46 protein-coding genes and 3 pseudogenes (2 of these 49 running past the window's edge) are annotated in these 57,671 nt (G+C 39.6%); 33 read left to right on the forward strand and 16 right to left on the reverse strand.

The features are described 5' to 3' along the window. From LVD15_RS00835 to LVD15_RS00875, 9 genes are all read left to right on the forward strand, one after another. Positions 1–6,313, forward strand: partial view of a Tc toxin subunit A-related protein gene (locus LVD15_RS00835; RefSeq protein ID WP_233778414.1) — the end only. The gene continues 7,919 nt to the left of window position 1, outside the view; 6,313 of the gene's 14,232 nt are visible here — the last part of the coding sequence; the start codon falls outside the window, past its left edge; the stop codon is at positions 6,311–6,313. A gap of 277 nt (positions 6,314–6,590) precedes the next feature. Further along, complete coding sequence (locus LVD15_RS00840) at positions 6,591–8,318, forward strand: hypothetical protein (RefSeq protein ID WP_233778415.1); 1,728 nt, start codon at positions 6,591–6,593, stop codon at positions 8,316–8,318. A 38-nt stretch (positions 8,319–8,356) separates the two neighbouring features. After that, complete coding sequence (locus LVD15_RS00845; protein ID WP_233778416.1) at positions 8,357–10,720, forward strand: hypothetical protein; 2,364 nt, start codon at positions 8,357–8,359, stop codon at positions 10,718–10,720. 165 nt (positions 10,721–10,885) lie between these two features. Continuing rightward, positions 10,886–12,106, forward strand: coding sequence for a hypothetical protein (locus tag LVD15_RS00850; RefSeq protein ID WP_233778417.1), 1,221 nt, complete (start codon positions 10,886–10,888; stop codon positions 12,104–12,106). A gap of 375 nt (positions 12,107–12,481) precedes the next feature. Further along, complete coding sequence (locus LVD15_RS00855) at positions 12,482–13,813, forward strand: sialate O-acetylesterase (RefSeq protein ID WP_233778418.1); 1,332 nt, start codon at positions 12,482–12,484, stop codon at positions 13,811–13,813. A 418-nt stretch (positions 13,814–14,231) separates the two neighbouring features. Continuing rightward, the gene (locus LVD15_RS00860) at positions 14,232–14,573 is read left to right on the forward strand and encodes a hypothetical protein (RefSeq protein WP_233778419.1); all 342 of its coding nucleotides are present in this window, start codon (positions 14,232–14,234) and stop codon (positions 14,571–14,573) included. A gap of 125 nt (positions 14,574–14,698) precedes the next feature. After that, on the forward strand, positions 14,699–15,568 hold the full coding sequence (locus LVD15_RS00865; RefSeq protein WP_233778420.1) for an eCIS core domain-containing protein: 870 nt from the start codon (positions 14,699–14,701) through the stop codon (positions 15,566–15,568). Positions 15,569–15,624: 56 nt separating this feature from the next. Then, the gene (locus LVD15_RS00870; protein WP_233778421.1) at positions 15,625–16,107 is read left to right on the forward strand and encodes an N-acetylmuramoyl-L-alanine amidase; all 483 of its coding nucleotides are present in this window, start codon (positions 15,625–15,627) and stop codon (positions 16,105–16,107) included. 15 nt (positions 16,108–16,122) lie between these two features. Then, positions 16,123–16,593, forward strand: a complete 471-nt coding sequence (locus LVD15_RS00875; RefSeq protein WP_233778422.1) for a hypothetical protein — start codon at positions 16,123–16,125, stop codon at positions 16,591–16,593. A 491-nt stretch (positions 16,594–17,084) separates the two neighbouring features. On the opposite strand, the gene LVD15_RS00880 is transcribed toward LVD15_RS00875, so the two are convergent. Next, positions 17,085–17,603 (reverse strand): hypothetical protein, encoded by a 519-nt coding sequence (locus LVD15_RS00880; protein ID WP_233778423.1) that lies wholly within the window; start codon positions 17,601–17,603, stop codon positions 17,085–17,087. Positions 17,604–18,002: 399 nt separating this feature from the next. Between LVD15_RS00880 and LVD15_RS00885 the strand changes: the two genes are divergently transcribed. Next, complete coding sequence (locus tag LVD15_RS00885) at positions 18,003–18,722, forward strand: YARHG domain-containing protein (RefSeq protein ID WP_233778424.1); 720 nt, start codon at positions 18,003–18,005, stop codon at positions 18,720–18,722. 38 nt (positions 18,723–18,760) lie between these two features. On the opposite strand, the gene LVD15_RS00890 is transcribed toward LVD15_RS00885, so the two are convergent. From LVD15_RS00890 to LVD15_RS00910, 5 genes are all read right to left on the reverse strand, one after another. Beyond that, the gene (locus LVD15_RS00890) at positions 18,761–19,174 is read right to left on the reverse strand and encodes a DUF6691 family protein (protein WP_233778425.1); all 414 of its coding nucleotides are present in this window, start codon (positions 19,172–19,174) and stop codon (positions 18,761–18,763) included. Then, complete coding sequence (locus tag LVD15_RS00895; RefSeq protein ID WP_233778426.1) at positions 19,174–19,740, reverse strand: YeeE/YedE family protein; 567 nt, start codon at positions 19,738–19,740, stop codon at positions 19,174–19,176. The genes LVD15_RS00890 and LVD15_RS00895 overlap by 1 nt, the downstream gene beginning before the upstream one ends. 15 nt (positions 19,741–19,755) lie before the next feature. Continuing rightward, a complete protein-coding gene (locus LVD15_RS00900; RefSeq protein WP_233778427.1) occupies positions 19,756–20,547 on the reverse strand; it encodes a sulfite exporter TauE/SafE family protein in 792 nt (263 codons plus the stop codon). A gap of 69 nt (positions 20,548–20,616) precedes the next feature. Continuing rightward, positions 20,617–21,693: a cytochrome d ubiquinol oxidase subunit II gene (gene cydB, locus LVD15_RS00905; RefSeq protein ID WP_233778428.1), complete on the reverse strand. Its 1,077-nt coding sequence runs from the start codon at positions 21,691–21,693 to the stop codon at positions 20,617–20,619. A 2-nt stretch (positions 21,694–21,695) separates the two neighbouring features. Continuing rightward, positions 21,696–23,084: a cytochrome ubiquinol oxidase subunit I gene (locus LVD15_RS00910; protein WP_233778429.1), complete on the reverse strand. Its 1,389-nt coding sequence runs from the start codon at positions 23,082–23,084 to the stop codon at positions 21,696–21,698. Positions 23,085–23,609: 525 nt separating this feature from the next. Here LVD15_RS00910 and LVD15_RS00915 point away from each other — a divergent pair. The 4 genes and pseudogenes from LVD15_RS00915 to LVD15_RS00930 all read left to right on the forward strand — a co-directional run bounded on the left by LVD15_RS00915 (position 23,610) and on the right by LVD15_RS00930 (position 27,603). Beyond that, on the forward strand, positions 23,610–25,037 hold the full coding sequence (locus LVD15_RS00915; protein ID WP_233778430.1) for a circularly permuted type 2 ATP-grasp protein: 1,428 nt from the start codon (positions 23,610–23,612) through the stop codon (positions 25,035–25,037). 1 nt (position 25,038) lies between these two features. After that, positions 25,039–26,018 (forward strand): annotated as a pseudogene (locus LVD15_RS00920) (alpha-E domain-containing protein). After that, positions 26,015–26,761: a proteasome-type protease gene (locus tag LVD15_RS00925; protein ID WP_233778431.1), complete on the forward strand. Its 747-nt coding sequence runs from the start codon at positions 26,015–26,017 to the stop codon at positions 26,759–26,761. The pseudogene LVD15_RS00920 and the gene LVD15_RS00925 overlap by 4 nt, the downstream one beginning before the upstream one ends. A gap of 5 nt (positions 26,762–26,766) precedes the next feature. Then, positions 26,767–27,603, forward strand: a complete 837-nt coding sequence (locus LVD15_RS00930; RefSeq protein ID WP_233778432.1) for a transglutaminase family protein — start codon at positions 26,767–26,769, stop codon at positions 27,601–27,603. A 68-nt stretch (positions 27,604–27,671) separates the two neighbouring features. On the opposite strand, the pseudogene LVD15_RS00935 reads toward LVD15_RS00930, so the two are convergent. Both LVD15_RS00935 and LVD15_RS00940 read right to left on the reverse strand, forming a co-directional pair. Beyond that, positions 27,672–29,082: pseudogene (locus LVD15_RS00935) on the reverse strand (MBL fold metallo-hydrolase). 86 nt (positions 29,083–29,168) lie between these two features. Next, positions 29,169–29,804 (reverse strand): Crp/Fnr family transcriptional regulator, encoded by a 636-nt coding sequence (locus LVD15_RS00940; protein WP_233778433.1) that lies wholly within the window; start codon positions 29,802–29,804, stop codon positions 29,169–29,171. Positions 29,805–29,925: 121 nt separating this feature from the next. Here LVD15_RS00940 and LVD15_RS00945 point away from each other — a divergent pair, with 121 nt between their 5' ends. From LVD15_RS00945 to LVD15_RS00960, 5 genes are all read left to right on the forward strand, one after another. Then, positions 29,926–30,312 (forward strand): hypothetical protein, encoded by a 387-nt coding sequence (locus tag LVD15_RS00945; protein WP_233778434.1) that lies wholly within the window; start codon positions 29,926–29,928, stop codon positions 30,310–30,312. Between the two features lie 130 nt (positions 30,313–30,442). After that, on the forward strand, positions 30,443–30,925 hold the full coding sequence (locus LVD15_RS27050; RefSeq protein ID WP_306416815.1) for a SulP family inorganic anion transporter: 483 nt from the start codon (positions 30,443–30,445) through the stop codon (positions 30,923–30,925). A 44-nt stretch (positions 30,926–30,969) separates the two neighbouring features. After that, on the forward strand, positions 30,970–32,004 hold the full coding sequence (locus LVD15_RS00950; RefSeq protein ID WP_306416964.1) for a SulP family inorganic anion transporter: 1,035 nt from the start codon (positions 30,970–30,972) through the stop codon (positions 32,002–32,004). Then, positions 31,980–32,555 (forward strand): carbonic anhydrase, encoded by a 576-nt coding sequence (locus tag LVD15_RS00955; RefSeq protein WP_306416816.1) that lies wholly within the window; start codon positions 31,980–31,982, stop codon positions 32,553–32,555. The genes LVD15_RS00950 and LVD15_RS00955 overlap by 25 nt, the downstream gene beginning before the upstream one ends. 424 nt (positions 32,556–32,979) lie before the next feature. Beyond that, positions 32,980–34,632 carry a S41 family peptidase gene (locus LVD15_RS00960; RefSeq protein WP_233778435.1) on the forward strand — a complete coding sequence of 551 codons (1,653 nt, stop codon included), beginning with the start codon at positions 32,980–32,982 and terminating at the stop codon, positions 34,630–34,632. Here LVD15_RS00960 and LVD15_RS00965 read toward each other — a convergent pair. After that, a complete protein-coding gene (locus LVD15_RS00965) occupies positions 34,629–35,225 on the reverse strand; it encodes a C40 family peptidase (protein WP_233778436.1) in 597 nt (198 codons plus the stop codon). The genes LVD15_RS00960 and LVD15_RS00965 overlap by 4 nt on opposite strands. 88 nt (positions 35,226–35,313) lie before the next feature. Further along, positions 35,314–37,473 (reverse strand): glutamine synthetase III family protein, encoded by a 2,160-nt coding sequence (locus tag LVD15_RS00970; RefSeq protein WP_233778437.1) that lies wholly within the window; start codon positions 37,471–37,473, stop codon positions 35,314–35,316. A 564-nt stretch (positions 37,474–38,037) separates the two neighbouring features. On the opposite strand from LVD15_RS00970, the gene LVD15_RS00975 reads away from it, so the two are divergent. Then, positions 38,038–38,898, forward strand: coding sequence for a lysylphosphatidylglycerol synthase transmembrane domain-containing protein (locus tag LVD15_RS00975; RefSeq protein WP_233778438.1), 861 nt, complete (start codon positions 38,038–38,040; stop codon positions 38,896–38,898). On the opposite strand, the gene LVD15_RS00980 is transcribed toward LVD15_RS00975, so the two are convergent. Then, entirely contained in the window at positions 38,895–39,380 is a 486-nt protein-coding gene (locus LVD15_RS00980; protein ID WP_233778439.1) for a nuclear transport factor 2 family protein, read from the reverse strand. The genes LVD15_RS00975 and LVD15_RS00980 overlap by 4 nt on opposite strands. A 135-nt stretch (positions 39,381–39,515) precedes the next feature. Between LVD15_RS00980 and LVD15_RS00985 the strand changes: the two genes are divergently transcribed. Then, positions 39,516–40,670 (forward strand): tetratricopeptide repeat protein, encoded by a 1,155-nt coding sequence (locus LVD15_RS00985; RefSeq protein WP_233778440.1) that lies wholly within the window; start codon positions 39,516–39,518, stop codon positions 40,668–40,670. A gap of 3 nt (positions 40,671–40,673) precedes the next feature. On the opposite strand, the gene LVD15_RS00990 is transcribed toward LVD15_RS00985, so the two are convergent. Further along, a complete protein-coding gene (locus LVD15_RS00990) occupies positions 40,674–41,474 on the reverse strand; it encodes a hypothetical protein (RefSeq protein WP_233778441.1) in 801 nt (266 codons plus the stop codon). 30 nt (positions 41,475–41,504) lie between these two features. Further along, positions 41,505–41,855 carry an arsenate reductase family protein gene (locus tag LVD15_RS00995; protein WP_233778442.1) on the reverse strand — a complete coding sequence of 117 codons (351 nt, stop codon included), beginning with the start codon at positions 41,853–41,855 and terminating at the stop codon, positions 41,505–41,507. 90 nt (positions 41,856–41,945) lie between these two features. Between LVD15_RS00995 and LVD15_RS01000 the strand changes: the two genes are divergently transcribed. From LVD15_RS01000 to LVD15_RS01010, 3 genes are all read left to right on the forward strand, one after another. Further along, complete coding sequence (locus LVD15_RS01000) at positions 41,946–42,569, forward strand: nucleotide-binding protein (protein ID WP_233778443.1); 624 nt, start codon at positions 41,946–41,948, stop codon at positions 42,567–42,569. Positions 42,570–42,571: 2 nt separating this feature from the next. Beyond that, positions 42,572–42,931 carry a hypothetical protein gene (locus LVD15_RS01005; protein WP_233778444.1) on the forward strand — a complete coding sequence of 120 codons (360 nt, stop codon included), beginning with the start codon at positions 42,572–42,574 and terminating at the stop codon, positions 42,929–42,931. An 84-nt stretch (positions 42,932–43,015) separates the two neighbouring features. Next, on the forward strand, positions 43,016–44,155 hold the full coding sequence (locus LVD15_RS01010) for a cystathionine gamma-synthase (RefSeq protein ID WP_233778445.1): 1,140 nt from the start codon (positions 43,016–43,018) through the stop codon (positions 44,153–44,155). Here the strand turns inward: LVD15_RS01010 and LVD15_RS01015 are convergent. Next, positions 44,152–46,269: a tetratricopeptide repeat-containing sensor histidine kinase gene (locus LVD15_RS01015; protein WP_233778446.1), complete on the reverse strand. Its 2,118-nt coding sequence runs from the start codon at positions 46,267–46,269 to the stop codon at positions 44,152–44,154. The two genes, LVD15_RS01010 and LVD15_RS01015, sit on opposite strands and share 4 nt — an antisense overlap. A 213-nt stretch (positions 46,270–46,482) precedes the next feature. On the opposite strand from LVD15_RS01015, the gene LVD15_RS01020 reads away from it, so the two are divergent. Then, positions 46,483–47,241: a hypothetical protein gene (locus LVD15_RS01020; protein WP_233778447.1), complete on the forward strand. Its 759-nt coding sequence runs from the start codon at positions 46,483–46,485 to the stop codon at positions 47,239–47,241. A gap of 78 nt (positions 47,242–47,319) precedes the next feature. On the opposite strand, the gene LVD15_RS01025 is transcribed toward LVD15_RS01020, so the two are convergent. Both LVD15_RS01025 and LVD15_RS01030 read right to left on the reverse strand, forming a co-directional pair. Then, entirely contained in the window at positions 47,320–48,447 is a 1,128-nt protein-coding gene (locus LVD15_RS01025; RefSeq protein WP_233778448.1) for a hypothetical protein, read from the reverse strand. Between the two features lies 1 nt (position 48,448). Further along, positions 48,449–50,215: an HSP90 family protein gene (locus LVD15_RS01030; RefSeq protein WP_233778449.1), complete on the reverse strand. Its 1,767-nt coding sequence runs from the start codon at positions 50,213–50,215 to the stop codon at positions 48,449–48,451. Between the two features lie 245 nt (positions 50,216–50,460). On the opposite strand from LVD15_RS01030, the gene LVD15_RS01035 reads away from it, so the two are divergent. The 8 genes and pseudogenes from LVD15_RS01035 to bioA all read left to right on the forward strand — a co-directional run. Continuing rightward, positions 50,461–52,371: a tetratricopeptide repeat-containing sensor histidine kinase gene (locus LVD15_RS01035; protein ID WP_233778450.1), complete on the forward strand. Its 1,911-nt coding sequence runs from the start codon at positions 50,461–50,463 to the stop codon at positions 52,369–52,371. Between the two features lie 3 nt (positions 52,372–52,374). Then, positions 52,375–53,019 carry a response regulator transcription factor gene (locus tag LVD15_RS01040; protein WP_233778451.1) on the forward strand — a complete coding sequence of 215 codons (645 nt, stop codon included), beginning with the start codon at positions 52,375–52,377 and terminating at the stop codon, positions 53,017–53,019. Positions 53,020–53,129: 110 nt separating this feature from the next. Then, positions 53,130–53,552, forward strand: a complete 423-nt coding sequence (locus LVD15_RS01045; protein WP_233778452.1) for a hypothetical protein — start codon at positions 53,130–53,132, stop codon at positions 53,550–53,552. A gap of 217 nt (positions 53,553–53,769) precedes the next feature. Beyond that, positions 53,770–54,366, forward strand: a complete 597-nt coding sequence (locus tag LVD15_RS01050; protein ID WP_233778453.1) for an LURP-one-related family protein — start codon at positions 53,770–53,772, stop codon at positions 54,364–54,366. Between the two features lie 156 nt (positions 54,367–54,522). Beyond that, positions 54,523–55,383 carry an SDR family oxidoreductase gene (locus LVD15_RS01055; RefSeq protein WP_233778454.1) on the forward strand — a complete coding sequence of 287 codons (861 nt, stop codon included), beginning with the start codon at positions 54,523–54,525 and terminating at the stop codon, positions 55,381–55,383. 103 nt (positions 55,384–55,486) lie between these two features. Next, positions 55,487–56,611 carry an aminotransferase class I/II-fold pyridoxal phosphate-dependent enzyme gene (locus LVD15_RS01060; protein WP_233778455.1) on the forward strand — a complete coding sequence of 375 codons (1,125 nt, stop codon included), beginning with the start codon at positions 55,487–55,489 and terminating at the stop codon, positions 56,609–56,611. Then, complete coding sequence (gene bioD, locus LVD15_RS01065) at positions 56,608–57,222, forward strand: dethiobiotin synthase (RefSeq protein ID WP_233778456.1); 615 nt, start codon at positions 56,608–56,610, stop codon at positions 57,220–57,222. Before LVD15_RS01060 ends, bioD begins: the two co-directional genes overlap by 4 nt. Further along, positions 57,209–57,671, forward strand: a pseudogene (gene bioA / locus LVD15_RS01070) (adenosylmethionine--8-amino-7-oxononanoate transaminase) (it continues 807 nt past the right edge of the window). Before bioD ends, bioA begins: the two are co-directional and overlap by 14 nt.

Raw genomic sequence — 57,671 nt, forward strand, 5'->3', positions numbered from 1 at the left:
GCTCGGATCAGTAGACTACAATGATAACTACAAAGCATTGTTTGACGAGATAGAGCGAGCACTCAACACCATTAAACGTGATGCCCTGGTACCTTACGCTATTGCTAATGACGCCGAAGTTGAAGATGCCCGAGCTCTATACGAGAAACTACTCATTGATGTGCAGACGGAAAATGAAACTTCCACTTCGCGCATTAAAGAAGCAACCATGGCCATTCAACTATTCTTTCATCGATATTTTATCCATTTGGAGGAAGTAGACCTTAACGGAAATATAGATGAAGCAAGGTGGCATGCCTTGAAGAACCAGTGGGAATGGATGCGCAACTACCGAGTATGGGAAGCCAACCGCAAAGTATTCCTGTACCCTGAAAACTACATTAGACCAGAGCTAAGAGATGAAGACATGAAAACACCTGCTTTTGAGACCCTGGAGCAGGACCTTATGCAAGGAGAAATCACCGATAAAGCAGTGGAGCGTGTCTACAAAAAATACTTGGATGAATTTACCGAAGTATCCCGATTAAAAATTGCAGGAGGTTATATTTTTGAAGATTCGGATGAAAGCAATCCGGATGTAGCGAGCCGTCGGTTAGTTTTACTGGGGCGAACCAAATCAGATCCTATGCGATATTATTATCGCTTCGGCACCTTCCTGGATGGCGACTACAACGCCGACAGCTGGAAGGCCTGGAAGCCCCTCAATATTAATATTGATTCGGAAAAAGTCTATCCTGTATATGCATTTAACCGAGTGTTTGTATTCTGGCCTAAAATAGAAACTATCGCTGCAGATAGCCTAAGTACCAATATTGATAATTCCAACGAGATTGTTAATGTCACTTCAGAGTCTAAGGTTCTATACAGCGTGAAAGTCTACTTCTCATACTATGATCTGAACGAAAACTGGGTACAGCCCCAAGAGCTCAAAACCGTTTTTGAAACGGCGATTGAAGAAGAAGAACTGGCCGCTTACCTAAAAAATGTGGACGACGGAAATATTGCTGATAATTTCTATAAAGGAATCAATATCAATGAACTCAATCTAAGCAATTTCACATATCAGCATGACCCGCTCTTATCCCAAAAAGAAATTGCTGATGTAAACCTGTCCATTGCTTTTGCGGATACACTGGGAGATACAATGCACGACAACATTGTAATCACCTGCCAATACAGCACCGTACGCCTGAAGGAAGAAATCATTCCTAACAATGCGAACCAACTGAAAATGGCTGATAAAAATAAAGTTACACGCAGCTTTATCCTCACGCCCGAACTATATACTCAACTGATAGCAAACCCAGTAGCCTTTGGCAATTCTGGGAAGAATGTTTTTACTCAATTATTTGATGAAGGCGAAATAGAAGAAGAAAATATGGTGGCTTTAAACACTACTTCCAACTCATTAGATGCTCCCTGGTTCGCATTTGATCATAAAGGAGGAAGTTTCTTATGCAAGCCAGATATCAAACTATTAGACCCTGATTCCATAAATACCGCCGCTACAATAGATGCTGCCTTTCATACAAATGGAGTAACCTATTATTTCAATGGGGAAAAGTATTATGATGACCTAGACCAGGCAGGCACTGAAATAAGTTCAACGTTTAAAAAGTGGACTATTCCCATGCAGTATTTCAGAAGAGTGGAATCTGCATTCTATACACATTTAGGGTATTCTATTATCATGGATAATGAGTCCTTCACAAAAGTCAATAGTTCAACGGATTCATATAATCAAATTACTCCCCCTCTGGTTTATGATAATAATTTGTATGAAATAATCACAAAACTAAAAGAGAGCCTGGTAGAAAATGGCTCCAGCGTACTTTTAAGCGTATCTTTAAAAGAGAATTTAAAAAAACTGAAGGTAGTTGCCGCTTATGAATATGTACTAAATGGTTTAAATGCTTTTTACAATATTAACCGCAATTATCCCATGAGATATCATTTTGTGGTTTCTGACACAAACAATGTCAGGTCAATCTATTTCCTAGCTAAGAATGATCATGGAACATGGGATTTAATTTATCCTGAGAACCCATCAACAATTACTTTTGTAGGTGATACTGAAAGAATCCATAGTAAAGAATGGACTGCAGCTTTTTCTCATACTGTAGAGGTTATTGATAGCAACATGCAAAAACATGTGAATTTCCAAATTGGATTTCAAAAAAATGTAATGCAGGCCATTACGCAGATATCTTCCCAAGAACAAAACATACAAGACCCCGTTACATATATTTTTTCATGGACAGGCACAAATACTCATAAATTGAATAAAGAAATAATGGGTGCTGCCAGTCATGAAACTGGGATTAAGATCTTTAGTGAACATGAATTTATGAGTGTAAGCGTGCAAGATTTTAAAGAAGATGAGAATCACATCATTCTTCCGGAACTTTTGGCACAGTTGATTGATGAATGGCAAACGAGTACAATTTCCCTGGAAAAAACGATCAAAGTAGAAAAAGCCTCTGATTTTCACACTACCAAAAACGTCCATAGAGAAACTACTATAAGGTACGATGGCACTAATATCTCAACCCGTTCGAGCGAAACCAGTATAGCCACATCTAATGAGGAAGATTATTTTAATAATAACGCAACCCCAATAACAGCAGAGAGCCAAATCGGATCCATCTCCACAGAAATCTATACAGTAGAAGATAAAGAGTGGGTCAAGAAGAATGAAGAAGAGATCCCCGTTGACCACGTAGATGCTGCCTATATTGCAGCAAACAAACTTATCCTCATCAATGAAGATAAGTATGCGACTTACAACCTAACTGACAGTGGAAATATCCCGGATACTATTAATAACGAACAAGCAAAATGGGTAGATGCCACAGCAAGCCATATAGATGCCGCTTTTGTATGGGAAGATCAGGTATACCTGGTAGAAGATGACCACTACTACGTCATCAGCACAGATGCCGAACCTGATGATTTGGGTGAAGCCAGGCCTATTAAAGGAAACTGGAGCAACATACCTACATCATTTGTATCAGGTATTGAGGCTGCATTGGTGAAAGACAATGAGCTTACCTTTTATAAAGGAGGGCAATCCATTACCTATGGTAAAGGTGAAGAAGATAACCAGCTCTACCTGAACAGTAACGTTGATTACCAGATCATCCGGCTGACCAGTAGTACCGCCAAGGATTTCAACAAACTACTCTTTCAGAAGCAAATACAAGGTTTTCTGCAACTGGAAACTCAGCAGATTAATGAAACTCCTGCTTTTAGCTATACAAACAAGGATGCCACTACCATTAAAGTAAAAGATGCTAATGCAGTGAAGTCCTTACCTACTAGTACCCATATCGACTACCACAGTGCAAATGGCTTGTACTACTGGGAAGTATTCTTTCATGTGCCTTTCCTTATTGCTCAGTCACTGAATACTGACCAGAAGTTTGAGGAAGCGAAAGAATGGTATGAACATATATACGACCCTACCGCTGCCCAATATTTCTGGAAGTTTCTACCTTTTCAGAGCGTAGATATCGATGCCTTGATAGAACCGGCAAAACTGTTAGCAGATGAGTTCGGGCAGAATCTATTCGTTATGATAGAAAAGGTGGGCAAAGTACTCAAAAAGTATGACGATGAGTTTTTAGGTATTAGCACTTTTGGTGATCACAATACGGATACCCTTGAAAATCTGACTGATTATCTCACTAATACAACTAACTATTTTGGTAACGTTTTGAGCGAGGTAAAGAAATTGATTACTCCAAACTCCAAACCCGAAAGCCCCGAGCAACAACTTCTGGAGATCTTACAACTGATGCAGCAACTCCCTGAGAATTATACCCGGATGCAAACAACCGTAGCCCAGGTACAAACCTACCTGTCAGACCCGTTTGATCCGCATGCCATCGCGCAGCTCAGGCCTATTGCCTACCGTAAGTCAATAGTTATGAGCTACATTGACAACCTGCTAGACTGGGGAGACATGCTCTTCCGACAGTATAGTCGCGAGAGCATCAATGAAGCCCGTATGCTCTACGTACTGGCCTACGACCTGCTGGGAAAAAGACCTGAAAACCTGGGTACACTCGTTTTATCTGATGACAGTAACTATGAGCAATTGTTTCACAATGAAGACGTAAGTTCCGGTGTCGATTATGACTTCCTGCTGGAACTGGAAACGGCTGATTCTACCAATGATCAGTACACCAGCCTTACATTTGCCGGCACCCAGCATGACTCGATAACTAACCCATACTTTTTCATTCCGGAAAATAGCCTGTTTATGGACTACTGGAAGCGGGTAGAAGACCGGTTGTTTAAGATCCGCAATAGCCTCAATATCCTGGGTGAAAAGCAACCGCTGCCGCTCTTCCAGCCGCCTATAGACCCTATGGCTCTCGTTGATGCCATAGCTGCAGGTGGTAGCCTCAGTGGGGCGCTGGCCACCATGCAAGCAAGCGTACCTCACTATCGCTTCACTTATATGCTAGATAAAGCGAAAGCCTATGCTGATAAACTAGCACAGTTCGGAGCTGATTTATTGGGAGCTATTGAGAAAAAGGATGCCGAAGAGCTAGAACTTCTGCACAATAAGCAAGAAGCTATGATCCTTACCCTTAATACCCAGATCAAAAAAGACCAGATCAAAGATGCAGAGTTTACCATCAAAAACCTGGAAGAAAGCAAAAAGAGCGCTCAAGGTCAATGGGAACATTATAGGCGTCTATTAGATGAAGGACTCATAGGTGAAGAGGTCACTCAGATCGCTATGATGTCTGCTTCTACAGCCATCCATAGCTTAATTGCTCTTTCACATATTACTAGCGGCTTGTCTTATGTTATACCTCAAGTGACCGCAGGGCCATTTAGCTTTGGGGTAACCTCCGGCGGTCAGCAGTTCGGTAAAATGCTTGAGAAATTTGGAGACAGCTCAGACTCCCTGGCCGAAGGATTGAGCATGGGCGGAGAGATTGCAGGTATCTATGCTCAGTATAAACGGTCTACTGAAGACTGGGAGCTCCAACGGGACATGGCTGGAAGTGAAATAAAGCAACTGGATATACAGATCAATGGAGCCAAACTACAAAAGGCCATTGCTGAGCAAGAACTCAGAATACATGAAAAAGATATTGACAACAATAAGTCTATAGCCCAATTCATGACCGATAAGTTCTCTGGTTTGCAACTCTACAGCTGGATGAGCAGCAAGCTCTCAGGGCTGTACTACCAAACCTACAAGATGGCACACGACATTGCCAAACAGGCAGAAAAGGCCTTTGTGTTTGAAACCGGCAGCAAAGAAACCGACATAAAATTCATCGGAGGTACCTACTGGGACAGTCAGAAAAAAGGGCTCATGAGTGGTGAGACCCTGGGTCATGACCTGAGTCGTATGGAAAAAGCTTATATGGAGCAAGATAGCCGCGGCTTGGAGATCACCAAAAACATCTCATTACTAGAGTTGGATCCAATAGCTTACCTCCAACTGAAGATGAAAGGCCAATGTATGTTTAGACTAACGGAAGAGCTCTTTGACCAAGACTTCCCCGGCCACTACAACCGGCAGGTGAAAACCATCTCCGTAGCTTTTGACATCGGGGAAGGCAAGACCGTCAACGCTACCCTCACCCAGCTCAACAATAAGCTGGTGATGGAGCCCGATGTGAAAGCCGTGAAGTACCTGCTCGATGCCAAAGGCGAACAGCCACTTAGCATCCGTACTGACTGGAAAGTAAACCAGCAGATCGCCCTCTCCTATGTGGACGAGTACACGGAAAACAACGGAATGTTTGAGTTGCGCTTTGATGACGAACGGTACCTGCCGTTTGAAGGAACCGGGGCCGTATCGCTTTGGCAGCTGGAACTGCACGGCAAACCGGGAAGCTACAACCTCGAAGAGCTGCTCGATGTCACCATCAAGCTCCGCTATACCGCGGAAAACGGAGGAGCCGCCTTTGCCAATGCCGTAAAAGGGGTGCTGAAGCCTTACAAAGCAACCAGCTTCGTTGACTTGGCCTATACCTTCCCGGAGCAGTGGAACGACTTCATGCTCGGTGACAGTCACACCCTGGAGCTCAACTTCACACGAAGTATGTTTCCGGGGCTGGCCGGCAGCAAGGCGACCGGGCTCATCCTGAGGTACCAGTACCACGACGGTGGCTCGGCGATCTTCGAGCTCAATGACGAGCTCAAACTGGCCAACAATCAGTACCTGGAAGCCTCCAACCTGCAGCTCGCCAGAAATGGCTCCACCTGGAAGTTTACCGTGAAAGGTGACAAGTCGCAGATTGCCAATGTGGAGATGGTCATCACCTACCAGGCCAAAGTGTAAACCAAAAGTGTAGGGATCAGCCTTCCCGGAGAAATGAAGGGATGACAGGGCCACCGTGCCCTGTCCCTCTCCCTCCTCTCCGCATAGCCCCTGTTATGAAGCTGGCTCGGTGTCACCCCTTGGACTAACATTTTTCCAAACCGGAGACACACAATATGCCGTCCATTGCTACCGCTCCGACCCCTCGCAGAGCGTAAAAGGAAACCATACTTAATAGCATAGACTGCCCTCCGAAAAGGGAGGCTTACCCTTCACTTTTTTTAAAACCGAAAAAATCATGTCAAAACTTTCCAGAAAACTCCACCGACTGGCCAAGCGCCAAAAAAAGCGGAAACAAAAACAGGAAACCGCCCGAAGCAAAGCCGAGTCCAAGCGCGAAAGCCGCGCCGTACGGGCAGGTCATGCTGAAAACGGACAGAAGCCTGTAGCAGATAAAAAGCCCAAATATGACCTGGGAAAAGGCCGCAGTGTCTATGCGGTCAAAGACGCCCGGGGCAAAACCGTCTATGTTCCTAAAGAAAGCGAGGCCACCGATGCCGAACGCGAACACGGCCTGTTTGTCAAAGACAGTAGCGTAGACCCGCCCGCCAAAGAAGGCCGGGAGGCCGTAAAAGGCGGCACGCCACGAATAGACCTGGGCAAAGACCGGAACGTATATCCTGTCAAAAATGATGAGGGCAAGACCATATACCTGCCTAAAGAAAGTGAGGCCACCGATGCAGAGCGGGAGCGAGGCCTGTTTGTCAAAGACAGCAGTGTAGACCCACCGACCAAAGAAGGCCGGGAAGCCATAAAAGACGGCACGCCCCGAAAAGACCTGGGCAAAGGCCGGGACGTCTACCCGGTCAAAAAGGACAACGGCAACACGATCTACCTGCCCCGTGAAAGTGACGCCACCGACTTTGAAAAAGCCAACGGGCTCTTTGTGAAAGACAGCAGCGTAACCGAGCCACCTGCACCTGCTGGCAGGGAAGCCCTCAAAGACAAAAAGCCCCGGTACGATCAGGGCAAGGGACGGTATATCTACCCGGCTAAAGACGAAGCCGGCAACACCCGCTACCTGCCCAGGGCAAGCGAAGCGACCGATGACGAAAAGGAGCGTGGACTCTTCGTGCGGGATGAGGAGGTGGACACCCCGGAAGAAAAATGGACCCCTGTAGCCGGGGGCAAACCCAAATACGATCAGGACAAAGGCCGCTACGTATACCCGGTAAAAGATGCTGACGGCCACCTTACCTACCTGCCTGCAGAGGGAGACGCTACGGAATACGAAAAAGAACACCAGCTATACCTGCCCGATGAGGTACTCAAAGACCCAGAAGCCGAGCGCCGTATCCCGGAAACCCCGGAGCGCCTCACCGCCCGAGCCGAGCGTACCCAGCGGCTGCACCCGCCCGGACCCATACCTAACAGAGAAGAAGGGGAACGTATGCTGTACCCCAATACCCGGGCCGATGGCGAAGTAGTCTATCTACCGCAACAAAAGGATGCTACGGCACAAGAGATAGCCGATGGACGGTTTATTTCCGATAAAGAAGCCGGCCTGCAGGAAGGCAAGCCTGACCTCAGCCGCAAACCCTTTAGCGAAGCACTGGACGGTACGCAGCTATGGGACGGCCAGTCACTGCCGCCACCCACCGAGGTACAGCACAAAGCCCTGCTCCGCAGCCTGAAACCCACCTTCGACCCCGAGAACGGGCGCATGCTCTACCCGGTAGAAGGAGACGAGGTAACCCAATACCTGCCCCTGGCCGAAGACGCCACCGCAGCAGAGATCATCGACCGCACCTACGCCCGGTTTACCACCGAGCAGCCTATCGAAGACTTTGTGTTGCAAAATGTGGGCAGTGAAAGCCACGAAGTAGAGGGAGGCACCATCACGGCCGTCGCTATGGAAAATTTAGCTGATGCTTTTACGACAGCACCACTCAAACTGACAGCTCACCGAGCCTTTCAGGAACAATTAGAAAATACCAATACCCCTGCTCAGCAATGGGTGGGATGAGAAAAATCAATTTATAAAACATTAAAATTTTAAGAATTATGGGAGGAAAAAGGAAAAGAAAAGATAGAGATCCTTCAACGGCAAACAAAAAACAAAAAACTAATCGAGAGATGGCCCCTAATAGAAAAGGATCATTAGCTGTATCAAATTATAATAGGTTGCAAAATTTTCCAAATAATAAAGCACAAGAATTATTCAATAAGCTCCGTACAAAAACTACCAAAGAAGCGGGAAATGAATCTAGTGTAATAGATACACTAAAGGAGGAAGAAATAGATAAACAACCCGTCAAAGAATGGTATGAAGAAAAAAAGCTAAGCGAGAAAAGTATGACACCTCAGCGCAAACTGGAAAAACTATTATTGTTGATTGTAGAAGAAAAACTGCCTGAAAGTATAATTGTGCCCCTCAAACTTTTTTTTGCTCATACTGCGAGCTTCGTGCCTGAAAATAATTTAGGGAGGGATTTTCGATCATCTCAACATGGGACATATTTTCGTTCAAGCAACTCTCAGATCAGGGAAGGCAATACACGGTTATTGAAAGAAATAGCTGAAAGTGAGGATATTGACACAAAAGGAAAAACTGCCCAGGTATGGAACCTAAAATATTACGAGCTATTGAAGAAATACGCAAATTTAGGAAAGAATATACTTGAGGCTTTATTCCCAAAAAAGAATGATTTTGCTATCTACACCAGTTCTCAGGGCAGTCGTACGGGTTCTTTGGGGTTGACCTCTAATGTTTACAAGACATTACAAGTAGCTTCAGACTATGAAAAATCAGAAAATGATATTCAATCGCATAATTTTAAATCATCGGAATTATTAAGAGTGATTGGTGAAATCAAGCTAGGGCAGACCGGCAACTATCACGATCAGTTAATTCAGAATAGAGCCGCTCTGGTCGGGCAGTTATCGGAAAGTATCAAAGGTATGTATAGTGCATATGATGCTAATAAAATTAAAAAAATCCGTATCAAGCCTATCCAATCAGGGCAACATCCCAGTTTAATTCTGGAATTACAGCACCCTTCAAGTTTAAATCAAGAAAATACGTATTCTGAAAAAGAATGGCGCGAACTTTTTATTAAAAAGTTTAATGCAGCCGCGGAGGAGAAAGAATTAGATACCAGGATAACGCATCGGGGTAGTTTCGGGTTTTTACATCCCACAGCGTCATCAGTAGGGCATCCGGTAAGAATATGGATGGGGCTTACCCCCGCCCCGGTAATTGCGGAATTGTTGGAGCAAACTTTAAATTCATTGGGGAATGATGAAAGCTTTAAGGAAATAAAAGTTAAGCTGAATGTAAATATTAAAGAAAATAACCCCATACATAGGGAAGCATTAAAGACAGCTGTTAGATATGTGCAGGATGTAGTTGAGGCTATAGGGGAAAAAGTATCCGACCCTAAGAAACTTGTGGATTGGCTGACCGATCGCCTACTTAGAAACTTACACAAAGCGAAACATATCCTCGAAGTTGATTACAATAATTTACATATTTCACAAAAGATGGAAAACGACTATTTAAAGTCTGCACTAGTTATTGAAAATCTAATGGAATATAGTTATATACTGGAGGGAATGAGGGTTAACAACGATCTTCCCGAAGACCCTTACCCAACATATTTAAGGGAAGAATTAGGTTTATCAAAAACTTCTTCATCAAAAACTTCTTCATCAAAAACTTTTTATCTGGATAGCGGTATGCAGGCCATAACCATGGCCAATATAGTTGCTTTGAATCACATTCAAACCGTGCAGGGTTCGGATCAATCACCTGTTCACTCAGTCAACCTATACAGTTATTTTGAATATGGCATGATTGATAAACGTAACCTGAAGCTAATTGATGTCAACAAGGTTAAGGAAGGAGAACAACCAATCAACGGAAAAAATTTTAAAGAAAGATTCGAAACAAAACTCAATAAAGGCAAACCTTCTGTAATTTCAATTGATGTAAATCCCGTTTTCACTGACGCCGCACAAAATGATAATCAAATACCCTATGACCAGGTACTCGAATTGTACCAAACAAAGGAAAGTAAGGACAGCACCATACCCATTTTGGATATTACCAATGGTACATTACAAGATGTAGCTAAACTTGAACTACATAAAAAGTATCCCAGTTTTATCATTGTTGAGAGCCTGTCAAAACATCAGCAATTGAGTGCAGATAAGTTTACTATGGGAAGGATATCAGTTATAGGGGATCAAAACTTTGTTAAGAGAGCTTCTGAATTACTTGAACCGATTCAGAAAGATGCTCACCATCCACTTTTGGAAGCATACAGGTTGAGAATGGATCGGGTGTACCTTAAACAGTTGGAGGAAAATGATAGTCAGGCTTCAAAATCATATGGTCTCAGTAAAAGAGCGAGATATAAAAGCTAGTACGGTACCCTTGCCGGCGATCTAGCTAGCTCCTTTACGTTAATGTTACACATCATACCATACCCTTTATACACATTTAAGATAGGGATAAAAGGACTTCACTTATAAAGCAATTTCAGAGTGGAGCGATAAAATAAAATTTAAATATTAAAAAACAGAATTAAAATGTTACGAAGAGCAGTACAAAAATTCAGGACAGCCGTCAGGAGAAATACTAATACCGACCAACCAACCATGCCTGTAACAGAGGATAGACCGACGGATGAACCACGCCGCGAAATAAGCAGTTCTGAGCTTAAAAATGATCACTTCGATCCACGTGAGACAGTGGACAGCAGGGAAGTGACTAATATAGAACAAAGCCAAAATGATAGCAACGATGAAAATGTACCACCACCTGCTATCAGCGAAGATCCAGTGCCCGCAGCTGAACCAATAGTACAACCAGCCGGAGATAGCATGCAGGCGAGATACAATATGCTGGAAGCAAAGAATAAGACCTGGATGCTATTTATAGATGAAAAAGACCATAACAATGCACTAGGGCCTAAGGCCTATGACGGCAGGCCTGATGGAAGCAGTAAGCGGAGCAAAGGCTCCTATGCCAGTTTTATTTATGCCAATGACTATGTAAGCCGTAATCTGGAGAAAAAAATTACTGTTGAGGAATATAGAAGGTTCAATGAACTGGCTTTATTAGATACCGACCTTGATAAAGGATGGAGAAATGGTGAGATAGAATGGGGTTTGAGCAGGGTGAGCGATGGCCAGCCTGATGAAGACATAATTAAGCAGATTGTCTCACTGGGGCTGCAAATAGTTAAAGAGCAAAATGATCAGGATGCCCGCTATATGGTAAAAGTACCGAAAAAAAGAACGGAGGAGGTACAGCAAGAAGTAGGAAGTATTTTTCAAGACTATTACGCACAATTGGATAATGCCAGAAAAGAAGGAAGAGATGCCGTTTTGAGGCTTATAGCGAATACTTATCAGAGGTTGGAAGTACTACATGCATTTCAAGATGGGACATCGCGCAGCAACCACCTGGTACTTAATAAACTTCTGGTGGAAAATAGTTTCAACCCTGCTATTATTGATACCCCCAATGCGCCACAGCTCACCATAGAACAGTTGGTAGAGAAAATCAGCAGAGGCATGAACCTTACACGCAAGAAAGCAACAGAGGATTTATTCAAGATGGAGCAAAATTTAATCCCGTTTTTTGTTATAAGAATTAAAGAATTATCTCCAGGACACTCGCCATTACCAAAGTACTTTAAAGAATCATTTGCAGAAGTAACGGGTACTGCTACAGCACCTGCCCAAACCGGGGAGGTGGACCAGCCACAAACTGGTGCAGATGATGATGATGAGGATTACAGATAGCGTTAGCCATAGGTGAACCCTCATTGTGGATCAATTGAGAGTTTGTAACCCGTACCCTATACTGTCTATCATTCCGGAAAACGTCATCCCTGAATTTCGAATCTTAGCGTAGAAAATTTCCTGAATCCCAGGTTCGAGAGGCTCACCCTTCACGCGGTATGAACCAAAGACACTGCTTCTAAACTCCAAGCACGGCTCCTCTTACGCTCCGCACGGGGTGACGAGGGTATATTGTTTGGTGTGCGGTATTTACGGGCCTATACCTCTGCTATATTGGTTTCCCTGAGGCTGGTTATTAGGTCCACAAACCTGAAGCCGTGTCTTTAATAATGTCGTGATACATTCCATTAACATTAATAAGTAAAATAAAAAAATATGAACAAAAACAAAAAAGCCATAATAGTTGTAGGAGATAGCACTATCCATTCTGCTACAGAATACGGACAGCATCCTGTCCCCACCGGCCCTTTAGATCTAAGCATCAAGTTCCTGAAGGACCTGACTCCTCGTCCGGCAGGACTTTCCAACATTAAATTTACTGAACCCGCAGGGCACACCACCAGTTATGCCTATCCTCTGGCCAAGCGGCTAAAAGCTACCCTGCACTGTGAGGAGCTGTTAATACTTCCCTTTGGAAGCAAAGGTGCCAGCTGGCTCGATGGCCATTGGTCTCCTGACGGAAATTTATACAGCGACCTGATCGATCAGGTGCAGTACGTCATTGAAGTGCTGGGATACGAGATCGAAGGAGTATTCTGGGCACAGGGACGCCAAGATTGCAAAAATGATAACCTACCTAATGGATCCGGCCGGTTCCCTCACTACGAGTATTTCAAATACCTGCTGGATAGTATCGCCATGACCATTCGGGATGTCGCTGAGGCCGCTGGGCAGGCTGATGCCCATTCGATACCCTTTATTACTTTCGATATGAAGCAGGCGTGGGTAAGCAACGACAATCACCGAAAGGTAGTGCAAGCTGCCCTTGAAGAAATCGGTGACCGGATACCTTTTGCTTATAATGCAGCTACAGATGAGTTGCCACAAGATTTGCCTGACTCAGAATACAGGCAGTATGATGCCCGTCAGGTACTCGCCATGAGTGACAAGTTGTATGATGCTTTTAACGATGCCAAGCGAAAAAGAAACGTGCAACACCCTGTGAAAAAAGGAAAATATCTTCTCTATTCTTTAACGCATGCCCCTGAGTCGGATTCAGATCAAAGTACTTTTAGCCATCCGCTGGAAGCCCTTCACTATGGGGAAAAATCAGACCTAACGAAATACAGCAGACTGGGGGATATCTGGAAGTACCGCAAACACAAAAAATACCGGTTTCAGATCGAGTATGACTTCTTTGACGCACAAGAGGAAACTTGGGCTACTCACTTTATGACTTTCGAACAACTATTCATCCCTTACATGTTTGAAGCCGATAAAAGTGTTGCCAGCCTCATAGAGGCCTCTATTAATGTTTCGTTCGGTGGTTCAGTCGCTGGTTTCCCAGGGCTTCACTACATACCGAACGATAGCTGCCTAATGGCAATGGCTAGCGAACTTACAAATGAGGAGGACTTTTATGCTTTTCTACCATGTGGCAGCACGGCTCTATACTCTAACCAAGAGATGGATAGCGGGTATCTCATTGCTAAAGGCACAGACCTCACATTGGCTAAGGCTATACGTCTCTATGCGCTAGTAGATTAAAAGAAGGGTTTCTTGTGATCCACAATCCCTTAGTTTACTCTTTCGGAAATTTTGTGTCAGTGCAACTTATAGTAGCCTTTTTAAGCCTTCAGCTTAATTATTGATGTCAAGAAAAGGCAGATCATCCATCATTTCTTACAAGAAAGTGTAAGAAGTTAAGTTGAAAGCTTAATACCAGAGGGAATCAAAGTCCCCCCTCTCAAACTTGAATCAGGGAGAAGCATCTAAGATTCCATATCTATTCTTACGCCCATGCGTATTCCAATACCATCTGAACTTAATCTCTATATTAAAGTAGCCGTGAAGCAATTTTTAAACTGTTAAGAGTATAACATACTACCACTCTCTATCATTAGTCAATGAAGACATTTTTAAAGCTGTTAGCCCTTACTTAATTTTTCATTAAAATCTTACATTTATGACTGATTTTCAACTTATTGAAGGCGTATTAAGTCAATTAATAGTCTTTGTTCATCATTTACATTGGAGCTATATTTTTACACATATGTTACTTGCTTACGCCAGCATAGACTTAGAAAAATCTCACTCTTTAGTAAATAGGTATTATCATTATTTAAGAATGGAGTGGTGGCCTTTGCTATTCGGAATTATATATAGTCTATTGTACATTTTTAAATACAATTTTGATTTTGAGCATACTTTCTGGCAATTACAATCCTTTTTGTTTGCTTTAGTTTTTGAAGCTTTTATTATAGAAAAAATGGTCATTCTTCTAAAAAAACCTCCAAGAAAAAAGTAAGCTTCAATCCTTCTATCAGTTTCACTGTCCCTATTATGTCCACATTTTAGGTACAGCAGGTATCCGTTTATACATGTATTGTGGCTGTAATTTCAGGTTAAAACTAATCTTTTAACCACTTATTTATGATCACATTAGCAACAACCACTGAGAACTGTGAAGCCTGTCCTTTACCTGATCCGCTAAGACACAAGCTAGAGTATATTTCTGGCTATTACCTTGGTGATGTAGAAATATTTTTCAACTCCACTAAGCCTGAAGCCATCAACGTGGCCGCTTATGCCTATGGTAATTCCATATTCATATCCCCTGGTTATGAATACACTCTCGCTCATGAAGCATGGCACGTTATTCAACAAAAGCAAGGTAGAGTAACCATTTCAGGCATAAATAACGGGGTTCCTGTTAACAATAATTTACAGCTCGAAGGTGAAGCTTGCAACATGGCTACCATAATAGAGCAAGGCTATCTCCACCCTAAAATGCAGCGCCCGGTCATCTATAAAGAAGTGTATAGACCTGTGGTTCAATGTATGACTTTTGAAGAAGCTGCCCGCATAGTGCAAGAAAAATATGCCATTGGTTATGTACCTCATGCCACTGCCAGGCCAGATAAACTCTATATGCTCATGCCTACAGATAATCTTGAAGAAATTATCTATGGAGAAAGACCAGACCTGCTAAGCAGTATGATTTTTCTGGATAAGCTCACTAACACCTGCATAGAAATATTAGAACAGGGGCAGGAAAGTGGATATTTTGTCATTGCTAAACCTTATGCCTATGAAGCCAGGGAAATAGATCTCAGGTTGCTCCAGTGCTGCGAACTTTTCAGTGATTTTAAAATCAAATATATCTCAAGCTGTGAAGGGTTCACCCCTACTCTACTTTGGGAGCTATTAAAACAACTATTCCCTCATTTAAGACACATGAGCCCTGACCAGCACTGGGATACTCCCTTTACTGATGATATTGATGAAGACCCATATTTTTAAAATCAATCTCATCGTACAAAATAATTCAAATTTTAACCTTTTATTTTTTATTCACTATGACCAAAGAATTTACACACCTGATGATACACTGCTCAGCCACACCTAAAGGAAAGTGGTTTGATGCTGACGATATAACCCGCTGGCACATAGAAGAAAGAGGGTGGTCTAGAGTAGGCTATTCAACACTATTTCTTTTAGACGGCACCACAGATATCATGATCCCTTTTGATAAAGATGACACCATTAACTCATGGGAGATATCTAATGGCGCTAGAGGCTGGAATGGAATTACCAGACATATTTGCTATATAGGAGGTCTTAATGAGAAGGGAAATTCTGTAGAAGATACCAGAACAGAAGCACAACTAGCAGCTATGCAAGCCTTTGTAAAAATGCATATCATGCTGTGGCCTAAGGTTAAAATCATAGGCCATAACCAAGTAAATGCACACAAAAACTGTCCTTCCTTTAATGTTAATGAATGGGGACTATCCATTGGATTAGAAAAAAAGCATCTGGATCAACAAATCTATTTCTAACTAAATTTGAATTGTATGAGAAAACCATTTAAAGACACCAAGCTGGGCAGCCTGCTAAAAGACAAGTTGCCTGAAGTACTGGATATTGTGGGAGATATTCTGCCCGATCAGGGTATACTAGGTGTAGTAAAAAACCTGGTGCAGAAAAAAGAAAATATTAGCGAAAAAGATCGCTCAGAACTGATGCTAGCACTCAACCAGTTTGAAGTAGAAATTTCACAGCAAATAATGGAAGACAGAGCTAATGCACGAATGAGAGAAATAGCCATAGCTGATCATCAAAAAAGCGATTGGCTTATGTCAGCCGCCGGTATTACAGCATTAGGATCATTTTCCCTCATGGTAATAGCTATTGTATTTATACCACTTAAAAATGAGAATATCTTTCATCAGGTACTAGGTATAGTTGAAGGGGTATCATTAACCATATTTGCCTATTACTTTGGTTCAGCCAGACAATCATTAACTCCAAAAGCGAAAAAATAAGCGCCTATGTTTCAATATAATTAATACAAAACGTAAAAAAGACCTTCATAAATAACCTTGAAGGTCTTTTTTATGGCACATTTATAAAATTAAAGATAGATTGTATGCGTTTGAAGTATGCTCCATTAAAAAAATCCCAATCCAACCCCTCTTTTAAAAGCTGAATTTATAAATCCATCAACGAAATAGCTTTAAAAATAAAATATCACTAAAAATAAATCCAACTCTTTGAAATAATTTGACAATAAAGGCCATTTACTTAACTTTGAAATATCAATTAACGAATTGATCTACACTGTAGGGTGATGAAACAGGCAGACATGCCCTCCGGTCTCGAGGGTGGAGGTCACGGGATAAATTCTTTCAGGTATCCAATAACACTAAAAGCACTAACCGCTCCGTGGAGGTTCGAATCCTCCCTCTACAGCAATAAAAAAAGGCAGCTCTAAACAGCTGCCTTTTTTTATTTCATATATGCTTCACTGAAATTCTTATTTGACAATTACAAAAGAACGGCTAGAGGATGAAAATTTGTTATACTTCATCTCTTTGTTATACCAGACTTGAGTGCAAACTCTTAAATCAGCAGTTTCAATGATTTTACATTTAAGGGTATCCATATCATTATTACCCCAATCAATATAGGTGACAGTATATTTTTCAAACCAAGATCTAGATGGAATTAGCTCAATATAATACTTACCCTCGTCTTCAAACTTGAAAATCTCATAATTACAGGTCCAATATAGACCAGATCCATAAAAAGAATCATCTTCTATTTCGATCAAAGCAGCTGTTCTTATATCTTCTGCCTTATAGCTGTTTTCATATTGAGGATCAAGTAGATCATTCCCATATGTATCCTGAACCGAAATCCTCACTGCTAGATCAGCCTCAAAATCAGACAAGCTATCGGGAAATAAATACACCTCTTCATCATCACTTGAACAGGAAGAGACAAACCATAAACTGAGAGCGACAATAACCACATAAATTTTTGAGCAATTCATAACGCTAAATTTTAAGTGTAGTAAAATAATCGCCAGGTTCAATTAACAAATTACTAAATTTTTATATAACTTTTTAATCTTTATATATAATTATTTCCTTTGTTTTATTGCAAGTTTCATTTAAATGGAGCTGGATATTCACTTCATTTAGCTCAGAAAAGTCAACCTTTTTTCCATCTGTTTTTCTTTGTAAACAGCATTAAGCTCACCTAAGAGTTAAATCGACTATATCCCTTCAAAACCAAATTAATCTAAATTTGTTTACATTGAAAGATTTGTTGTAATTTACCAAAAGAAGGTAATTATGAATCCTTTTAAATGATTTATGTGTTAATAACAAACGATTGTAATCGTAGCAGATTAGCAATAAATTAATTAGTTTCGTAGAAATTACTCTGGATGAAAGTACTATTCGCAATAATAATTTCAACACTTTCACTAGCAGGGACAAGCTACAGCCAACAAATAGGCTTTAAAGATATAGATGAAAGCCAGCTGAGTCCCTGGGTACCTCATATTGACCTCGAATATCAGGGCACTTATCATTTTGGAGATTCAGAACTGGAATCTAGCCTGGTTATAGTAATGACAGCCGAAGGCAGCTATGCACAGATAAGATCTAAAACCTGGTCTTTAAAATTAAACGATTGGTATTATGAGTTCAGAAATCTGGATAGTGTGCAGATTATTGATAACCGATTCTTCTCTGCCCAAACTAATGGGGCATTCATGATTTACAGTCAGGATGGTCAGGTGATCAGGACTTTAAAGGTAGATTCTCCCTGGAGCGAGATTATAGAACCTGGCAACTACGAACTGGGGTATCGTTATGGTTCATTGAAACGCTATTATGAGGGCGATTATATACAGGGTTCTACCCAGATATTAACTATTAAAGAGCTGGAAAAGCTATCGTTTGATCAACTTACACTTTTGAAAAATGAAATCTATGCTCGCTATGGCCTTATTTTCAATGACCGTACGCTGCGTAAGCATTTCAGGCAGAAAGAATGGTATAAAGAAAAATATGAAAGCGTAGAAGGCTTCCTCACTCAATTAGAAAAGAACAACATTATTAATATTGAGATAGTGGAAAGCCAGACCACAAGAAACAATTAGCCCCTGCCCCGCCTTCCACTACCGCTATCAACTATCTTTTAGTGAGGTAACTTATCCCTTAGAAGTCCATAAACAAACGTACCTAACAGAGCACTTAACATTACTATTATAAACACTGTTAGGCCATTCCCTATTAATATATACATTGGTCCGGGACACGCTCCTGTAAGCGCCCAGCCTAAACCGAAAATTATTCCGCCAAAAATGTAACGCTTCCAGCCTCTCTCTTTAGGGGGTAAATTAATCACCTCTCCGTTCATGTCTTTTCCATTAAGCTTCTTCACTACTGCCAGAATAATAATACCCACTACTACTGCTGAGCCTATCACCCCATACATATGAAAGGAGCCGAACTTAAACATTTCATAAATACGATACCACGAAATCACTTGTGCTTTGGTTAACAACACTCCAAAAACAAGTCCCAGGAATAAGAATTTTATATACTTCATTATAAATTAATAAAATAAGGAATCAAAAAATAGGTGCTGATCAGCCCACCGATAAAAAAACCGATGACGGCTATTAAAGATGGAAGCTGTAGGTTACTAAGCCCTGTTATAGCATGTCCTGAGGTACAACCACCTGCATATCGGGTACCGAACCCAACCAGAAAACCTCCAAACACCATAAACACAATACCTTTTAAAGTCAGTAATTGGTCCCATGAGAATATCTCAGTAGGCCCTAGCTGTGCTCCAGGATTACTAATGCCCATAGCTACCAACTCTTCTGCCACTTGCTCATTAAGCTGAATAGGCTCTGCACTTTGAAGCCATAACGCTGACACTACTCCCCCCAGTAAAATTCCAACTACAAAAACCAAATTCCAGACCTGCGCCCTCCAGTTAAATCTGAAGAAATCAGCATATCTGCCGCCTCCTCCTATGCTACACATGGTTCTGAAGGTAGAAGATATTCCAAATGTTTTACCTGTATAAATCATCAGGTACATAACCACTGCTATTAAAGGCCCGGCCACATACCATGGCCATGGCGCTCTTAACATTTCAATCATAAAATAAATATTAGCTTAAAAGAATAGTTCACTTATTAATATATAGATGCCCATTACCAGCACAAACCATCCGAAAATAGATTTTAGGTGATGAGCTGCAATTTTCCTGGACCAATACATGCCTATAAAAATACCTACAATAGCTACTAATGAAAACTCCATAAGAAAGAGCCAGTCTATGCTTTGCTCCGTAGCATCACCAATAAAGCCGATTAGAGACTGACTGGAGATAATTAGCAATGAGGTGCCTACCGCGGGCTTCATTGGCATACCGGCTAGCAGCACTAAGGCAGGAATAATCAAAAAGCCTCCGCCGGCCCCTACCAAACCTGCCACAAAACCGACCACTGCTCCTACCAGCATGAGCACAAATGGCTTGGTTTCTCTCACCGCAGAAGCATCATAACTCTTGCCTGAGCGAATCATAGATATCGATGCCACAATCATTAGCACCGAGAACAACACCATAATGGCGATGTCTTTACTAATAGGCATTCCTAAAACATTACCCAACTGATGAGGAATAGCAGGAATAAAAAATTTGCGAGTAACAAACACTGCTATAATAGAAGGCACGGCAAATAATATGGCTGGCTTGTACTCCAGCACTTTCTTTCTGATAGCACTAATAGCGCCCACTCCTGCGGTAACACCCACCACAAAAAGAGAATAACCTGTGGCCAAAGTAGGGTTTACACCCAATATGTAAACTAACATTGGCACTGTTAAAATAGAACCTCCGCCTCCGGTTAACCCCAGGCTGAGGCCTATTAATACTGATGACATATACCCTAAGAATACTTCCATATCTAAATAAATCTTCTCAAAGGTAATATGGTCACAGACAAAGTTTAGTAACCAAAATCACATATGCGCTTAGTAGCTACTTTCATTGATTTTAGTTACGCCACGGTATGTCCAATAAATAATAGATGTATATCCTAACACAAATGGTAAACCTATACAAGCCAAAATAAACATGGTTCTTAATGTATATTCCGAAGATGCAGAATTATAAATATCCAGGTTATACTCCGGAGTTAAGTTAGATACCATCATATTAGGAAATAAACCTAAAGCGAAAAACAAAATTATAGCCATCATCATTAATGCTGAAGAAATGAACCCTTGCAAAGGCTTATCTTTTACTAGTGACCTGTGAATATTTAATATAGCCAGAAAATTTAACACTACCACTATCCATGCTACCACAGAAACTATAATATGATTCTGCTGTATCAGTGGGTGATGCTGGTCAATTGGCTCTATAAGCCCAAAAGAGAAATTAGCAAGCATCTCAGGCCTTTTGTACATGGTAAAAAAAGTAGTAATGGCATATAAAGGCACAAATATATAGTATGCCTTAAAGGCCCATCTTCTCACTCTTTCTTTCAGCTCACCTTCCGTTTTTAGGTTAAGATAAATAGCGCCATGCATGCTAAACATAATAAGGTTAAATACCCCGGTAAGCACTGTATAAGGACTAATCAAATCCAGGAAAGTACCTTGGTACTCCATATCTCCCCCTATCTGGAAGCCCATGATTACATTACCAATGGCCACTCCAAATAAAATGGCCGCTAAAATGGACCCTACAGAAAAGGCTACATCCCAAAATTTACGCCAGCCTCGCATATCTTCCTTGCTTCTAAACTCTATAGACACCGCTCTAAATATGAGCGCAAACAGCAAGATCATAAATGGCAGGTAAAAACCTGAAAAAGCGGTAGCGTACACGTGTGGAAAAGCGGCAAAAAGTGCTCCCCCAGCAGTAACTAACCATACTTCATTACCATCCCACACGGGACCGATAGAGTTAAGCAAAATACGCCGATCATGATCTCCTTTAGAAAAGAGGTGCAATGCTCCAACTCCTAAATCAAAACCATCTAAAATGGCATAGCCGGTAAGTAAAAATCCTACTATAATGAACCAAATAACCTGATAATCCATATTTATTTAAGGCTTTTGTTAAATGAATCAAACTGTTCGTGTCTTTCTCTGTAATCCGTTTCCATGTCTGCATGAGATTCCGGACCATGTTTTATCTCCTTATTGAGCACATATAGCCAAGAGAAAAGTAATAGCAGATACACCAACCCAAACAAAATCAGAGAAGTATATACTTCCGGGGCTGATACGGCTTTAGAAATACCGTCCTCCGTTCTCAATAAGCCATACACCAGCCAGGGCTGCCTTCCTCGCTCTGCTGAGTACCAACCAGCCTGGTTCGCTATTACGGGTAAAACCACTGCCGCTACATATATTTTGAGCAACCATCTTTGATCAAACAGTTTTTTCCTCCACAAGAAAAATAGTGCTAACAGGGTGATAGCAATAAAGAACATCCCTAAAGCCACCATGAGGTGATAACTTTGGAAAACACTATTTACAGGGGGCCTATCTTCTTTAGGAAATTGATCTAAACCTTTCACTTCATAACTAGTATCCCAATCTAAAAGAAAGCTCAGCGCCCCGGGCACCGCTACTCCTTTAGTCGTTTCTGTTTCTTCATCTACATAGCCAAAGAGATACATAGGTGCCTCTTTTTGGGTCTCATACAGGCCTTCAAAAGCCGCCATTTTTGCGGGTTGATATTCATAAGCGACATGCGCACTTTCATGACCAATAAGTGGCTGTAGTAAAGAGGCACAGGCTGCCACTACCAGAGCAATGACAAAAGAGCGCTTGGCAAATTCCAAATGTTTTTTCTTTAACAGGAAGTAAGCCGATACACTCAACACTAGAAATGATCCTTGCACAAAGGCACCCACTATAGAGTGACTAAAGCGAGACATAGAAGAAGGGCTAAACACCATCTGCCAAAAATCGGTTATCACCGCTCTCATAAAGCCATTAGAATCTTGCACCAACTCATAAGCCACTGGTGTTTGTTGCCAGGAGTTCGCCACTATAATCCAGAAGCCAGACAGGATAGAACCCAGGGCCACCATAACTGTAGCAAATAAATGGAAGCCAGGCTTCACCTTATTCCACCCAAATAATAGCACCGCCAAAAACCCTGATTCAAGAAAGAAGGCGAATATACCTTCTGCTGCCAGCGGAGAGCCAAACACATCTCCTACAAAACGTGAATAAGTAGCCCAGTTAGTACCAAATTCAAATTCAAGCACAATACCTGTGGCTACACCTACCGAAAAGTTAGCAGCAAACACTTTTATCCAAAAGCGGGTAATCACTTCGTACACTTTCTTACGTGTGAAGTAATACATAGACTCAAAAATCACCAGCAATAATCCCATCCCTATACTGAAGGGCGGGAAAATATAGTGAAACATTGCAGTGAAGGCGAATTGCAGCCTCGAGAGTTCTTCAACTGTCATTCTTAGATTTTTTGAAGTAAATAAAAAAGGCTCCTATACCAAATAGCAGCCCAATAATCCCTTTTAATATTTTCTTTGCAGGAACCTCCCCTATCATATCTGGCAATAGAGGTAAACGCAATAGCAAATAATACAATGCTATCATTATAAAAACATAGATGAATAGTGCCTTATGCTTTTCCACGGTAACTGAAGACTAATTTATGCGCTAAATTAGAGGTCAAACATTAAAAGTCCTTCCATATTTCTGATTATTATCACACTCTGTAACATTAGTCACATATGTAACATAGATAGCTGAAGATGAATTCATTACATAACTTCCTCCCCTACTTGAACACTTCCTCATACCACCTCTACTATTTAAATACTCAGATATAACAAGTAAGTATAAAAACAAAAAGCACTTCTCTTTAGAATATTTTCAAGAGATAATTTTAGTCTTCTTGTATTTGAATTATAACAAATAATGTTTATTATGTGTTAATAATCAGTGAACTGGTTAATCACTAAACCTATACCACCATGCTTTTTGACACCTATCACTGTAGTGGAAACTACGATGAAATGTTCACTCCTAATGGTGAATGCAGAGACCACTACGCCCCTTTCAAAGCTGCCTTGGAACATATGCCCAAGAAGAAACTCTACCGCCTTCAGCACTCTACTGATAAAGCTCAAATGGCCATGGGCATGACCTTTAATGTTTATCATGATCATGAAGGTCTTGAGAAAATATTACATCTGGATATTGTACCCCGAATCATTAATGGCAGTGAATGGAATCAGCTACAAAAAGGATTAGAGCAACGCATATGCGCGCTCAACCTTTTCTTACAAGACATCTATAACGACAGAAAAATACTTAAAGACGGCGTAGTACCTAAGGAATTGGTGCTATCCAGCTCAGATTATCTGGAGCCTTGTGTGGGCCTCACCCCTCCTAAATCAATTTGGTGCCACATCACCGGTACTGATTTGGTAAGAGATGAAAAAGGCAAATTTTATGTATTGGAAGACAACCTGCGCTGCCCTTCTGGTGTGTCCTACTTGCTGGAGAGTCGTGAAATTGTAAAAAGAGCCTTTCCCGAGTTATTTAATAGGCTTGGTGTAAGACCAGTGTCCGACTACCCTATTAAGTTGCTCAACATGTTGCAATCGCTCACTGGCAAAGAACGCCCTACCGTAGGCCTACTTACTCCGGGAGTATATAATTCGGCCTATTTTGAACATAGCTATCTGGCGCAGCAAATGGGCGTGGAGCTCGTTACTGGCGCTGACTTACTGGTTCAAGACCAAAAAGTATACATGCAAACCACCAAGGGCATAGAACAAATAGATGTTTTATACCGAAGAATAGATGACACATTTATAGATCCGCTCACATTTAATCCTAATTCCCTTCTGGGAGTACCAGGACTTTTTGATGCGTACCGTGCAGGAAATATTGCACTTGCTAATGCTCCAGGCACCGGCGTAGCTGATGACAAAGCCGTTTATGCCTATGTACCGGATATTATTAAATACTATCTGGATCAAGACCCGATTTTGGAAAACGTACCTACCTATTTATGTGAGAAACAAGACCACAGACAGTATGTGCTGGATAACATCCACAATCTGGTAGTAAAAGAAACTAATGCGGCAGGTGGCTATGGCATGCTCATAGGGCCGAAATCCACCACCGCTGATCATGAAAAATTCAGGGCTTTGATAAAATCAAACCCTAGAAACTATATCGCACAACCTACTCTATCGCTATCTACTGTACCAACCATTTCTAAAGAAAATATAGAGCCTCGCCACGTAGACCTCCGTCCGTATATTTTATATGGAGACAAAATAGAGGTGCTACCCGGAGCACTCACGCGAGTGGCCCTGGTAAAAGGCTCTTTAGTTGTTAATTCCTCCCAAGGAGGGGGCAGTAAAGATACTTGGGTATTGTATGAATAATATGTTAAGCAGAGTCGCAGATTCCATTTATTGGCTAGGTAGATACTTGGAAAGAGCTGAAAATTATGCTCGTTTTATTGATGTTAATTATAACCTGATGCTAGACCTGCCTCCGGGCATGGATGAGCAATGGGAACCGCTCATAGCCGTTACAGGAGATTTAGAAGATTATAAAAGAAGGTACCCTACCTCAGACCGAAAGAGCGCTATTTTCTTTTTGGCCTTTGATGAGGAGAATCCTAATTCCTTGCTTTCCAGCATATCACGAGCACGTGAAAATGCTAGAGTGGTAAGAGAAAACCTCACTAAAGAAACCTGGGAGAAGCTCAATGAAGCCTACCTGCAGGCAAAACAAGGCTACAAAGCCAAAATATGGCAAATGGATGATCCCAGAGGTTTTTTCATTCATATAAAATATGCTATACAGCTGCTCTATGGTATAGCTGACAATAGCGTAGCCAGAACCGAGGCCTGGTATTTCAACAAACTGGGGCATTACCTGGAGCGTGCAGACAAAACCTCGCGTGTGCTAGACGTGAAATACCACATTCTGTTACCTGCACCAGAAGAAGTAGGCTCTCCGCTAGACTACCTCCACTGGATGGCTCTGCTAAAATCAGTTAGTGGCTTTAACACCTACCGCAGAGCCTATGGCAAAATAGTACCTCATGGCGTAGTGGAGTTTTTAATGCTAGATAAGTTTTTTCCAGATCAATATTCTTTTGCCTTACTGAAGCTGAAGAGTGCCTTTATAAAATATCTGGCTACTCAGGCAAAGGCTTTAGTAACAGCACTGAAAAACGCATGGGCGAACTCAGGTCAAAATTGGAGTTTGCTGATATTAATGATATAATAAGTAAAGGTTTACATGAGTATATTGATGATCTACAAATAAAAATTAATATAATTTCGAACACTATTCATGAAAATTTCTTTATGATTAGAGACAATTTTGTAGAACAAAAACAGGTAAACGAATGACTTACTGCTTAGGCATAAAAAATAGAGAAGGAATAATAGGCTTGGCTGATACCAGGATCACTTCCGGCACTGAAACTACTACTGCTAAAAAGGTTTTTACAGTAAATAAAAAAAAGCATTCCTTTTTCATCATGACTTCCGGCCTACGCTCAGTAAGAGACAAGGCCATCACCTACTTTAAAGAAGTAGTAGAAGAGGAAGACGAATCTTTCACCAAACTATACAAAACGGTGAACAAGTTTGCTGAACAAATTAAACGAGTAGCCACTGAAGACCGCGAGTCTCTAGAGCAGGCCGGCATGTCTTTTAACTTATTTTCTATAGTGGGCGGCCAGCTAGAGAAAGATACTGAACCCAAGCTATATTTACTATATCCGCAAGGAAACTGGATAGAAGTAGGAGAAGGAACACCATTTGTAATTATTGGTAATACCGGCTTCGGTAACCCTATCCTTAAAAGGGCTTTGCATTATGATGATGACATGAAATTTGCGCTTAAAGTCGCTTTTCTTTCTTTTGATGCTACCCGTATTAGCGCTAATGATGTGGATTTCCCTATTGATACAGTAATATTAAAAAATAACAGCTTTGATATTATCGAACATCGTTTTATGGGCAAAGAACTTAACGAACTTTCTGACACCTGGAATTCTAACTTAAAAGATGGAATCAGTAGCCTCTCTGCCGATGTGCTTAATGATGCCTTTAAAGCAAAGAGTGAAAGAACCATTAAGATGTTCTAAAATACATGCTACTTAAGATTCACCATCGCACCAGCTATCACTATGAGGATGCCGTATTTCTGGATCCTCATTATTTTTATCTCAAGCCTCAGGTTAGGGCTTATTTAGAGCTGAAAGATTTCCAAATAGAAGTGTCTCCTACTCCGAAAGGCTTTACTGAAAGAATAGATATTGAAAACAATGAATATTTTCAGGTATGGAACCATGATAAGACAGATCGACTGGAGGTTACTGTAAATTCAACTATTTTACTTCAGGAAGTCAACCTTTTTAATTTCCTTATAGATCCGCCAATACAACTCAATCAAGAGGCTGTGTATGATAAAAGTGAGTTAGCTTTTCTAAAGCCTTACCTACACCACAACCTTCCATCTAAAATAAAGTCGTTTGTAACCTCTCTTGCAGAACAAACTCATTACGAACCTATACCTTTTCTTTCTGCTTTGTTATCAGAGATCAGTCAGAATTGGGATCATACCGTAAGAATGGAGCAGAATATTTTACCTGTAGAGAAGTGTTTCACCTCACAAAAAGGATCTTGCAGAGACTTAACGGTAATGCTTATGGATATGGTAAGAGCTATGGGACTGGCTAGCAGATTTGTGAGCGGCTATGCTTACAATCCTGACCTTGGAGACGGCCACGAACTGCATGCCTGGGCAGAAGTTCTGCTACCCGGCGCTGGCTGGGTAGGCGTAGATCCCAGCCTGGGGTTATTTACGAATGAGGTATACATCCCCCTGGCCACTAGCTACGACCCTGCTAATACCATGACGGTGAAAGGACATTATAGAGGCAAAGTAAAATCAACTTTGGATACTCAGGTCACTATCTCTGAATAAAACTAAAAGCCACACTACGAAAACTGCGTAATGTGGCTTTTCTAATCAAGAATAATCAGTAAACAATCTTATAGCATGGTTGCTGGTGCCTGATATTCGGTTAACTCTGCACCTGCTTCTTCAAGTGCTTTAAAACCGCCTTTGATATTTATTACCTTATTGAAATTTCTAAGACTTTAGAATAGAGGCCATAATCATAGATCTATACCCTCCTGCGCAGTGCACATAATAGGTTTTATTTTCAGAAAGCAGATTAATTTCTTCATTAATAAAATCCAGAGGAACATTTTTCACTTCCGGAATATGCTGACTCTCATACTCACTCTCCTTTCTAACATCTAAAATAGAGCCTTTATACTTATCAAGGTCCTTCACTACTTCTGCAGCCTCCACTTCATCAATAGTAGCTATATTTTTCCCTGCCTGTTTCCAACTATTAAACCCACCTTTTAAATAGCCTATGGTATTATCATATCCTACTCTGGAAAGTCGGGTTACTGCCTCTTCTTCTCTTCCTTCATCAGCTACAAGTATAAGCGGTTGATCAAGGTCTTCTATCACTGTACCAACCCAAGTAGCAAAACTACCATCAAGGCCAATAAATCAAGAACCAGGAATATGTCCTTGTGCAAAATCATCAGCACTTCTAACATCAAGTATGAGGGTTCCGTCTTGATCCACTGCCTTTTCTACCTCTGTTACGGTGAGCGGAGATACACCCTGCTCCAGCACTTTATCAAAACTTTCATAGCCTTTTTTGTTGAGCACCGCATTTTTAGGAAAGTACTGCGGTGGCGCCACCAACCCTTCAGTGATAGCCTCCACAAATTCCTCCTTAGTCATATCGGCACGTAAGGCGTAATTATACTTCTTCTGGTTTCCCAGCGTATCAGTAGTTTCCTTGCTCATATTTTTGCCACAGGCTGAGCCGGCGCCATGCCCGGGATACACTATAATATCATCTGGCAATGGCATTATTTTATTTCTTAAAGAATCAAACAGATAGCCGGCAAGGTCTTCCCGAGAAAGATCACTCTTCACAGCAAGGTCAGGCCTGCCTACATCTCCTATGAATAAAGTGTCTCCGGTAAATATGCTATTCATTTGGCCTTGCTCATCTAATAACAGAAAAGTAGATGATTCCATAGTATGCCCAGGAGTATGCAAAACTTTGATCACTACATCACCCAGTTGTAGCTCTTCCTCATCTTTAGCCACATAAGCATCAAACTCAGGCTTAGCGGTGGGGCCATATACTATTTTCGCCCCGGTATGTTTTGCCAGATCCAGGTGACCTGATACAAAATCTGCATGAAAATGCGTCTCTAAAATGTACTTGATTTTGGCTCCCCGTTCTTCAGCCATTTTAATGTAAGGAGCCGTTTCTCGCAGCGGGTCTATAATAGCCACTTCTCCTTGTGACTCTATGTAATAGGCCGCCTCAGCGAGGCAACCTGTGTATATTTGTTCTACTTTCATGGTGTTATGGTCTTAAGTTAAAATCATAACAAATGTCAGTATATAAATAGTTGTGTTCAGTGATATTTATCACCCAGCACAAGGCACTACAAAATCAGTTTCACCTCATTACGCCCCAGCTTTACTTTTCCTTGTCTTTCCAGCTGTTTTAGTAAGCGGGAAATCACTTCTCTGGTAGAGTTAAGCTCATGAGCTATTTGCTGGTGAGTAACCTCTAACTTATGTGTATTTCTGGCTGATGATTTATCAATAAGGTATGTCCAAAGACGCTCATCCATTTTATGAAAAGCAACACTATCAATAGTAGAGAGCAGTTCTTCAAACCTTTCCCTATAAGTGTTCATCACAAAATTCTTCCAGCTTTTATATTTGGTCATCCATTCATCCATAAGGTGAACAGGCAACTGTATCATGTAAGAATCCTCTTCGGCTATGGCCCTGATCTGGCTTCTCTCCTGGGCCAGGCAGCAGGTAAGTGATATGGCGCAGGTCTGCCCGGGCTGCAAGTAATAGAGGAATAATTCATGCCCTTCTTCATCCTGCCGAAGCACTTTTATGGCTCCTTCATAGAGTAAAGGCATATTTTTTATAAACTGGCCGAAGTCCATAATCTTATTTTCGGCCTCTACCTGAACAATAGATCCTTTCTCTTTTATCTCCTTAACTAACTCCTCCTCATACAATTCAGGGAAATATTCTGTTAATACATCAACTATCTGCATTTATGATTCTGCTAAATTAAATACAATCTGTTTATGGAAATATATGCACTAAATTAAGGCTTTTACATTTTTTTAAACATTTTTGTATAACTAACAATTTTAAACTGCGTTAGGACTATACATGCAAAAGAGAAGACACCTTGCTTTACGCTTAGTTGCTTTTATCATTTCATTGCAAATGTTTAATATTAGCGCTAACGTAAATGACCCCTTTGCTGGTAAGGTTTCTGCAAGCACTACCCCATTCAATAAAATAGAAAGCATGGTAGAGCTCATTGCAGAAGTTATTCTCGAGGAACGTGATGCCATACCTGAGACTCAATCTCCGGGAAGCAACATAAACCTTGAGGAAGAAGAGCAGGATCAAATCCCTCATGGACCAGAGTCTCTTCTCTCCACGCCCACTTATTACCCAGAGGGCATTACCTATAAAAAGGGACTATACAAGGAATCTCTTAGCTTAAAAACACTTTTCTCAGAGGTATCCACTCCGCCTCCGGAAGCATAATATATTGCAAGCGCAACAGTACGATTTTCTACTGCTCATTAATAAAACTTCATAGACTACTTATTGCACTCTGAATTTCTTCAGGGGTGATATTTCTATGATGCTTTAATTTATTTATATTCATTTAATTATGAAGGACAATATACTTTCACATATTAAAAGTGACCTGCCCGCTGGGCTGGTTGTATTTTTAGTAGCTCTTCCTTTATGCCTTGGCATTGCTCTTGCATCTGGCGCACCGCTTTTTTCAGGGCTTATTTCAGGTATAATAGGCGGTATAGTGGTAGGTTCACTCAGTGGGTCTCATATAAGTGTATCTGGTCCGGCAGCAGGCTTGACTATAATTATCCTCAATGCCATTGAAGACCTGGGATCTTTTCAAGCCTTATTAGCAGCAGTAGTTATCGCTGGTATTATCCAGCTTATATTAGGCTTATCAAAAGCCGGTATAGTGAGCCACTTCTTCCCTTCTTCGGTGATTAAAGGGATGCTAGCGGCCATTGGAATAATACTCATTTTAAAACAAATACCTCATGCCGTTGGTTATGATGCAGATTTTGAAGGAGATTTTTCTTTTTTCAATTTGATGGAGAGAACACTTTTTCGGAATTAACCAAAGCAATAGAGAGCCTGGAAATGGGAGCCGTTATAATATCTATGATTTGCCTGTCCATATTTATATTATGGGAGCAGCCTTTCATGCGAAAGCACACAATCTTTAAAATTGTGCCTGGCGGACTTATTACCGTAATTGCAGGGGTAATCATTAATGAGTTGTTTATTAACAGCGGCTCTTACCTATCTATAAAAGGTGAGCACCTGGTAAACTTACCCGTAGCCACTAATTTTGATGAGTTTCTCGGGTTATTCACACTTCCTGACTGGTCTATACTTTCTAACTCAAAGCTCTACGTGGTAGCAGCCACCATAGCTATAGTAGCCAGTTTGGAAACGTTACTTTGCATAGAAGCCACTGACAAGCTTGATCCTTACAAAAGAATTACGTCAACTAACCGGGAGTTAAAAGCCCAGGGCATAGGCAATATAGCCGCAGGCCTTATCGGCGGTCTCCCCATGACTTCAGTAATAGTAAGGAGTTCAGCCAACCTCGATAGTGGCGCTAAAACTAAGCTATCAGCGATTATACATGGAATTTTACTTTTTGTAACTGTAATTTTTATTCCGAATATATTAAATATGATACCTTTGGCAGCTCTTGCAGCTATACTCCTGGTAGTAGGCTATAAGCTCGCAAGAATTTCGCTCTTTAAAAGGATGTATTCATTAGGCTGGGATCAATTCCTCCCATTTATCATCACGATAATAGCCATTCTGTTTACTGATCTGCTCAGAGGAATAGGAATAGGCATGGCGGTTTCTATTTTCTTTATATTGAGAAACAATTACCGTTCTTCCTTCAAATTCAACAGCATCTCCAAAGACAACGGAACTGGTGAAACCATACATATCGCCCTGGCTGAAGAAATGACCTTTTTAAATAAAGGTAGTATGCTGGTAACGTTACGTGAAATACCTGAAAACTCTCATGTAGTCATTGATGGCTCTCAAAGCAAAATAATCGACCATGACGTAAAAGAAGTAATTCAGAATTTTCAAGAAACAGCAAAACACAAAAACATAAACGTAGAATTAAAAGGTAGTGAAACATGGAAAAAACATATAATAAACTAATCGAAGGAAACAAGAAGTGGGCCGATGAGAAGTTGGAAATTGACAAGGACTTTTTTATGAACTTGTCAAAAGGTCAATCACCTGAGTTCCTTTGGATCGGTTGTTCTGACAGTAGGGTACCTGCTAATGAAATTACTAATACTAACTCAGGAGAAATATTTGTTCACAGAAATGTGGCCAATTTAGTAGTACATACAGATATGAATTTTCTCAGTGTACTGCAGTATTCAGTAGAAGTATTAAAGGTAAAACACATTATTATTTGCGGCCATTACGGCTGCGGAGGTGTGCAAACCGCTATGACTAATAAAGATGCAGGACTGGTAAACAACTGGCTTAGAAATATTAAAGATGTATATGATAAATACCAGGATGAACTAGATGCTATTGAAGATGAAACTGCTAAAAACAATCGCTTAGTGGAGCTTAACGCAATAGAGCAAGCTTACAACCTGGCCAGAACATCTATAGTACAGAACGCTTGGCGCGAAGAGATCTGCATGTACATGCGTGGGTATATGGACTTAGCACCGGCCGCATCACCGAGCTAGGAGTAACCATAAAAGGACCGCAAGACATGCCTTCGATTTATCAATTTAAATACTAAAAAATCAAACCAGGGATGACTAACAATCATCCCTTTTTTTATGCCCAAATAACTGGATCTAGCATTTCACTTGTTATTAACAATTCCTTAAATAACAAAAAGGAGGGAATTATGAAAAAGCCAATAATGCTAGTACTCATACTGCTGGCGTGCTTGGAGCATCATTAGCTCAGCCAGGCAACAAAACGCAGAACACAAACTAATGAGGTTATGACTAAAACTATTTGAACATAACCTCCTTTTTGCTCATCATAACTATTCACCAATAGTATTCACCCTTTGTCAGAAGATTTTCGTTTTTTATAAATAACTAAGAACATTTCTCTTAGCTTTATACGTTACTATATCTGAACATGCCTCGATACAATATGAAAGGAAAGAAACTCATTTTCTCATCTGTTTTATTAATCACAATTTTCAGCTTTTTTGCCTTCAGTTCACCAGGACAGCGCTATTTTGAGATTGCTAAAAACCTGGAAATATTTGCTACTCTTTTTAAGGAGGTAAATGCCATGTATGTAGATGAGGTGAACCCAAATGAAACTATCAAGGTGGGTATAGATGCCATGCTGGCTTCTTTAGACCCTTACACTAACTACATACCTGAAGATCAGATAGAAGACTACCGCACCATGAGCACCGGACAGTACGCGGGCATAGGTGCCGTAACTGGTCGCATGAACGGAAAAATTAAAATAATGATGCTTGTAGAAGGTCATTCAGCCCAAAACAATGGCCTCCACATAGGTGATGAAGTCATTAAAATTGATGGCATTGATGTGACTAATATGAATAATGAGGAGATTGGCGAGTTGATGAAAGGCCAGGCTAACACTTCAGTATCTCTAACAGTATTGCGATATGGACATGAAGATCCGCTTACCCTTGATTTCAAAAGAGAAAAAGTGAAGATTAAAAATGTGCCTTATTACGGCATGGTAAGCAATGACATAGGTTATATTAAACAGACACAGTTTACCATGCAGGCTGGCAAAGAAGTAAGTGATGCACTCAATGAATTAAAAGACAAAGGAGCTAAAAAAGTTATACTTGACCTGAGAGGTAATCCTGGAGGTCTTTTAATGGAAGCGGTAAATATTACTAATGTATTTATTCCTAAAGGAAAAGAAGTGGTGAGCACCAAGGGTAAGTTAGAAGAAAACAACTCTACCTACAAAACACTCAACTCACCTGATGATACTGAAATACCTATTGCAGTACTGATCAATAGCGGTAGTGCTTCTGCCTCTGAGATAGTGGCAGGTACCATACAAGATTATGATCGTGGTGTAATTATAGGTGAAAAATCTTTCGGCAAAGGGCTTGTACAACAGACCAGACCTCTTTCTTACAACGCTCAGCTTAAAGTGACCACAGCAAAATATTATACCCCCAGCGGCCGCTGTATACAAGCACTAGATTATAGTCACAGAAATGATGACGGTAGTGTGGGCAAAGTGCCTGATTCACTAAAAGTAGAATTCTTCACCCAAAACCACAGGTCAGTATATGATGGTGGTGGCATAGACCCTGATATAGAGGTAGAACATGAGAAGATATCACCTATCTCTCTTACCTTATACACCAATGGCCTTATTTTCGACTTTGCTTCTAAATACCACGCTGAGCATGATAAAATAGCTCCTGCCAAAGATTTTGAGCTATCTGATGCTGAGTACGACGAATTCGTGAAATGGTTAAAAGACAAAGACTATGGCTATACAACTGATGCCGAAAAAACATTAGAAGACCTTAATGAATATGCTCATGAAGAAAAGTATTACTCTGAAATTGAAGGTCAGCTTAAAGCTTTAAAAGCTACTCTGATGGAGAGCAAGTCCAATGACTTATATGACTTTAAAAAGCAGCTCAAGACCATATTAGAAGAAGAAATCACTTCTCGTTATTATTTAGATAATGGTTCTATAGAATCTACTTTTGATCATGACACAGACATAAAAACTGCCAAATTGATCTTAAACGATTCAGAGAAATACTATTCGATCCTTAAATCGAATTAATCATCTTGCAGCACTCTGCGCGCTCCCATGTAGCGTGCATTGTAGTGCCTGTGCGCCAGGCTGTCAATTACTACTCCACGGCTGGTAGAGCTATGAATAAAGCTTATTTTCCCGTTATTATTAGCTATAGCAATACCTACGTGACCTACTCTATTCACTCCTTTGGTAGGACTTTTAAAAATAAGTATATCTCCTTTTTGTACCTCTTTAGTATCTATCTCCTCACCAAACTTAGATTGTAGCTGAGATGAGGCCGGCAGCGAAACATTGAAATTTCTAAATACATAACAGGTAAAACCAGAGCAATCAAAAGAAGAAGGCCCTTTGCCTGCATATTTATAAGGAACGCCTTGTAGTTGCAAAGCATAATCTATAATGCTATCTCTTCGGGTTTTGGCATTAGCTAATCCCTCCTCCCCTTCTATATCCAGACCAGTCACAGTATCTTTTGCTACTGCCTTATGACTGTAATACTCATCCAGAAGATCGGCGTTTTGTGATTTATTAATATTCATAGCGCTATTAATCAGAAATATGATCCCTAGCACTACATAAAATAACTTCTCTTTTAAAAGTTTCTTAATAATTTCCATATACAAGTAAACTCATTATTTCTGGCATATAAACAAAAAGCAGGCGAAATAATTCCCGCCTGCTTTTAATATGTTGTTAATTAGATGATTATCTAAGGAATAACATTTCTCTATATTTCACTAAAGGCCAGTCTTCATCATCTACCAGCATTTCCAGTTTATCTACTGCATAACGAATGGTGTCAAAGTATTTTCCTTTAACATCATCGCAATAACCGATAGCACGCTCACGAAGATCTTCCTCTTTATTTAACCTCTTTCTTTCATCAATCATATTGTAAACTTCTTTTCTTAAAGTTTCGATATAACCAGAAACAGATTCTATAATAGAGATTACTTCTTTATTATTAATGCCTAATGTTTTTAATCCTTCAGCATTCTTTATCAATTTGTTTTGATAAGCAATGGCTGTAGGTATGATGTGATTAAGCACTAGATCACCCATTACTCTTGATTCGATCTGAATCTTCATGATATAGCTTTCCCACCTGATTTCATTTCTGGCTTCTAGCTCAATATCATTAAGTACTGAATGACGGTTAAACATTTTTCTAGACTTATCAGTAAGGTAAGCATCAAGAGCTCTAGGAGTATCTTTTATGTTAGACAATCCTCTTTTCTCTGCCTCTTGCACCCACTCATCAGAGTAACCATCTCCTTCGAAACGGATAGCCTTAGAATCTTTGATATACTTTCTAAGTGTATTTACAATGGCCATTCTCTTTTCAGTACCACCTTTCATTTCCTTCTGTACATTTTCATAGAAGGCAGTAAGCTGCTCAGCCACAATCAGGTTAAGCACTGTCATAGGAGAAGAGGTGTTTTCATTACCACCTACTGCTCTAAACTCAAATTTATTACCTGTAAAGGCAAAAGGAGAAGTACGGTTTCTATCAGTATTATCAAGGATGATTCTTGGTATTTTATCAATACCGAGTTTCATGTACATGTTTTCACCTTTCTCTACTTTTATGTTACCTTTTTTCTCTAACTCATCTAACACGTTAGTAAGCTGAGAACCGATAAACACTGACATGATAGCAGGAGGTGCTTCATTAGCTCCTAGTCTATGGTCATTTCCAGCAGAAGCAATACTAGCTCTTAAAAGGTCAGCATGCTCAAATACTGCTTTAATAGTGTTAATGAAAAATACTAAGAACAATAAGTTATCACGTGCACTAGAGCTAGGCTGGAATAAGTTAACACCAGTGTTAGTAATTAAAGACCAGTTATTATGCTTACCTGTACCGTTAAGGCCAGCAAAAGGCTTTTCGTGGAATAAAACTTTCAGGTTATGTCTTTCAGCAGCTTTAGACATAATGTCCATTAACAGCTGATTATGATCTGTAGCTACGTTAATATCTTCAAACAAAGGAGCCACTTCAAACTGGCTAGGTGCTACCTCATTGTGTCTTGTACTTACAGGTATACCTAGTCTGTGTGCTTCTTCTTCAAAGTCACGCATGAAATCATAGATACGAGTAGGAATAGATCCGAAATAATGATCATCTAACTGCTGACCACGAGCAGGATTATGACCAAACACCGTTCTTCCTGCCATTACCAAGTCAGGACGGCTGGCGTATAATGCCTTATCTATTACAAAGTACTCTTGCTCTACTCCTAAAGAAGCTTTTACACGAGTTACTTTTTTGTCAAACATCTGACAAACCTTAGTAGCTGCTCTATCTACTGCTTCTACAGCCTTCAGCATAGGAGCTTTATTATCAAGCGCCTCGCCAGTGTATGAAACAAATATAGTAGGTATACATAGTGTAGCTCCATAAACGAACATAGGAGAACTAGGGTCCCAAGCGGTATAACCACGAGCTTCGAAAGTACTTCTTATACCTCCATTAGGAAATGAAGACGCATCCGGTTCTTGCTGAACTAGTGCACTTCCTTTAAATCTCTCTATTCCTAATCCGGCATCAAAAAATGTATCATGCTTCTCTGCGGTTGAACCTGTAAGAGGCTGAAACCAGTGAGTATAATGAGTTACTCCTTTAGAGAGAGCCCATGACTTGGCTGCAGATGCTACAACATCAGCAGTATCTGCATCTATTTTTATTCCGTCTTCAATCGCTTTTTTTACCTTTTTGAATATTTCAGGTGAAAGGAGCGTCTGCATCTGCTTTAACCCAAATACATCCTGAGCATAAAAATCTGAGATCTTAGCCTTCGACTCCACATTTATCTTAGGTCGGTTATTTGCTAAATCTAATGCTTTAAAGCGTAAGTGTGCCATAGTGGTTTTTTAGATTATTTTTTACGTTAGGTAAAATTATTAAATATTTTGCTTCAAATCTTAAAAGTCATTCTTTTTTATAGAAAGAAGCCATCATTTTTAACACAATCAAGCCAAAAAAGATACCAAAAAGCCAAAATCCTGTTAAAAAACACCATATTCGATCTCTGCAAACGATATAATTAATTTTATAATGCTATAATTATCAATGTTAAGTTTTCATTAAAACTTAACACACAACCTCTTAATAGTAAACGGTCTAATTGGCTCTCTCAGCCTATTCTACATGCCATTAAATAAAATCGCATCATTTATATTTTATTAAAATGATTAAGGTTATTTTCACTGGCTACTCACTTATCAGCTTATGTCAATCCGTTTTTACATCATTATAAGACATATTTAACCTCACTCTTGCAGTACTATACCAGCAGGACTTTCGTTTTATGATATCTCCATATAATTTAAGCTATTGACAATCACATGTCTCCAAAAACAAAACCGAGTTTAGGTTCAAGAATATCACAATTAAGGCATATAAAGATTCCCGCTTCAGTAAAGCTTTTGCTTAAAATATTAATTAGCGGATTAGCCATTTACATCACTATAAAGAAAATTGATGTGAAAGAGGCAATTAACGTTATTACCCATTGCAATATTTACTGGCTTCTAATAGCGGTTTTATTATTCAACGTATCCCAATGGATAAGTGCTGTCAGGCTCAAAAACCTATTAGAAGAGCTTAGCATTCAAGCCTCATATTGGTTTCACATCAAGCTATTTTATTTTGGAATGCTTTATAATATAATATTACCTGGAGGTATAGGTGGAGATGCCTACAAAGTGATTTTACTAAAAGGCCAATTTAATAAAAGAGGAAGAGATATACTGAAAGCGTTATTTCTTGACCGACTCAGCGGATTGGCCGGCCTACTATTCCTTGCACTAATATTGGCATTGATCATTAACATGCCGTGGAATGAAAATTTCAACACCCTGACCTTGCTATCATCAATTTTAATATACCCAGGCTACTTTTTAGTCAATAAATTTATCTTCCCTTCCTTCACCAAAAGCTTTCTATCGGTAAACATTTTGGGAATACTTATGCAAGGCACCCAAGTTATCTGTGCTTACTTTATACTGCTAAGTCTGGGTGCTGAAGCCAACTACTTAAGTTATCTGCTGGTGTTTTTGGTATCTTCTATAGCTACCATTATCCCAGTGACTTTAGGAGGTCTCGGTATGAGAGAGCTGGTATTTTTATATGCAGCTGATTTTTTAGTCTTTGATAAAGAAACGGCTATTGCTCTTTCACTGCTTTTCTTCCTGATTACTGTGGCATCATCATTACTTGGACTTTTTGTTAATCCTAAGTTAAAAGAGAGCACCGCCCCTGAGCTCAGTACTTCTCCAGAATATTAATATTTACGCTGTATCTCTTCAGGCACGTCACAGTTCTGCCAGTTTCTGGTATCGGTGATATGAAAAATTTTCCAGCCGGCTTCACTTTTAAACAGATGGAAGGCATCTACTCCGCAGTGGCTAAACTTATCATCTGCATAAAAAGCATACTCCGCCCATACCTGAGCCAAATGCCCATCAATACGAATTTCAACATTCCAAATTTCTTCATTCCACTCTACATCATGCGGAGTACCCACACTTTTTAGAAATTCGATTAACGTCCCCTGATGTAAAACTGGCTTACCAGAACGATCAGTAAACACGGAGTACATCTCAGCCTGCTCCGAAAAAGCTGAACGAACCAAATCACTATCCCCTTTCTCCATGCCTTCAAAAAGTGTATCAATTACTTTTCTCACGGCCTTAGCCTCCTGTTCGGTTTTATCAGTATTCTGCGCATAGCTGTGCAAGCTTATCAGTACACAACATAATGCTAGCATATTTCTCATCATATTATCTAAAATAACCAATTCCTTCCAACTTTTTATCTATCAAGCCTTTAAAGGCCACGTTGCCTATTTGGATAATATTAATTATACTGCATATAAGTATATCGATATGACACTAACCACCAAATGAACCGATACACCATCATATTTTTCGTATTTTTTACTATTGCATTCGCCTGCAACGGCCAATACCTGGATAGCCTAGAAAAAGAACTAAAAACAGCGACTAACGAAGAAAAGGTAGATATTCTCAATAAGCTTTTTGTAGTGCATCATCAGCTTAACCCTAAACCGGCCTTAGAATATGCCTCCCAGGCACTGGACTTAGCCTCCTCCATTGACTACAAGAAAGGTAAAGCCGCTGCACTCAATAATCTGGGGGTTATTTATAAAAATCAGGGAGTTTATAACAGAGCCCTTGAGTACTATAAAACCTCATTAAAGCTAAGTGAAGAAATAAATGATAAAAGAGCCATAGCCTCCACTACTAATAATTTAGGGGCTATCTACTCCCTTAAGGGTGATCATGAAATGGCCTTAACTTATTTCACTACCTCCATTGAACTGTTCACTGAACTTGATGACCAAAAACAGATCATAGGTGCCTTAAACAATCTGGGCAATGCCTATAATGACGATGGTAAGAAGATAAAGGCACTTCAATATTTTAACGAATCTATTGAGCTCGCTGAGCAACTCGGCATTACCAGTAGAACACCGGAGCCTCTCAATAATATTGGTAATATTTACTTTTACAACAAAGATTTTGAAAAAGCCCTGGAATATTATGAACGCTCCTATGAAGCAGAAACCAAGTCTGATAATATTTTAGGACAAGCGCAGGCACTCTCTAATATCGCCGCCACATACTACGAAACTCAACAGCTACCTAAGGCCAAAACTTATTACCAGCAGGCAGAGCAATTAGCCGACTCTATCAGTGCTTATATGGTGTTAGTAGTCACTTATGATGGGCTATCTAAAATTTATGCCCAACAAGAAAAGTACAAAGAGGCCTATGAAGCCAGGCTTAATTATGATCAAACCCAAGAGATCATTTACACTCAGGAGAAAGGCAAAAACAGCTCTCAATTAGAAATAGCTACAGAACTACAACAAAAAGAGAAGGAACTAGAAGTCCTGAAAAAACAAAACCGTATTAAACAGCTGCAAATAGAAAAAAGCAGGATTGTGATTATACTGAGTATAATGGGAGTGATTATGATTTTAGGAGCGATCTTTATTCTTATTAAAGCGAAAAAAGTAAAGTTTAAATTTTAACTTTTACTTTATTTGATAATGGATATGATCATCATGCCTTACTGCATGGCAGCCATGATAACGCACCTTATCGTAACCTGTTAACTGCCACCTTTCTTTTAAATGAGGTTCAATAAATATTTTTGATGCCTTGTCACTTCCGGCCATTAACTGCAGTAATCTTTTGGTGCGTGTGGCGTCCACATTATAATCATCTGCATGCCACTTAGGCACCAGGTAAGTGAGCGCTCCGTATTGGAAGAAGCCTTTTTCCGCACAGATTTCAGGGTAGTTAGACTCTCCATTTTTCGGAGCCTCGTAAATACCATAACCTATAAAAGATGGTGCATTATCAGACGCCCTGCCTGATGATTTATCGCTATAATAAAAAGCCAGATCTATCTTTCTTCCATCATTATGACTCCAATGGGGCAATAATGGAAAGCCATCAAAAAAAGGAAAGTTGGCATCCAGGTAATTAGTTTTTGTATCCGGAAACTCCTTTTTCATATCTATAGACAACCTCAGAATTTCATTTTTGAGATCAGGTGTAACATAATGCCTGTTGAGCAAACAAGTGGTAATGTTTAATGGCCTGAGATTTCCTGTAAGCGGCAGCGGCACCCTACCGAACAAAGGAGCTAAGGCAGGCACTAGCATCAGCGTACTTAATATGTAGAAACCAAAAAACAGCAAGAGTGCCTTAATAGCGCTCCATGAAAGTTTTCTGGCGATTAAAACGGTGACTAAATAAACAACCCCTCCTATTTGCGTAAAAACAGTAAGCAGGAGAAATAACAAGACATGCCTTAAAACCTTCAACATAGGATCATCATTGATAAATCTAACCTCTTATTATGAAAGCTTATTCTTCACAGCCTCCACATTCTTTTTAGAATTACCGATAAAGATCTCCCCGTCTATCACAAAAACAGGCCTTTTGAGGAAAGTGTACTCTTCTAAAATATAATTTTTATAATCCTCTTCAGACAGCTGCTTTTCTTTTAATCCCAGCTCTTTATATTTTCGGGCTACGCGGCTGAACAAGGCTTCATAGCTTCCTGCCAGTTTTTTCATTTCTTCCAGCTGCTCTGCTGTGATTTTATCTGTTTTTATATCCTGATATTCAAACTCTTCACCTATTTCCAGTTCTTTAATGATGCGCTTGCAGGTATCACAAGTAGAAAGATAATAAACCTTTTTCATGAGCTTTTTTGAGATCAAAGCTAAACCGTTACTCCTTTCACTGCAAATTCTTATTTGTTTTTAATCCCTCCTATAATTATTTTTAGCCCAATGACTAAGGTAATATCATTTGTAAGCAGAAAAGGGGGCACCGGTAAAACAACCAATGCCATCAACCTGGCTACCATGCTCAATAATCTGGGACACAGCGTAGCTCTTATTGAAACAGACACCAACTATACGCTTAGCACACTACGCAAGATGGAGGTGTACAAGTCTGGTGCTAAAGCCAACTCAATTTTTGAAATACTCGGCTCTAAAGATGATAAAATTGCTGATGAGATTATAGCGCTCAAGGCCAAGAACCGTTATGACTATATAATAGTAGACAGCGCCGGAAAACCTACTGACGAAGGCATAAAAAAACTGTGTCTGCAAAGTGATGCTGTGGTAGTGCCTACCAGTCTTACCCAAAACGACCTGCTGGTAACTTACCAGACCATTACGGATCTCTCTCCGGCTAAAGACCTGAACGATAATTTAAAAATCATGGTTTTACCGAATAGGATCCATAGCATGACTAAAAACAAAACAATTCAGGAGGCAATGGGTAACCTTGATGCCACTATTCTGGATGTATCAGTACCACAAAAGAATTTATATGTTAACTTCAGCACTATATTGGCTGAAAAAGAATATTTGAACATTGCTCAGGCAATTATAAAAGAACTATAAGCATGGCTAAAAGAAAAAATCCACTATCAGACCTAGATGCATTTTTAAAGCAAGAAGCATCATCTCTGGTAAATCCTGATGCAATTAAAAATGAGGAAGAAAGCAATACAGCTCCAGCTGTAGAGACTAAAGCTCCAGAAAAGCCCAGCAAAGAGTTAATCATAAAACTATTGCTTCTTTTAGCTGAAGAAGAAGGTTCTCAGTTCCAAGACTCTTTTTACGATATCATTAAATCTACCCAGGAGACGCTAGGCCTACACTCTTCTGAAGACAAAATGCTGATGAATACTATCCTGTATTTACAAAATAAACCCAATTGGAAAGAAAGCATAGCTGACTACTGGAGTAAGCTGGGCGTTTAAGTTTACTAAAGAAAAGCTAATTATTATTTTTCTCTATAGTGAAAATCCTAGCTTTGTAATCTATCACTAAGACGTTAATAGATTATGAAATTTGGAACTAAAGCTATACATGCAGGCGTAGAGCCCGATCCTTCTACCGGAGCTATCATGACGCCTATTTTTCAGACCTCCACTTATGTTCAGGCCTCACCAGGAGACCATAAAGGATATGAGTACTCCAGAACCCAAAACCCTACGCGTGATGCCCTTCAAAAAAGCATTGCCGCTCTGGAAAACGGAAATCACGGATTATGTTTTTCTTCTGGTCTGGCAGCCATTGATGCCGTTATAAAACTTCTTCAACCAGGAGATGAAGTAATAGCAGCTAATGATCTCTACGGTGGCACTTACCGTTTATTCACTAAAGTGTTTGCTAAATATGGCATTAAATTTCACTTTGTAAGCCTAGAAAAAGCAGAAGCTGTTTCTGACTTAATTAATGACAACACCAAACTCATATGGGTGGAAACTCCAACCAACCCTATGATGAATATCATCGATATAGCTGCCGTTTCTGAGATAGCTAAAAAGCACGATCTACTTTTAGCAGTAGATAATACTTTCGCTACTCCTTACTTGCAAAATCCTATGGACATGGGCGCTGATATAGTAATGCACTCCGTAACCAAGTACCTCGGTGGACACTCAGATGTGGTAATGGGCGCATTGGTAGTAAATGATGAAAAACTAAAAACTGACCTGGCGTTTATCCAAAACAGCTGCGGAGCCACTCCCGGCCCTCAAGATTGCTTTTTGGTACTGAGAGGTATAAAAACACTGCACATAAGAATGGATCGCCACTGTGAAAACGGCAGAAAGGTTGCTGAATTCTTAAAAGATCACCCTAAAGTAGAAAATGTTTACTGGCCAGGACTGGAATCTCACCCCAACCATGATATTGCTAAAAAGCAAATGAAAGACTTTGGCGGGATGATTTCATTCACCCTAAAAGGCGATAATAAAGCGGAGGCTTTTAGAATAATGGAAAGCTTTAGATTTTTCTCTTTAGCTGAATCTCTGGGAGGAATAGAGTCTATGGTAAACCACCCTGCTACTATGACTCATGCCAGCATACCTAGAGAAGAAAGACTTAAAATAGGTTTATTAGATTCTTTAATCAGGCTTAGCGTGGGCATAGAAGATGCTGATGATCTTATTGCTGACCTGAAAGCGGCTTTAGCTTAATAAAAGGCCGTTTCATCATCAGAAGTACTTAAGGCAGTGGGGAATTTTAAAATAAACTCACTGCCTTTTCTATATTCCGAAATGAGTGTTATCGATCCTCCTAACTTCTCCACCAGGTTCTTTACTATAGCTAAGCCCAAGCCATTAGAACTCTCTCCTGCAGTAGGTCTGGCGCTGAGTTTTACGAATTTCTTATATAAATTTTTCTTATCCGTCTCACTAAAACCCTGACCAAAATCCTTTACAGATATTACAAAGTGATCTACCTCTTTCACTGCGCCTAGTATTACTTTACTATCTGGCTTAGAAAACTTAATAGCATTAGAAATAAGGTTATCTAAAATACGAGAAAGGTGCAACTTACCTGTTTCCACTATTAGCTCCTCTCTTGCTTCGTTCACCTCTAGCTGTACTTTTTTAGCTTCGGCATCTGATAAAAAACTCTGATACTTTTCTTTCAAAAAGGCATTGATATCTACTTTAGTCAGCTCTTCTTTTTCTCCATTTCTTTCAAAAGCATTTATTTCCAAAAGATCGCTGATTAGCTCCAGACCAGACTCTGCCACATCTTTTTGCAGGTCTAGCAAATGCCTCTGCTCTGCCTCTACAGAACTTTTACTTAGCACCTGCGCTAACCCTTTTATTCTGCTAAAAGGAGACTTAAGGTCATGTGCCACTATGCTCATTAAAGTATCCTTTTCATTATTCAGGTCCAACAAGTTTTTATTTTGCTCTGTCAGCTTCTGATTCTGCAGCTCTATCTGGTCATTCTTTTCCTTTATCTGTTGCTGATGAGTTTTAATTTCATTGTTTTTCAACAGCAGGCTTTCGTTCACCTGCTTAAGCTTTCTACCAGAATACCATAATACCAGCAAAAGAAATAGCGCAGCCCCTATCACTATTATAAGGATAACATTGGCATATCGATGCTTTTCCAAAAGGGCTTCATCTCGCATTTGCTGAGATTTTAACAATTCATTTTCCGCATCCCTTTCGCCTAGCTCCAGCCTGGATTCTATGCGTTCAATCTTATTATTAACAGCTACATCATTCAGCTTTCCTTTTAACCGATGATATTGCTGAAAATGATCAAAGGCACAATTAACATCTCCCTGCTTTTTACATATCTCTGACAAGTAATACTGAATTTCCCACTCCAGGTTAATATCTCTGGTTTTATTCAGTAAACTTTCCAGTAATGACTTCGCTGATCCCAATTTATTTTCTTCATAATAAATCTTACCCAATAGCAGGTCTACCCTCACTTTTAAACTTTCATTACCAGACTCTCCCAAATGGATCAGCGCTTCATTAGCATAGCCCAGAGCACTATCATAAGTATGTTCATTAAAGTATAGGCTGGCTATTCCTAAGTTTATATTAACCAGGTTGATATTATCATTCAGCTTGTAAGCCTCCCGACGAGCCTGCATATAATATTCAAATGCAGTATCATATTTGGCCATTTTCTGATTTATCGAAGCCAACTCTAGCAAGATAGAAATACGACCAGCCGCACTACCAGTTTCATTCCTGATAGCCAAAGCACGTAATGACATATCAAGGGCCTTTTCATAATTCTCTTGTTGAAGGTATAGCTCAGAGAGGCTCTTATAAACATAGCTGAGTCCTCGTTCATTACTATGCCTTTTGAATATATTTAAGGACTTTACATAATAATCATAAGCTCTTGCATGATCTCCCCTGGTCATAAAAAGGCGCCCAAGACTATTCAAGGAATGAGCATATTGCGTAGAATCTTGATGAGCCAAAGCCTCCTCTGAGGCCAAAGTATAATAATCAAAGGCTTTGATGCCGTTTCCCTTATAAACATAAGCTAGCCCCATATAATTATAAGTATTAGCCAGATTGTACTGTCCATCGTAATCATTTACTTTCACCAGATTAATGGCCTGAGTACAATAATAGATAGAGCTATCAGGAAAAGACTTACGATACTCCCACGCCAGCCGGTTATAGGTTTTAACCTTAGCAGTATCATTCAACTCTTTTGAAAGAGTACTACGAAGACTATCTATAACATCAACATCTTGTGCACTTATAGAATAGCTTATTAAAAAAAAGAAATGAAATACAATTAAAAGCCCTCTCATTTAAATGACCGCTTACTGCCTAAAATGAATTACACTAAATTTTACTTTTGAGTTCAAAGATGTAATTTAAAAATTATGATTTAATAGTGGTAATCAAGCTGAAAAGCTTTAAGATTAAATTTTACAACTAATTGAATAACAAACACTTAAAAGAATAAATTAAAACTTGGCATTATGATTGTTTAATTAACAGTAAATCAAACAAAAAATGCCATGAAGAAATTATTACTTATAGCTGTGTTGATGACAGGGGTTTCATTGCATAGTAGCCAGGCCCAACGTTTTATAGCATCTTTTGGAGTACAACATAGTTGGGGAGTACCTACAGTGGTTTCTCATGTAGTATATGATAACTACCATGGCTATGAATGGGTACATACGAAAAGACATTACCTTCATGGCCAACTTTTCTTTGATGTAGTACTTCAGCAAAGCAATTATTTCATAGAACTAAGAGTAGACAATTTCGGACATGTCGTTCGTAGAGAATATGTAGATTACTACCCTTTACATGATCATATCTGTGGCAGTTACTGTGGTTATTATAGTAATTATTATAACAGCCATTATTCTGCTTGTCATGATCATCATCACCATGGACATAACCATGTAGTGTATGTAAACCCTGCACCTCGCCGTGTAGTTTATGTGCAACCTAAAACTACAGTTGTTTATAAAAACAATTCTTCTCACCACCATAGCAACAGACCTGTCTCTACTCGTAGAAGCACTGTTTCTAACAGTAGAAGCCAGCCAGCAAGAAACAGAAGATATTATGATGCTGACAAATATGAATCTAACAGCAGAAGTAGAAGAAATTATGATGCTAAAAAGTATGAATCTAATAATAGTGGATCTAGAAAATCTAGCACATATAACAGTTCAAAATCCAGCAATAATTCAAACTCCAGAAGCCGATCTGCCAGAAGCACTAGCGTAAATAACAGCAGTAGAAGCAGACGAGGTAATTAGAAAAAGCTCAATTAGTCCAAAAAAGAAGGCCATTCAATAATTTGAATGGCCTTTTATTATTTCAACAACCTACAAGCATTAACAATACTTCTCTACCCAAAGCAGATTCTCCTCCACAAATTCATTATAATGATTATTGCCATTTCTGTTATCTAACAAAGTGGCGTAGTGAAAGGCCATTTCCTCAAACCATAATTGGAGCTTTTCGGTGTAATATTCACCTTCATTTTCTGTTTGCAAATGATCAAGCGGCAATGCTCCATTTATAGCAAGCTTAACAGTAGGCTTATCTTTACGAGCCATACATTTAAACACAATTCCTGAGTACATATAAAAGTACACAAACATAAAGTCTGACTTACGCACCTTCAAAGAAGGAAACTGAGCTTCAAATATTTTTCTGGCTGTTACAAAGTCTCCTTTTATAGATAGATAAGGGAGTAGCTGGCAATATACTTCTACTTCCTCTGTTGTTCCATTAAGTTCTTTTAGTGTTTTATAAAGCATGTCCTCTGCCAGTGCCTCCTCTCCCAGCTCTATAGCAGGTATGATCAATTTCGGATAAGTAATCATAGGAACTTCAGCGCAAGTAAGCTTTCCGCTAAGTATGGGTTGAGCCATTTCAATGGCCGTTTTATAATCTTTTGTATCTATGAATACATCCAAAATGCTATTCAGCTCACACGCAGAGCAATCCATTAACCGCTCCCACTTGGCCGGCGCTCTTTTATAAGCCTCATAGGCCTCCAGTGTCTTTTCATGTTTACCTAAAGAAGAATATACTTTTAAAAAACAGTATTGGATAACCCTGTCTGTAGCCCCAAAATCACGATAACGGCGCTCAAACTCGCTAAGTAATGAATTGATCTTTTCTAATGAGATATTATGAAAACCGGGCAATAAATTAATCACCCATTTAAAAGCCCATAATACGGAGCTATATCTAAACCTACCGGGGTGCTCATCACAGATCTTCAGAAACCATGGATATTGAGCTATCATTTCCTCTTGATAATTAAGAAAACAACATTGCTGCAAAAACTCATATCGGGCCTCGAACTCCAAGTCCAGATCTTTAAAGAACATAGCTTTGCGTATACATTTAAAAGCCAAATCTTTATTATCAAGAGTGGTTTTAGCTCCTTTTAGATAATTAACAGCATTATAAACATCTTCAACAGTATCTAAATTATTATACGCTGCCATATTAATAGGTTTTATTTAAAATATACATCAGGTTTTTATTCATTCCTTCCAGCTCCTCCTGGTTTAGAGGGTAATGCCCCATAAGCATAGCATTAAAATAAAGAGACTGAATAAGCGCCTCCTCCATGCCTTCATGAGCCTTTTCTAAAAGTTTTTTTACTATAGGGTTATTATAATTCAGATACAATTTAGAGTTAAATGAAGCTGATGGTTCATAAACAGCCCCTGTTATACCTGCCCAGAGATCATTACTTTCTTCTTGTATTCTACCCACATCTCTATCCATCAGTTTTTTATTAGAGAGGTTATAAATGGCTGGTATATTATCCGGTTCAAACTGTTTTATTTCAAGCTCGCAATCGTAATTAAGCAGGTAATCCTGAAGGCGCATGAGCCTCTCCTGAGTTTGATCATATACCTCAATATCCAGAGGCATTAAAATATTGCCAAAATGCTCTGTATCAATTCTTTGATAAACATGATCACTATCTTGCCTACTGGCTAGAAGTAAAATATCGGCATCATAAATATAGCCGGCATTAATTATTAACCTATTTTGAGCCCGTGCAATAGGCACTATCTGTCTGAAATCATCTATATCAGGCACATAGGTAATTGTTTTTCCTCTTTTCTTTATCTGCTCTAAGCTAAGCGGCCCTTCTGAGGTAGGGAAGATAAACCAGTTGGCTATGAAATTAAAGAAATCAACATTATTAAGCGCAGTGCTCTTTAGCGCCTGATTATGAATAGAAATAATATTTTCCAGCGACTTAGGAGAGGTTTGACTAAGGCCTATTAAATATTCTATAATTGAAGCTCCTAACTCTTCTTGTACCTCATAAAAAGCTTTGTCTTTATACAAGTCTTCTCTTGATGCCGTAGGTGCCAGGTTAGAAGAATTAACCACTGCTTTCACAAAAAAGGCCCATTCTGGTAGCAGATCTTTATTATCTGTAGAAATGAGCATATTTTTTATATATACATGATTATGCTGAGCTGTGGCCACACCTGTAGGCCTCGGAAAAACATAGCCGATACCTCTCGTTTTGCCTGTGGAATCAGTTAAAGGGATGTAATTAGAAAAGTTTTCATTAAACACTTCTCTTCCAAAATTCAAAATTGTATCACCCTGTGCTCGGCCATTGCTCCACGGGAAATAGTTAATAATCGTTTCTCTCTTCTCTCCATCAATAAAAACCTCTATAGGAATTCCTAAAAACTCACCATATAGCTTCAATAAACCTACCAACTGCTCAGGATGCATTTTTAGCTCTTCCTTAATTTTCAAAGTTACAGTAGTACCCACTTCCTGAGAGGCCGGACTTACTTCAGTGCTGTACGTTCCATCTACACGGCCATTCCAAACAACTACTTCTTCCGCCTTTAAAGATTTAGTAATTACATTAATCTCATCGGTAACCATAAAACAGGATAGCAAACCAATACCAAACTGCCCTATAAAATCTTCTGACCTTCTGCGTAAAGCATCTTGACTTTTGGAGCTTGAACCTATCCTTGATAAGAATTCTGTAACCTCCTCTTGAGTAAGGCCAATACCATTATCCTTTACTTTTAGCACCTGCTCATCATCTCTATGAAACAGTTCTACCTCTATAAATTCATTAAAAGTATCTTCCTTTTTCCTCGCACTAATGGCGTCTACTGCATTTTGTAGCAGTTCTCGTATAAAAACTTCTTTATGAGAGTATAGGTTATCAGAAAGCACTTTGAGCAGTCCTGATAAATTCACTTGAAATATTGATTCCATCCTTCCCAATTTTTAATTGCTAGCTTATTGTTACACTTAATTTAGCCTGCTTCACATTAAATTTTATAAAAAATTTAAGATCTATTAGCCGGTAAGTGAGGCCCAAAACTATGTAATTAGATTCAAAACGAAGCAATGAAGCTCCATTACCTACTTATAATTAAGCTATTAGATTCGTGATTTAATAGATTTAGCAATTAGTTTAAAAAATAAGTAATATTTTTGTGCTGGAAATTTTACTAAGCATGCCGGCAATTAGGTTTTTTTTTATACTTCTTCTTTTTTTCACCTTTCAAGCAAATAGCCAAGACCAAGAGCAGGATCAGTACTCTCACTTTAAAGCTTTCGGCAGATTACCTAATGAAGTAGATTATTCTCTATATCAGGCGCTGCATCAGGCACGGCTACCTATGGAGAAATTGGCTTACATGGATACCATAGGCATTATATTTATGCGTACAGATTTGGTAGACTCTGTCATTCACTATGGCCGTGAGATGCACCAGATCATTAGCACCCTTAGCCCTGAAGAAGCCAATGTTATTTATTACGAACAAAGAGCCTATTTTTATGAAGGAGTAGGAAAACGTGAAATTGGCCTTTTAGATGATGCCATCGCCACTTTCATAAAAGGAATAGAGCTACCTGTAGAAGAAGATAACACCATGCAGAAATTTCTGCAATTGGGCCTCGCTAGAACCTACCTGGCCAAAAGAGAGCATACTAAAGCCAATGAAATCATTCAAAAACTGAGTACCAATCGGGACGAACTCAGCCTTACTTTGTCCATTATGCTTACTAAGGCAGATTATTACTTCAGTAAAAGTAACCTGGATTCTGCCATAGTCACTTATAATCAGGTACTCCATGAAGAAAAGATTGATAATTACCCTAAACTAAAATTGCACGCACAAGTTCACCTGGGTATTATTCAATCCATAAATGGAGCTAAAGAAGAGGCTTTATCGGTTTTCTTAAAAGTGAAAGATCAGGCTCTGGAAAATGGATTTTATGATTTATACATTAAATCCATTCTTCATGAAGGTAAAATTTACAGCGAGCAAAAAGATTATACTATAGCCGAAGCCGCGTTAAGCATGGCCTACATTAACTCTGTTTCATGGAATAGACTCATGTTACAGCGACGAGTAATAAGAGCTTTAGTTGACCTTTATGTTACCAAAGAAGATTATAAAAATGCTTTTAGTCTTATGACTCAGGATGCTTCCATTACCAGAATGATATCAAATAAGCAAAATCAACTGCAGTTAAGAGACATAGAGCTAAAGTATGAGACCCTGCAAAAAGAACGCAAAATTGATAATTTACAGAAGGAGCAAATCAAAAAAGAAGCTGAAATAAGCAGGCAAAAAACCATAAAAAATGCAATTCTAATCGGTTTCTTCGTAATTCTGGCTCCCATTATCCTTCTACTTGTGGTATACTACCAAAAGCTACAAGCCCAAAGTTTGCTTAACAAGCAGCAAGAAGAACTTAACAAGCAAGAGGTTCAATCCTTATTACAATCTCAAGAATTACAACTTGCCAAAACCTCTATAGCAGCCCAAAATGAAGAGCGCAGCAGAATAGCTCGTGAGCTGCATGACAGTATTGGAGGCAACCTGGCAGGTATAAAATTACAAATGAATAACATTACTCACCAGGATGCATATATAAAACAGCTGATGCAACAGCTGGACACCACTTATGAGCAAGTAAGAGAAATATCTCATAGCCTTATACCCAAAGTTTTCAAAGATCAGGCCTTTACCCAGCTGGTATCTGCTTACATCACTAACTTATCAAACACGCAAGAGACACAACTACATTTCAATGTTTATCCTGAATCAGAAATTGATCAGTTAGATCAAAAACTACAGGTAATGCTCTTTAACCTGATCAAAGAACTGGTTACTAATGCCTTTAAACATGCTAAAGCCACTGTTATTAATTTACAGCTCAGCTTACTGGTAGATGAAGGCACTATTGAATTACTTTATGAAGACAATGGAGTAGGTTTCGATATCAACAAAACAGGTAAAGGTATTGGTTTAAAAAATATGGAACACCGGGTAGAAACCTTCAGTGGAACCATGGCTATAGATAGTGCAGAAAATAGAGGAACAGTGATTAGTATAAGTATCCCAAAAGCTTAAAAAATGGAAAAGATGTATACGGTAATAATTGCAGATGATCATGCCATGTTTACAGATGGCCTTAAAAGTATTTTAGCTAACGAAGCAGACATACAGATAAAGCTTACTGCCTCTGACGGACAGCAAGTGATCAACTTCCTAAGAAGTCATAACTCAGACATCGATCTGGTTATTACTGACATTAATATGCCCGATATGAATGGAGTAGCCTTAAATGGCCTTATTAAAGATGAGTTTCCACATATAAAAACACTAGTAGTAAGTATGCTGGAAGATGCTCAAAAAATAAAGACGCTCACTGACTCTAAAGTGAATGGCTACATCTCTAAAAATTCTGAAAAGCATGAACTACTTACCGCTATAAGAACAATACTCAAAGGCAGTAACTATTTCTCAGAGCGCATAAAAGAGGCGATGATGAAAGCCATGTTTGAAGCTAAGAATGCTCCTGAGATAATACTTACCGAAAGAGAAAAAGAAGTAATAAAACTGATAGCAAAAGAGTATACCACTCAGGAAATAGCTGACACCTTATTTCTTAGTAAGCACACTATAGAAAGCTACCGAAAAAGCCTTATTTCTAAGCTACAGGTAAGAAATCTGGCAGGTTTAACCCGCTATGCCCTTGAAAATGGACTGGTAGACTAATACGCCATCCCTGAATATGGGGTAGATTAATTCACTATTTATGGTCTACCCCACGTACCACTCTATCCCCACCTTTGCATCATAGTAATCCACAAAAAATATTAAAAACTATGATTTACGGAATCACATTAATTTTACTTAGCATCATTGCAGTACCTTCATTAATTCTTGCTAAAAAACCGAACGCAAAAGAATTATTAGCTAAAGTTGAACCTTACCAAGGATGGATAGGCCTGGTATTCTGCTTCTGGGGAGTATGGGGAATCATCTCGGCTATATTAAATCTTGGCTGGCTCACCACAGCTCCTGTATGGTGGATCACCCTATTAGCTGGTAGCGTAGTAGAAGCAGGTTTAGGTTTTATGTTAGGCTTCGCGCTTATGAACAAATTATTCTTAGGTAGCAACCCTGCTGCAAAAGAAAAAGCAGCCAACTTACGTGAAAAAATAGCCCCTAAACAAGGTAAATTAGGCGTATTAGGTATAATAGTAGGATGTTGGATGATTGTTGCTTCATTCCTATTCACTATCTAATCAAAGATACTCTAATCGCTCTTCCTTATATGTTTTCCTGAACGAGCATAATGGCGGAGCTGCAAGGCTGCCCCCACACAGGCAGCCTTGCGTTAAATAAAACCAGACTAAACAGGTGACTTTCATTCATCGAAGGGGTATATAAACCATAGAAAAACTTAATACATACAAAATATTAAACAAATAAGTCAATTATTGACATCAACCCGTATTTACGATGCAAAACATATCATACCCAGTCAATTTTAAATTTAGGGTCTCTACTTTAGCCAATGACTTTGTGGCTAAAGATGCCAATGAACAAACTTTTGCCTATGTGAGGCAAAAAATGTTTAAGCTAAAAGAAGATATCCAGATTTACGAAGATGAAAGCAGATCTAAAGTAAACTACAGCATAAAAGCAGACAGGTGGCTTGATTTCTCTGCCGCTTACGCTTTTAAAGATAGCCAAGGAAATGAATTTGGTAAAATAGTGCGAAAAGGATGGAGATCAATCTGGAAAGCCCGCTATGAAATTATCAATAAAGAAGAACAACCTCAATTTTCTATTAATGAAGAAAACGGATGGGTTAAGGTATTTGACTCTTTGATGAGTGAAGTGCCCGTTGTAGGGATTTTTACCGGCTACATGTTTAACCCATCATACATAGTTACTGATAAGGAAGGGCAGCCTATTATAAGGTTGAAGAAAAAAGCATCTTTCTTCGGAAGAAAATTTGAGTTAACAAAAATAGGCATGGTAAAACCTGAAGACTCAGAAAAAATAATGCTAGGCCTTATGATGATGATCTTACTAGAGCGACGCAGAGGATAAAGAAAAGATAAAGTTTTAGAAAAGCACCTTAAATATTTGAGGTGCTTTTTTATTTTAGCACTAGGCATAAACAGACTTAAGCATATTTCCCTCCTACCGAGCATCCTTCATCAATCTTTTTGATAACTTTAATATCAAACCAAATAAAAAAACGCTATGACTGGAATGCTTAAACCTGACTCTTTAAAAGACAAAACAATTATAATTACCGGCGGCGGTACTGGCCTGGGCAGATCTATGGGTAAATACTTTTTAGAACTGGGGGCTAACCTGGTTATTACCAGCCGAAAACAAGACGTACTAGACAAAACCGCCCAGGAATTAGAAGAAGAAACCGGTGGCAAAGTTCTTCCCATCTCCTGCGATGTACGCCAATACGAAGAAATTGAAGCAGTAATACAAGCCGCAGAAGATCAATTCGGGCAGATACACGGTATTTTAAACAATGCAGCGGGTAACTTCATCAGCCCTACAGAAAGACTCTCCAACCGTGCTTTTGATATAGTAGTAGACATTGTTTTAAAAGGAACTTATAACTTCACCCTCGCAGCTGGCAAGAACTGGATTAATAAAAATCAACCTGGCACCTTTCTAAACATAGTTACCACTTATGCCTGGACAGGATCTGGCTATGTAGTACCATCTGCCTGCGCCAAAGCCGGAGTATTGGCCTTAACCCGATCCTTAGCGGCCGAATGGGCTAAATACAATATTAGATCAAATGCTATTGCTCCCGGCCCCTTCCCTACTGAAGGCGCATGGAAAAGATTATTTCCCGGAGACTTAGCTGAAAAAATAGATCCATTGAAACGGATTCCATTAAAACGATTTGGAGAACATCAGGAATTAGCTAACCTGGCGGCTTACCTGATGAGCGAATATTCTGCTTATGTTAATGGAGAAGTGATCACTATAGATGGCGGAGAATGGCTCAATGGTGCCGGTGAATTTAATAACCTGGAAGCGGTGCCGCAGGAAATGTGGGATCAAATGGATAAAATGAGAAATAAAAAATAAGAAGTCCTTCTCCTAATTTCTACTCACATAGCATTATCCTATATCTTTGTCTGTTTAATCAGAAAAGAATTTTAATGCGGCCCAGCATCTGCTGAATGTGAACATGAAACTTGAGGAGCAATTAAACCAAAAACTGATAGCCAGGCAAGAGCAAAACTCGCTCAGAAGCCTGGTTACTACAGATAAGCTAATAGACTTTAGCTCTAATGACTACTTGGGACTTGCCAGATCAGAAGAGTTATATCAGCTTATCAAAACCAAAACTGATAGTTTAAAGAAAAATGGAGCTACAGGCTCCAGACTTTTGGCCGGTAATTATGACTATATCGAATATGTAGAGCATAAACTATCTGAAATTTTTCAATCAGAAAAGGTCCTTATTTTCAACTCTGGCTATAATACCAATTTAGCCGTTCTATCCTCCATTCCTCAAAAAGGCGATACCATTCTTTATGATGAAATGTCGCACGCATGCATAAAAGATGGAGCACGCCTCAGCTTGGCTAATCGTTACAGCTTCAGACATAATAATCTTGACGATCTAAGAAAAAAGCTAGGTAAAGCCAGCGGTCAAATTTTCATTGTAGCCGAGGCCATTTACTCCATGGATGGAGATCAATGCCTTTTGCCTGAGCTCATTGAACTTGCGCAAGAATATGAGGCTGAAATAATACTAGATGAAGCACACAGCACTGGCGTAATGGGAGCAACAGGCAATGGGTTAAGTGGCGCTTTGGAGGTTCAAAATAACATTTTCGCAAGAATATATACTTTCGGTAAAGGCATGGGAATACACGGGGCCGCAGTAGCAGGGTCAGCCACGCTAATTAACTACCTGATCAATTTTGCCCGGCCTTTTATTTACACTACTGCTCCTGCACCGCATCAGGTGGCGTCTATTGAAGCGGCTTTTGAATTTTTATTGGAGCATACTCATTTGCAAAAATCTCTTGCCGATAACATTCAATATTTCAAAAAGTGCATTAATAAACTCAATGGAAAATTTAAGCTCACCCCCAGCAACCACGCTGTCCAAGGTATAATTATTCCAGGTAACGAAAATGCGAGACAAGCAGCCATATCACTTCAAAATAAGGGATTAGATGTTAGGGCCATTTTAGCACCTACCGTAAAAAAAGGAACGGAGAGGTTGCGCGTATGTCTGCATTCATTTAACTCTCATGATGAAATTTGCCATTTGATTGATAGCTTAGCGGCTTTATCATGAACTACTTTATATCAGCAATAGGAACAGATAGTGGGAAAACGCTGGCTTCGGCTATAATTACCAAAGCGTTAGGCGCAGATTATTGGAAACCTGTACAAGCAGGAGACCCCACAGATAGCAACTCCATCAGGCAGTGGCTTGGTACTGATCAAATTATTCATCCTGAAGCCGTTTACTTAAAAACGCCAGCTTCACCACACTATGCAGCAGAGCTGGAAAATGTAGAACTAAAAATCGATCAGATTCAGGCGCCCAATACTAAAAACGATCTTATTATTGAAGGAGCAGGCGGCCTGATGGTACCCTTGAACCACACGGAGTTTATGATTGATCTCATTCCGCATTTCAACGCAGAGTTAATTCTCATCTGTAATGTGTATTTAGGTAGCATCAATCATACTTTATTATCTCTAGAAGCTATTAAGCAAAGAGGATACCCTTTCAAAGGAATAATTTTTAATGGTCCGGATATTAAATCTACTAAAGAAGTAATACTAAAGCACTGCCCCGCTCCATGCCTATTACATATTGCTGAAGAAGAAAAAATTGACACCGCTGTTATCACAAAATATGCTGAGCAGCTAAAGAATAATTGGAATGAATTGGATTGAAAGAGACAAGCAAAGTATTTGGCATCCTTTTACCCCTCTATTAGGTGTAGATGATCCTTTATATATAAAATCTGCAGAAGGTGCCTATTTGATTACTGAAGATGGCAGGAAAATTCTTGATGCCGTATCATCATGGTGGGTTAACCTACACGGACACTCTCACCCCGTTATAGCTAAAGCTATTGCAGAACAGGCCGCCTCACTTGAGCACGTTATTTTTGCAGGCTTCAGTCATAAGCCAGCCATTACATTGGCTGAAAATCTATTATCCATTCTACCGGAAAATCAGGATAAAATATTCTACTCTGACAATGGTAGTACTGCAGTAGAAGTGGCGCTAAAAATGTCGTTTCAATATTGGTTTAACAAAGGCGATGTTAGAAAAAAAAGTAATAGCCATAGATGGTGCTTATCATGGAGACACTTTTGGTGCTATGTCGGTTGGAGAA

Origin of the sequence: Fulvivirga maritima (assembly GCF_021389955.1) — a bacterium.
GTDB classification, from domain to species: Bacteria; Bacteroidota; Bacteroidia; order Cytophagales; family Cyclobacteriaceae; genus Fulvivirga; species Fulvivirga maritima.

Coding starts and splice junctions, on each gene's coding strand:
- LVD15_RS00840 (WP_233778415.1), top strand. CDS start 6,591: ATGTCAAAACTTTCCAGAAAACTCCACCGACTGGCCAAGCGCCAAAAA.
- LVD15_RS00845 (WP_233778416.1), top strand. CDS start 8,357: ATGGGAGGAAAAAGGAAAAGAAAAGATAGAGATCCTTCAACGGCAAAC.
- LVD15_RS00850 (WP_233778417.1), top strand. CDS start 10,886: ATGTTACGAAGAGCAGTACAAAAATTCAGGACAGCCGTCAGGAGAAAT.
- LVD15_RS00855 (WP_233778418.1), top strand. CDS start 12,482: ATGAACAAAAACAAAAAAGCCATAATAGTTGTAGGAGATAGCACTATC.
- LVD15_RS00860 (WP_233778419.1), top strand. CDS start 14,232: ATGACTGATTTTCAACTTATTGAAGGCGTATTAAGTCAATTAATAGTC.
- LVD15_RS00865 (WP_233778420.1), top strand. CDS start 14,699: ATGATCACATTAGCAACAACCACTGAGAACTGTGAAGCCTGTCCTTTA.
- LVD15_RS00870 (WP_233778421.1), top strand. CDS start 15,625: ATGACCAAAGAATTTACACACCTGATGATACACTGCTCAGCCACACCT.
- LVD15_RS00875 (WP_233778422.1), top strand. CDS start 16,123: ATGAGAAAACCATTTAAAGACACCAAGCTGGGCAGCCTGCTAAAAGAC.
- LVD15_RS00880 (WP_233778423.1), bottom strand. CDS start 17,603: ATGAATTGCTCAAAAATTTATGTGGTTATTGTCGCTCTCAGTTTATGG.
- LVD15_RS00885 (WP_233778424.1), top strand. CDS start 18,003: ATGAAAGTACTATTCGCAATAATAATTTCAACACTTTCACTAGCAGGG.
- LVD15_RS00890 (WP_233778425.1), bottom strand. CDS start 19,174: ATGAAGTATATAAAATTCTTATTCCTGGGACTTGTTTTTGGAGTGTTG.
- LVD15_RS00895 (WP_233778426.1), bottom strand. CDS start 19,740: ATGATTGAAATGTTAAGAGCGCCATGGCCATGGTATGTGGCCGGGCCT.
- LVD15_RS00900 (WP_233778427.1), bottom strand. CDS start 20,547: ATGGAAGTATTCTTAGGGTATATGTCATCAGTATTAATAGGCCTCAGC.
- cydB (WP_233778428.1), bottom strand. CDS start 21,693: ATGGATTATCAGGTTATTTGGTTCATTATAGTAGGATTTTTACTTACC.
- LVD15_RS00910 (WP_233778429.1), bottom strand. CDS start 23,084: ATGACAGTTGAAGAACTCTCGAGGCTGCAATTCGCCTTCACTGCAATG.
- LVD15_RS00915 (WP_233778430.1), top strand. CDS start 23,610: ATGCTTTTTGACACCTATCACTGTAGTGGAAACTACGATGAAATGTTC.
- LVD15_RS00925 (WP_233778431.1), top strand. CDS start 26,015: ATGACTTACTGCTTAGGCATAAAAAATAGAGAAGGAATAATAGGCTTG.
- LVD15_RS00930 (WP_233778432.1), top strand. CDS start 26,767: ATGCTACTTAAGATTCACCATCGCACCAGCTATCACTATGAGGATGCC.
- LVD15_RS00940 (WP_233778433.1), bottom strand. CDS start 29,804: ATGCAGATAGTTGATGTATTAACAGAATATTTCCCTGAATTGTATGAG.
- LVD15_RS00945 (WP_233778434.1), top strand. CDS start 29,926: ATGCAAAAGAGAAGACACCTTGCTTTACGCTTAGTTGCTTTTATCATT.
- LVD15_RS27050 (WP_306416815.1), top strand. CDS start 30,443: ATGAAGGACAATATACTTTCACATATTAAAAGTGACCTGCCCGCTGGG.
- LVD15_RS00950 (WP_306416964.1), top strand. CDS start 30,970: ATGATTTGCCTGTCCATATTTATATTATGGGAGCAGCCTTTCATGCGA.
- LVD15_RS00955 (WP_306416816.1), top strand. CDS start 31,980: ATGGAAAAAACATATAATAAACTAATCGAAGGAAACAAGAAGTGGGCC.
- LVD15_RS00960 (WP_233778435.1), top strand. CDS start 32,980: ATGAAAGGAAAGAAACTCATTTTCTCATCTGTTTTATTAATCACAATT.
- LVD15_RS00965 (WP_233778436.1), bottom strand. CDS start 35,225: ATGGAAATTATTAAGAAACTTTTAAAAGAGAAGTTATTTTATGTAGTG.
- LVD15_RS00970 (WP_233778437.1), bottom strand. CDS start 37,473: ATGGCACACTTACGCTTTAAAGCATTAGATTTAGCAAATAACCGACCT.
- LVD15_RS00980 (WP_233778439.1), bottom strand. CDS start 39,380: ATGCTAGCATTATGTTGTGTACTGATAAGCTTGCACAGCTATGCGCAG.
- LVD15_RS00985 (WP_233778440.1), top strand. CDS start 39,516: ATGAACCGATACACCATCATATTTTTCGTATTTTTTACTATTGCATTC.
- LVD15_RS00990 (WP_233778441.1), bottom strand. CDS start 41,474: ATGTTGAAGGTTTTAAGGCATGTCTTGTTATTTCTCCTGCTTACTGTT.
- LVD15_RS00995 (WP_233778442.1), bottom strand. CDS start 41,855: ATGAAAAAGGTTTATTATCTTTCTACTTGTGATACCTGCAAGCGCATC.
- LVD15_RS01000 (WP_233778443.1), top strand. CDS start 41,946: ATGACTAAGGTAATATCATTTGTAAGCAGAAAAGGGGGCACCGGTAAA.
- LVD15_RS01005 (WP_233778444.1), top strand. CDS start 42,572: ATGGCTAAAAGAAAAAATCCACTATCAGACCTAGATGCATTTTTAAAG.
- LVD15_RS01010 (WP_233778445.1), top strand. CDS start 43,016: ATGAAATTTGGAACTAAAGCTATACATGCAGGCGTAGAGCCCGATCCT.
- LVD15_RS01015 (WP_233778446.1), bottom strand. CDS start 46,269: ATGAGAGGGCTTTTAATTGTATTTCATTTCTTTTTTTTAATAAGCTAT.
- LVD15_RS01020 (WP_233778447.1), top strand. CDS start 46,483: ATGAAGAAATTATTACTTATAGCTGTGTTGATGACAGGGGTTTCATTG.
- LVD15_RS01025 (WP_233778448.1), bottom strand. CDS start 48,447: ATGGCAGCGTATAATAATTTAGATACTGTTGAAGATGTTTATAATGCT.
- LVD15_RS01030 (WP_233778449.1), bottom strand. CDS start 50,215: ATGGAATCAATATTTCAAGTGAATTTATCAGGACTGCTCAAAGTGCTT.
- LVD15_RS01035 (WP_233778450.1), top strand. CDS start 50,461: ATGCCGGCAATTAGGTTTTTTTTTATACTTCTTCTTTTTTTCACCTTT.
- LVD15_RS01040 (WP_233778451.1), top strand. CDS start 52,375: ATGGAAAAGATGTATACGGTAATAATTGCAGATGATCATGCCATGTTT.
- LVD15_RS01045 (WP_233778452.1), top strand. CDS start 53,130: ATGATTTACGGAATCACATTAATTTTACTTAGCATCATTGCAGTACCT.
- LVD15_RS01050 (WP_233778453.1), top strand. CDS start 53,770: ATGCAAAACATATCATACCCAGTCAATTTTAAATTTAGGGTCTCTACT.
- LVD15_RS01055 (WP_233778454.1), top strand. CDS start 54,523: ATGACTGGAATGCTTAAACCTGACTCTTTAAAAGACAAAACAATTATA.
- LVD15_RS01060 (WP_233778455.1), top strand. CDS start 55,487: ATGAAACTTGAGGAGCAATTAAACCAAAAACTGATAGCCAGGCAAGAG.
- bioD (WP_233778456.1), top strand. CDS start 56,608: ATGAACTACTTTATATCAGCAATAGGAACAGATAGTGGGAAAACGCTG.